General features: G+C 69.9%; 49 protein-coding genes, 4 tRNA genes and 1 riboswitch (2 of these 54 cut by a window edge). Of the genes, 34 read left to right on the forward strand and 19 right to left on the reverse strand.

Annotated features, from left to right (window positions below):
• Positions 1–977, forward strand: partial view of an ABC transporter permease subunit gene (locus ACZK5D_RS01325; RefSeq protein WP_463663986.1) — the 3' portion only. Its footprint begins 598 nt before the window's first position; only the last 977 of its 1,575 coding nucleotides appear in the window; its start codon lies beyond the left edge, outside the window; it ends in the stop codon at positions 975–977.
• Positions 977–1,867 carry a sugar ABC transporter permease gene (locus ACZK5D_RS01330; protein ID WP_458994657.1) on the forward strand — a complete coding sequence of 297 codons (891 nt, stop codon included), beginning with the start codon at positions 977–979 and terminating at the stop codon, positions 1,865–1,867. The genes ACZK5D_RS01325 and ACZK5D_RS01330 overlap by 1 nt, the downstream gene beginning before the upstream one ends.
• 54 nt (positions 1,868–1,921) lie before the next feature.
• Here the strand turns inward: ACZK5D_RS01330 and ACZK5D_RS01335 are convergent, their stop codons facing one another.
• A complete protein-coding gene (locus ACZK5D_RS01335; RefSeq protein WP_463663987.1) occupies positions 1,922–2,590 on the reverse strand; it encodes a helix-turn-helix transcriptional regulator in 669 nt (222 codons plus the stop codon).
• A gap of 55 nt (positions 2,591–2,645) precedes the next feature.
• Between ACZK5D_RS01335 and moaA the strand changes: the two genes are divergently transcribed.
• From moaA to moaC, 11 genes are all read left to right on the forward strand, one after another.
• Positions 2,646–3,665, forward strand: a complete 1,020-nt coding sequence (gene moaA, locus ACZK5D_RS01340) for a GTP 3',8-cyclase MoaA (protein ID WP_458994655.1) — start codon at positions 2,646–2,648, stop codon at positions 3,663–3,665.
• The gene (mobA, locus tag ACZK5D_RS01345; protein ID WP_463663988.1) at positions 3,662–4,243 is read left to right on the forward strand and encodes a molybdenum cofactor guanylyltransferase; all 582 of its coding nucleotides are present in this window, start codon (positions 3,662–3,664) and stop codon (positions 4,241–4,243) included. The genes moaA and mobA overlap by 4 nt, the downstream gene beginning before the upstream one ends.
• Before the next feature lie 74 nt (positions 4,244–4,317).
• The gene (locus tag ACZK5D_RS01350) at positions 4,318–8,031 is read left to right on the forward strand and encodes a nitrate reductase subunit alpha (protein ID WP_463663989.1); all 3,714 of its coding nucleotides are present in this window, start codon (positions 4,318–4,320) and stop codon (positions 8,029–8,031) included.
• Positions 8,031–9,611, forward strand: coding sequence for a nitrate reductase subunit beta (gene narH, locus ACZK5D_RS01355; protein WP_463663990.1), 1,581 nt, complete (start codon positions 8,031–8,033; stop codon positions 9,609–9,611). The genes ACZK5D_RS01350 and narH overlap by 1 nt, the downstream gene beginning before the upstream one ends.
• The gene (gene narJ / locus ACZK5D_RS01360) at positions 9,611–10,222 is read left to right on the forward strand and encodes a nitrate reductase molybdenum cofactor assembly chaperone (protein WP_463663991.1); all 612 of its coding nucleotides are present in this window, start codon (positions 9,611–9,613) and stop codon (positions 10,220–10,222) included. Before narH ends, narJ begins: the two co-directional genes overlap by 1 nt.
• Positions 10,219–10,977 carry a respiratory nitrate reductase subunit gamma gene (gene narI / locus ACZK5D_RS01365; protein ID WP_463663992.1) on the forward strand — a complete coding sequence of 253 codons (759 nt, stop codon included), beginning with the start codon at positions 10,219–10,221 and terminating at the stop codon, positions 10,975–10,977. Before narJ ends, narI begins: the two co-directional genes overlap by 4 nt.
• 37 nt (positions 10,978–11,014) lie before the next feature.
• On the forward strand, positions 11,015–12,358 hold the full coding sequence (locus ACZK5D_RS01370; protein ID WP_458994649.1) for an MFS transporter: 1,344 nt from the start codon (positions 11,015–11,017) through the stop codon (positions 12,356–12,358).
• Positions 12,355–13,746, forward strand: coding sequence for an MFS transporter (locus ACZK5D_RS01375; protein ID WP_463663993.1), 1,392 nt, complete (start codon positions 12,355–12,357; stop codon positions 13,744–13,746). Before ACZK5D_RS01370 ends, ACZK5D_RS01375 begins: the two co-directional genes overlap by 4 nt.
• A gap of 87 nt (positions 13,747–13,833) precedes the next feature.
• A complete protein-coding gene (locus tag ACZK5D_RS01380) occupies positions 13,834–14,250 on the forward strand; it encodes a molybdenum cofactor biosynthesis protein MoaE (protein ID WP_458994647.1) in 417 nt (138 codons plus the stop codon).
• 13 nt (positions 14,251–14,263) lie between these two features.
• Entirely contained in the window at positions 14,264–15,475 is a 1,212-nt protein-coding gene (locus tag ACZK5D_RS01385; RefSeq protein ID WP_463663994.1) for a molybdopterin molybdotransferase MoeA, read from the forward strand.
• The gene (moaC, locus tag ACZK5D_RS01390) at positions 15,472–15,957 is read left to right on the forward strand and encodes a cyclic pyranopterin monophosphate synthase MoaC (RefSeq protein ID WP_463663995.1); all 486 of its coding nucleotides are present in this window, start codon (positions 15,472–15,474) and stop codon (positions 15,955–15,957) included. Before ACZK5D_RS01385 ends, moaC begins: the two co-directional genes overlap by 4 nt.
• A gap of 2 nt (positions 15,958–15,959) precedes the next feature.
• Here moaC and ACZK5D_RS01395 read toward each other — a convergent pair whose 3' ends face one another.
• A complete protein-coding gene (locus tag ACZK5D_RS01395; protein WP_458994642.1) occupies positions 15,960–16,475 on the reverse strand; it encodes a MogA/MoaB family molybdenum cofactor biosynthesis protein in 516 nt (171 codons plus the stop codon).
• A gap of 241 nt (positions 16,476–16,716) precedes the next feature.
• Between ACZK5D_RS01395 and ACZK5D_RS01400 the strand changes: the two genes are divergently transcribed.
• The 8 genes from ACZK5D_RS01400 (at position 16,717) to ACZK5D_RS01435 (ending at position 26,260) form a co-directional block, all read left to right on the forward strand.
• The gene (locus tag ACZK5D_RS01400; RefSeq protein ID WP_458994641.1) at positions 16,717–17,124 is read left to right on the forward strand and encodes a TOBE domain-containing protein; all 408 of its coding nucleotides are present in this window, start codon (positions 16,717–16,719) and stop codon (positions 17,122–17,124) included.
• Complete coding sequence (gene modA, locus ACZK5D_RS01405) at positions 17,121–17,876, forward strand: molybdate ABC transporter substrate-binding protein (RefSeq protein WP_458994640.1); 756 nt, start codon at positions 17,121–17,123, stop codon at positions 17,874–17,876. The genes ACZK5D_RS01400 and modA overlap by 4 nt, the downstream gene beginning before the upstream one ends.
• Entirely contained in the window at positions 17,873–18,658 is a 786-nt protein-coding gene (locus ACZK5D_RS01410) for an ABC transporter permease (RefSeq protein WP_458994639.1), read from the forward strand. The genes modA and ACZK5D_RS01410 overlap by 4 nt, the downstream gene beginning before the upstream one ends.
• Positions 18,651–19,736, forward strand: coding sequence for a sulfate/molybdate ABC transporter ATP-binding protein (locus ACZK5D_RS01415; RefSeq protein ID WP_458994638.1), 1,086 nt, complete (start codon positions 18,651–18,653; stop codon positions 19,734–19,736). Before ACZK5D_RS01410 ends, ACZK5D_RS01415 begins: the two co-directional genes overlap by 8 nt.
• A 34-nt stretch (positions 19,737–19,770) precedes the next feature.
• Positions 19,771–22,707, forward strand: coding sequence for a FlgD immunoglobulin-like domain containing protein (locus ACZK5D_RS01420; protein ID WP_463663996.1), 2,937 nt, complete (start codon positions 19,771–19,773; stop codon positions 22,705–22,707).
• Between the two features lie 60 nt (positions 22,708–22,767).
• Positions 22,768–24,195, forward strand: coding sequence for an amidophosphoribosyltransferase (purF, locus tag ACZK5D_RS01425; RefSeq protein WP_463663997.1), 1,428 nt, complete (start codon positions 22,768–22,770; stop codon positions 24,193–24,195).
• Positions 24,195–25,238: a phosphoribosylformylglycinamidine cyclo-ligase gene (gene purM, locus ACZK5D_RS01430; RefSeq protein ID WP_463663998.1), complete on the forward strand. Its 1,044-nt coding sequence runs from the start codon at positions 24,195–24,197 to the stop codon at positions 25,236–25,238. Before purF ends, purM begins: the two co-directional genes overlap by 1 nt.
• 77 nt (positions 25,239–25,315) lie before the next feature.
• Positions 25,316–26,260: an AEC family transporter gene (locus tag ACZK5D_RS01435; protein WP_458994634.1), complete on the forward strand. Its 945-nt coding sequence runs from the start codon at positions 25,316–25,318 to the stop codon at positions 26,258–26,260.
• A gap of 13 nt (positions 26,261–26,273) precedes the next feature.
• Here the strand turns inward: ACZK5D_RS01435 and ACZK5D_RS01440 are convergent, their stop codons facing one another.
• The 5 genes from ACZK5D_RS01440 to ACZK5D_RS01460 form a co-directional block, all read right to left on the reverse strand.
• Complete coding sequence (locus ACZK5D_RS01440) at positions 26,274–27,947, reverse strand: glycoside hydrolase family 13 protein (RefSeq protein ID WP_463663999.1); 1,674 nt, start codon at positions 27,945–27,947, stop codon at positions 26,274–26,276.
• A 26-nt stretch (positions 27,948–27,973) separates the two neighbouring features.
• Positions 27,974–29,695, reverse strand: coding sequence for a glycoside hydrolase family 13 protein (locus ACZK5D_RS01445; protein WP_458994632.1), 1,722 nt, complete (start codon positions 29,693–29,695; stop codon positions 27,974–27,976).
• An 82-nt stretch (positions 29,696–29,777) separates the two neighbouring features.
• Entirely contained in the window at positions 29,778–30,671 is an 894-nt protein-coding gene (locus tag ACZK5D_RS01450) for a carbohydrate ABC transporter permease (RefSeq protein ID WP_458994631.1), read from the reverse strand.
• A complete protein-coding gene (locus ACZK5D_RS01455; RefSeq protein WP_458994630.1) occupies positions 30,668–31,573 on the reverse strand; it encodes a carbohydrate ABC transporter permease in 906 nt (301 codons plus the stop codon). Before ACZK5D_RS01455 ends, ACZK5D_RS01450 begins: the two co-directional genes overlap by 4 nt.
• A gap of 18 nt (positions 31,574–31,591) precedes the next feature.
• Positions 31,592–32,863, reverse strand: coding sequence for an ABC transporter substrate-binding protein (locus ACZK5D_RS01460; RefSeq protein WP_463664000.1), 1,272 nt, complete (start codon positions 32,861–32,863; stop codon positions 31,592–31,594).
• A gap of 123 nt (positions 32,864–32,986) precedes the next feature.
• Between ACZK5D_RS01460 and ACZK5D_RS01465 the strand changes: the two genes are divergently transcribed.
• Positions 32,987–34,207 (forward strand): ROK family protein, encoded by a 1,221-nt coding sequence (locus ACZK5D_RS01465; protein WP_458994628.1) that lies wholly within the window; start codon positions 32,987–32,989, stop codon positions 34,205–34,207.
• An 84-nt stretch (positions 34,208–34,291) separates the two neighbouring features.
• Here ACZK5D_RS01465 and ACZK5D_RS01470 read toward each other — a convergent pair whose 3' ends face one another.
• Positions 34,292–35,440: a sensor histidine kinase gene (locus ACZK5D_RS01470; RefSeq protein ID WP_458994627.1), complete on the reverse strand. Its 1,149-nt coding sequence runs from the start codon at positions 35,438–35,440 to the stop codon at positions 34,292–34,294.
• Positions 35,437–36,135: a response regulator gene (locus ACZK5D_RS01475; protein WP_463664001.1), complete on the reverse strand. Its 699-nt coding sequence runs from the start codon at positions 36,133–36,135 to the stop codon at positions 35,437–35,439. Before ACZK5D_RS01475 ends, ACZK5D_RS01470 begins: the two co-directional genes overlap by 4 nt.
• A gap of 97 nt (positions 36,136–36,232) precedes the next feature.
• Here ACZK5D_RS01475 and ACZK5D_RS01480 point away from each other — a divergent pair, with 97 nt between their 5' ends.
• The 6 genes from ACZK5D_RS01480 (at position 36,233) to ACZK5D_RS01505 (ending at position 40,693) form a co-directional block, all read left to right on the forward strand.
• Positions 36,233–36,559: a thioredoxin domain-containing protein gene (locus tag ACZK5D_RS01480; RefSeq protein ID WP_458994625.1), complete on the forward strand. Its 327-nt coding sequence runs from the start codon at positions 36,233–36,235 to the stop codon at positions 36,557–36,559.
• The gene (locus tag ACZK5D_RS01485; RefSeq protein WP_458994624.1) at positions 36,559–37,512 is read left to right on the forward strand and encodes a cytochrome c biogenesis CcdA family protein; all 954 of its coding nucleotides are present in this window, start codon (positions 36,559–36,561) and stop codon (positions 37,510–37,512) included. The genes ACZK5D_RS01480 and ACZK5D_RS01485 overlap by 1 nt, the downstream gene beginning before the upstream one ends.
• Positions 37,509–38,132, forward strand: coding sequence for a peroxiredoxin family protein (locus ACZK5D_RS01490; protein WP_463664002.1), 624 nt, complete (start codon positions 37,509–37,511; stop codon positions 38,130–38,132). The genes ACZK5D_RS01485 and ACZK5D_RS01490 overlap by 4 nt, the downstream gene beginning before the upstream one ends.
• A gap of 69 nt (positions 38,133–38,201) precedes the next feature.
• Complete coding sequence (locus ACZK5D_RS01495) at positions 38,202–38,636, forward strand: MarR family winged helix-turn-helix transcriptional regulator (RefSeq protein ID WP_463664003.1); 435 nt, start codon at positions 38,202–38,204, stop codon at positions 38,634–38,636.
• A complete protein-coding gene (locus ACZK5D_RS01500) occupies positions 38,626–39,921 on the forward strand; it encodes an MFS transporter (RefSeq protein ID WP_463664004.1) in 1,296 nt (431 codons plus the stop codon). Before ACZK5D_RS01495 ends, ACZK5D_RS01500 begins: the two co-directional genes overlap by 11 nt.
• An 82-nt stretch (positions 39,922–40,003) precedes the next feature.
• Positions 40,004–40,693 (forward strand): YceI family protein, encoded by a 690-nt coding sequence (locus ACZK5D_RS01505; RefSeq protein ID WP_463664005.1) that lies wholly within the window; start codon positions 40,004–40,006, stop codon positions 40,691–40,693.
• A gap of 73 nt (positions 40,694–40,766) precedes the next feature.
• Here the strand turns inward: ACZK5D_RS01505 and ACZK5D_RS01510 are convergent, their stop codons facing one another.
• Positions 40,767–42,980, reverse strand: coding sequence for an NADP-dependent isocitrate dehydrogenase (locus tag ACZK5D_RS01510; RefSeq protein WP_463664006.1), 2,214 nt, complete (start codon positions 42,978–42,980; stop codon positions 40,767–40,769).
• A 194-nt stretch (positions 42,981–43,174) separates the two neighbouring features.
• On the opposite strand from ACZK5D_RS01510, the gene ACZK5D_RS01515 reads away from it, so the two are divergent.
• Both ACZK5D_RS01515 and ACZK5D_RS01520 read left to right on the forward strand, forming a co-directional pair.
• Complete coding sequence (locus ACZK5D_RS01515) at positions 43,175–43,384, forward strand: DUF3073 domain-containing protein (protein ID WP_458994618.1); 210 nt, start codon at positions 43,175–43,177, stop codon at positions 43,382–43,384.
• 16 nt (positions 43,385–43,400) lie between these two features.
• The gene (locus ACZK5D_RS01520; RefSeq protein ID WP_458994617.1) at positions 43,401–44,348 is read left to right on the forward strand and encodes an alpha/beta hydrolase; all 948 of its coding nucleotides are present in this window, start codon (positions 43,401–43,403) and stop codon (positions 44,346–44,348) included.
• 59 nt (positions 44,349–44,407) lie between these two features.
• On the opposite strand, the gene ACZK5D_RS01525 is transcribed toward ACZK5D_RS01520, so the two are convergent.
• The 5 genes from ACZK5D_RS01525 to ACZK5D_RS01545 form a co-directional block, all read right to left on the reverse strand.
• Positions 44,408–44,484: transfer RNA gene (locus ACZK5D_RS01525), tRNA-Phe, on the reverse strand.
• Positions 44,485–44,512: 28 nt separating this feature from the next.
• Positions 44,513–44,586 (reverse strand) — tRNA-Asp (locus ACZK5D_RS01530).
• Positions 44,587–44,710: 124 nt separating this feature from the next.
• Positions 44,711–44,783, reverse strand: a tRNA-Glu gene (locus ACZK5D_RS01535).
• 123 nt (positions 44,784–44,906) lie between these two features.
• Complete coding sequence (locus tag ACZK5D_RS01540; protein ID WP_463664007.1) at positions 44,907–46,292, reverse strand: SH3 domain-containing protein; 1,386 nt, start codon at positions 46,290–46,292, stop codon at positions 44,907–44,909.
• A 354-nt stretch (positions 46,293–46,646) separates the two neighbouring features.
• The gene (locus ACZK5D_RS01545; RefSeq protein WP_458994615.1) at positions 46,647–47,294 is read right to left on the reverse strand and encodes a hypothetical protein; all 648 of its coding nucleotides are present in this window, start codon (positions 47,292–47,294) and stop codon (positions 46,647–46,649) included.
• Between the two features lie 42 nt (positions 47,295–47,336).
• On the opposite strand from ACZK5D_RS01545, the gene ACZK5D_RS01550 reads away from it, so the two are divergent.
• Positions 47,337–47,409 (forward strand) — tRNA-Lys (locus tag ACZK5D_RS01550).
• Between the two features lie 5 nt (positions 47,410–47,414).
• Here the strand turns inward: ACZK5D_RS01550 and ACZK5D_RS01555 are convergent.
• Together ACZK5D_RS01555 and ACZK5D_RS01560 are read right to left on the reverse strand one after the other, a co-directional pair.
• A complete protein-coding gene (locus tag ACZK5D_RS01555; RefSeq protein ID WP_463664184.1) occupies positions 47,415–49,079 on the reverse strand; it encodes an alpha-amylase family protein in 1,665 nt (554 codons plus the stop codon).
• Positions 49,080–49,291: 212 nt separating this feature from the next.
• The gene (locus ACZK5D_RS01560) at positions 49,292–50,770 is read right to left on the reverse strand and encodes a patatin-like phospholipase family protein (protein ID WP_463664008.1); all 1,479 of its coding nucleotides are present in this window, start codon (positions 50,768–50,770) and stop codon (positions 49,292–49,294) included.
• Between the two features lie 82 nt (positions 50,771–50,852).
• Positions 50,853–50,962, forward strand: a riboswitch (cobalamin riboswitch).
• Positions 50,963–50,999: 37 nt separating this feature from the next.
• On the opposite strand from ACZK5D_RS01560, the gene ACZK5D_RS01565 reads away from it, so the two are divergent.
• Genes ACZK5D_RS01565 through ACZK5D_RS01575 form a run of 3 tightly spaced genes read left to right on the forward strand, consistent with a single transcriptional unit; the run spans position 51,000 to position 56,097 of the window.
• Complete coding sequence (locus ACZK5D_RS01565) at positions 51,000–54,611, forward strand: cobaltochelatase subunit CobN (protein WP_463664009.1); 3,612 nt, start codon at positions 51,000–51,002, stop codon at positions 54,609–54,611.
• On the forward strand, positions 54,608–55,372 hold the full coding sequence (gene cobF / locus ACZK5D_RS01570; RefSeq protein WP_459056314.1) for a precorrin-6A synthase (deacetylating): 765 nt from the start codon (positions 54,608–54,610) through the stop codon (positions 55,370–55,372). The genes ACZK5D_RS01565 and cobF overlap by 4 nt, the downstream gene beginning before the upstream one ends.
• Positions 55,369–56,097, forward strand: a complete 729-nt coding sequence (locus tag ACZK5D_RS01575; protein ID WP_463664010.1) for a cobalt-precorrin-6A reductase — start codon at positions 55,369–55,371, stop codon at positions 56,095–56,097. Before cobF ends, ACZK5D_RS01575 begins: the two co-directional genes overlap by 4 nt.
• A gap of 18 nt (positions 56,098–56,115) precedes the next feature.
• On the opposite strand, the gene cobO is transcribed toward ACZK5D_RS01575, so the two are convergent.
• Complete coding sequence (cobO, locus tag ACZK5D_RS01580; protein ID WP_182782289.1) at positions 56,116–56,730, reverse strand: cob(I)yrinic acid a,c-diamide adenosyltransferase; 615 nt, start codon at positions 56,728–56,730, stop codon at positions 56,116–56,118.
• On the reverse strand, positions 56,730–57,136 hold the final stretch of the coding sequence (locus tag ACZK5D_RS01585; protein ID WP_463664185.1) for a VWA domain-containing protein. The gene runs 1,588 nt beyond the window's last position; the window shows 407 of its 1,995 coding nt (coding positions 1,589–1,995); the start codon falls outside the window, past its right edge; the stop codon is at positions 56,730–56,732. The genes cobO and ACZK5D_RS01585 overlap by 1 nt, the downstream gene beginning before the upstream one ends.

A 57,136-nucleotide genomic window follows, 5' to 3' on the forward strand; every position in this document is an offset into this window, starting at 1 on the left:
TCCGGGTCAGCGTCTCCGACAACCCGGACGACGGGTGGCTCCGCACGGACAACGCGGCCATGGCCTACATCGCCAAGTCGCTGCTGACCTACGACGAGGCCTCCGACACCTTCACCGACGCCGACGGCAAGGTCTTCACCGCGGACCCGAGCCGAGGCCTGTTCGTGGCCGACGACGGCAGCTCGCTGACGCCCGGCTGGCGCGTGGTGGTCGGATTCGACAACTTCGCGGCGATGTTCACCGACGCGCGCCTGGCGGGCCCGTTCCTGTCGTCGCTGGTGTGGACGTTCGCGTTCGCCATCCTGTCGGTGCTCACCACCTTCGCCTTCGGCCTCTTCCTCGCGGTGGTGTTCAACGACCCGCGGATCAAGGGGCGCACGCTCTACCGCGCCCTGTTCATCCTCCCGTACGCCTTCCCCGGCTTCCTCGCGGCGCTGGTGTGGCGAGGCCTGCTCAACCAGGAGTTCGGCTTCATCAATCAGGTCCTCCTGGGGGGCGCCAGCATCCCGTGGTTCACCGACGGCAACCTGGCCAAGCTCGCCATCATCGGCGTGAACCTGTGGCTGGGCTTCCCCTACATGTTCCTCGTGACCACCGGCGCCCTGCAGTCCATCCCGCAGGAGCTGACTGAGGCGGGCATCATGGACGGCGCCAGCCCCATCCGGCGGTTCTGGAGCATCACGCTTCCGCTGCTGCTGGTGTCGGTGGCGCCGCTGCTCATCGCGAGCTTCGCATTCAACTTCAACAACTTCTCGCTGATCTACATGCTCACCGGCGGCGGCCCCAACTACCCCGGGGCGCCGGCGCCGATCGGCGAGACCGACATCCTCATCTCGATGGTCTACGCCATCGCCTTCGAGGGTGGCAACCGGCAGTACGGGCTGGCCAGTGCCATGTCGATCGTCATCTTCCTGGTGGTCGGCTTCATCTCCTGGCTGGGATTCCGGCAGACCCGCAAGCTTGAGGAGATCATGTGATGGCCAGGAAGACCCTTGCCGACGGCCAGAACGACACGCGCCTCCGCGGCGGACGGTGGTGGGCCGAGGTCGGCTGGCGGCACATCGTCGCGATCCTCGTGATCATCTACTGCACGTTCCCGCTGCTCTACGTGCTGTCCGCCTCCCTCAACACCAACGGCAGCATCACCGGGTCCCTGAGGCTGTTCACCAGCTTCACAGGCAAGCACTACGCCCAGCTGATGACCACGGACTTCCCACGGTGGGCGCTGCACTCGCTCTACGTCAGCGGCCTGACCGCGGTGGGCACGGTCCTCATGGGAGCGGCGGCGGCCTACGCCTTCAGCCGGTTCCGGTTCAAGGGCCGTCGTGGCAGCCTCACGGCGCTGCTCATCATCCAGATGTTCCCGCAGATGCTGGCCTTCGTCGCCATCTTCCTGCTGGCGCTGACGCTGGGGGAGATCTTCCCCTTCCTGGGCCTCGGCTCGCACCTGCAGCTCATCGCCATCTACCTGGGCGGTGCGCTGGGCGCCAACACGTTCCTCATGTACGGCTTCTTCAACACCATCCCGATGGAGCTGGACGAGGCCGCCAAGATCGACGGCGCCACCCACGCCCAGATCTTCTGGGGCATGGTGATGAGGCTCGTGACGCCGATCCTTGCCGTCGTCGGGCTGCTCAGCTTCGTCGGCTCCTACGGCGAGTTCATCCTGGCCCGCATCGTGCTGGCCAGGCCCGAGAACTACACGCTGGCCGTGGGCCTGTATGTGTGGGGCTCGGACGAGCGCAACGCGCCGTGGTCGCTGTTCGCGGCGGGCGCGGTGCTGGCCGCCATCCCGATCATCCTGCTGTTCATGTACCTGCAGAAGTACATCGTGGCGGGCCTGACCGCGGGCGGCGTGAAGGGCTGACGCCCACCGGTACGACGAGGCCGCGCCGGCAGGCGGGCGACCCGAGAGGGACGCTCAGCCCGCCGGCGCGGTGCCGCGTCCGGGGCCGTCGGCGCCGGCAGGGGAGTGCAGCGCGAGGTGGCAGAGCCGGGGACCGACGGCGATGCGCCCGGCCTTGAGCGGGCTGCCGGTGGCCTCGAGGTAGCCGTCGACGAAGCCCTGGTGGATGGCGCAGACGACCGGCAATTCCTGCAGGCCCACCTCGGCGCGGAAGGGACAGCGGGTGAACGTCAGGTCGGTGCCGACGGCCACCGTCCCGAACCCGCGCTCGGCCAGATGGTCCACCAGGCCGTCGACGGGGTCCCGGGGGTCGCCCTCCTCGTCGACCATCGACACCCCCCAGCTGCGCCCGGCCATTTCTGCCAGCCGCGTGCCGTCCGGCAGCGGGGTCACGAAGTTCTGGATCAGCACCTCGGTGAGCTCCATCAGGTGGGAGTTGCTCACGTTGGGGGAGTCACTGGTGGCGGCGAACAACAAAGGCGGGCGGCCCGCCTGCCCCACGGGCGCGGCGGCGCTGACGGCGTAGCCCGCGTCCCGCAGGCCCTCGAGGTGGAAGCGGGCGGAGTTGCGGTGCAGCCCGAGCTGGTCCGCGACGTCCGCGACGGAGACCGGGGCGGAGGCGGACTGCAGCAGGCCGAGGACCCGGGTGCGGGTCGGCCCTAGTCCGTGATGTTCGCTGGTCACCGATCCAGTTTCGCATGCGCGGGGAGCCCCTTCCCGGTGGGGGTACCATGCGCCCATGCAGGAGCGACGGTTGCTGGACAGCCACGGGCGGGTCGCGCGGGACGTTCGCGTGTCGCTGACCGACCGCTGCAACCTGCGCTGCACCTACTGCATGCCCGCCGAGGGGCTGGCCTGGCTGCCGGTCGAGGAGACGCTCACCGACGACGAGGTGGTCCGGCTCATCAGGGTGGCCGTCGAGCGCCTCGGCGTGGAGCGCGTCCGCTTCACCGGCGGCGAGCCACTGCTGCGGCCCGGGCTCGAACGCATCGTGGCGGCGGCGGCCGCCATGGCCGGCCCCGGCGGCCGGCCGGAGCTGGCCCTCACCACGAACGGACTGGGACTCGACAAGCGCATCGCCGGGCTCGTCGACGCGGGCCTGGACCGGGTCAACATCTCCCTGGACTCGCTCGACCCGGTGCGCTACGCCCGGCTGTCGCGCCGGGACCGCCTGCACGACGTGCTCACCAGCATCGCCGCCGCTGACGCCGCCGGTCTCAGGCCGCTCAAGGTGAACTCGGTGATCATGCGGGGCGAGAACGAGGCCGACATCGTGCCGCTGGCCGAGTTCTGCCTGGCCCGCGGCTACCAGCTGCGCTTCATCGAGCAGATGCCACTGGGCCCCAAGCACGAGTGGGACCGCTCGCAGATGGTGACCTCCAGGGAGATCCTCGAGGCTCTCGAGACCCGATTCACGCTCACCCCGCTGGACGAACCTCGCGGCGCGGCACCCGCCGAGCTCTGGCGGGTCGAGCCCGACACGCACCAGGAGGGCGGCACCATCGGGGTGATCGCGTCGGTGACCAACCCCTTCTGTGCTGCCTGTGACCGGACCCGGCTCACCTCCGACGGCCAGGTCCGCAACTGCCTGTTCTCCCGCACCGAGACGGATCTGCGCTCCATCCTCCGCGGAGGTGGCGCGGATGAGGACCTCGTCGAGGCCTGGGCCGGCGCCCACACCGCAAAGCGGCGCGCCCACGGCATCGACGACATCGGCTTCGTCCAGCCGGACCGCACCATGAGCGCCATCGGCGGATGACGATGGGCCGGCCGACGCGCTGCGCCGTCGTCCTGGGCGGCGGGCGGTCCTCGCGGATGGGCACCGACAAGCTCGAGCTCCGGCTCGGCGCCCGGTCCCTGCTGAGGCGCAGCTGCGACGCCGCCCTCACCTGGGCGCCGAGCGTGGTGGTGGCCTCGCCGTGGCGGGAGGGCTTCGACGACCCGCGCCTCACGTTCGTGCTGGAGGACCCGCCGTTCGGCGGCCCCGTCGCCGGACTCGCCGCCGCCGTCGCGGCCCTGCCGGCCGAGGCCTCCGAGGTCCTGCTCCTGGCCGGGGATCTCGCCGATCCCCAGGCCGTCGTCGACGCGCTGGCGCGGGCGTATACGGGGGAGGACGGCGTCGCGCTGGTGGACCGGGAGGGGTGGCCGCAGTACCTGGCCGCGCGGTACCGGGCGGCGGCGCTCCGCCGGGCGATCGCGGAGGCGCCGGCCGTGCGCGACGTGTCCGTCAGGAGGGTCATGCGGGGCCTGATGCTGGCCCTCGCCGAGGCCGACGAGAGGGTCACCGCGGACGTCGACACCCCCGGCCAGGCCCGCCTCGCGGGGCTCGACGGATAGTTCTACGACGACACGTAAGACTTTTTTCCGAGAAACTTGGACGAACCGGCTTCGGGCATGGAAAGCTGACGCCCATGAGCACCGATTCCGCGCGCCTTGACGGCCCCGCCTCCGATGCACTCCTCAAGCTCGGCCGGTTCTTCACCAAGTGGGACCAGACCGAGGACGGCCGGGCCGTCTTCCGCGAGGGCGGCCGCGCCGGGGACGTGTTCTACCGCGACCGTTGGAGCCACGACAAGGTGGTCCGCTCCACGCACGGCGTCAACTGCACCGGCTCCTGCTCGTGGAAGGTCTACGTCAAGGACGGGATCATCACCTGGGAGTCCCAGCAGACGGACTATCCCACCACCGGACCGGACCGGCCGGAGTACGAGCCCCGCGGATGCCCCCGTGGGGCCGCGTTTTCCTGGTACACCTACTCGCCCACGCGGGTGCGTTACCCGTACGGCCGCGGCGTGCTCATCGAGATGTACCGCGAGGCGAAGAAGCGGCTGGGGGATCCCGTCGCCGCCTTCCGGGAGATCTCCACGGATCCGGCCAAGCGCCGCAGGTACCAGCAGGCGCGCGGCAAGGGCGGCCTGGTGCGTATCTCGTGGGAGGAGGCCATCGAGATCGCGGCCGCGTCCTACGTCAACACCATCAAGTTCTACGGCCCGGACCGGTGCGTGTCGTTCTCGCCCATCCCCGCCATGAGCATGGTCTCCCACGCCATCGGCACCCGCTTCACGCACCTCATCGGCGGCGCGATGACCAGCTTCTACGACTGGTACGCGGACCTCCCCGTCGCCTCCCCGCAGGTGTTCGGCGACCAGACCGACGTGCCCGAGTCCGGCGACTGGTGGGACTCGACCTACCTGATGATGTGGGGCTCCAACGTCCCCGTCACTCGCACCCCGGACGCCCACTGGATGGCCGAGGTCCGCTACCGCGGCACCAAGGTGGTCACCGTGGCGCCGGACTACGCGGACAACGTGAAGTTCGCCGACGAGTGGCTGCCGGCGCAGGCCGGCACCGACGCCGCCCTGGCGATGGCGATGGGTCACGTGATCCTCAAGGAGAACTTCGTCGACCGGAAGGTCGAGTACTTCGACGGCTACGTCAAGCAGTACACGGACCTCGGCATGCTCATCACGCTCGTCGATCACCCGGACGGCCACGGCCTGGTGCCGGGCAAGTTCCTCACCGCCGCGGACCTGCCGACCACCGCCGAGGTCTCCGACGCCGCCTTCAAGACCGTGGTGTGGGACGAGGCCACCTCCGGGCCGGCGGTGCCCAACGGCTCCATGGGCTACCGGTACTCCGAGGACGGGGCCGGCCTCTGGAACCTCGACCTGGGCGAGATCCGCCCCGCGCTCACCCTCATCGATCAGGCGGACGCGGACAAGGTGCAGATCTCCCTGCCGTGCTTCGAGGACCCGAAGGGTCAGGGCAGCATCATCCACCGCGGCGTGCCCGCCCGGGTTGTCGAGGGCAAGCTCGTCACCACCGTGTTCGACCTCATGCTCGCCCAGTACGGCGTCGGCCGCGACGGCCTCCCGGGCCAGTGGCCCGCCGGCTACGACGACGCGACGGTGCCCTACACCCCGGCGTGGCAGGCGGAGATCACCTCGGTGCCCGCCGAGGCGTGCCTGCGGATCGCGCGCGAGTTCGCGGCGAACTCGGAGGAGTCGAAGGGCCGCACGATGATCATCATCGGCGCCGGCATCTGCCACTGGTTCCACGCCGACGTGACCTACCGGGCCATCATCGCGCTGCTCATGATGACCGGCTGCATCGGCAAGAACGGCGGCGGCTGGGCGCACTACGTGGGCCAGGAGAAGTGCCGCCCCATGACCGGCTGGTTCAACATGGCCAACGCCATGGACTGGTCCAGGCCCCCGCGCACCATGATCGGCACCGCCTACTGGTACATGCACACGGACCAGTGGCGCACCGACGGCTTCTCGGCGGACCGGATCAAGTCCCCGCTGTCCACCGGCGGTCTGGACGGCACGCACTCGGCGGACGCGATCGCACTGTCGCACCGCCTGGGCTGGATGCCGTTCTACCCGCAGTTCGACCGCAACCCGCTGGAGCTGGCAGACGAGGCCACGGCCGCCGTCGCGCGCGGCGAGTTCGAGACGCCCCAGGCGTACGTGGCCGCCAAGCTGAAGTCAGGGGAGCTGAAGAGCGCCGTCGAGGACATCGACGCGCCGGAGAACTGGCCGCGCACCATGATCCTGTGGCGCTCGAACCTGTTCGGCTCCTCGGCCAAGGGCAACGAGTACTTCCTCAAGCACCTCCTCGGCACGCACAACAACGTGATGGAGAACGGGCACGGGTCCCACCTGCGGCCGGACGTGGTGACGTGGCACGACGAGGCCCCCGAGGGGAAGCTGGACCTGCTCATCACGGCCGACTTCCGGATGACCAGCTCCACGCTGCTCAGCGACATCGTGCTGCCTGCGGCCACCTGGTACGAGAAGCATGACCTGAGCTCCACCGACATGCACCCCTACGTGCACGCGTTCACCCCCGCCATCGACCCGCCGTGGGAGACCAAGAGCGACTTCGACGTGTTCGCCGAGCTCGCGATCAAGCTCTCGGAGCTGGCCAAGGGCCGCCTCGACACCCGCAAGGACCTGGTGGCCGTTGCGCTGCAGCACGACACCCCCGGCCAGATCGCCCAGCCGGGCGGCCACGTACCGGACTGGCGCGGCACCGACGTCCCCGGGGTGCCGGGGAAGAACATGCCGGTGCTGGCGGTGGTCGAGCGCGACTACACCGCCATCGCGGACAAGCTGCTCACCGTCGGCCCGCTGGCGGACAAGCTGGGCTTCACGGTGAAGAACATCACCTACGACGTGGGCCACCAGGTGGCCAAGCTCGGCAAGCTCCACGGCGTGTACCCGTCCGGGGCGGCCGCGGGACGCCCGGCGATCAACACCGACCAGCGCCTCGCCGAGGCCATCCTGATGTTCTCCGGCACCACCAACGGCGAGCTGGCCACGCAGGGCTTCCGGGACCTGGAGCGCAAGACGGGCCGCAAGCTGGCCGACCTGTCAGAGGGGTCGGAGGAGAAGCAGATCACCTTCGTCCAGACGCAGCAGGCGCCTCAGCCGGTGATCACCTCGCCGGAGTGGTCGGGGTCCGAGACGGGCGGGCGCCGGTACGCCGCGTTCACCATCAACACCGAGCGGCTCAAGCCGTGGCACACCCTGTCCGGCCGGATGCACTTCTTCCTCGACCACGACTGGATGGCCGACGCAGGCGAGCAGCTGCCCATCTTCCGGCCGCCGCTGGACATGGGCCGCGACTACGGGGAGCCCGAGCTCGGGCCCAACGGCGAGAAGGCCATCACGCTGCGCTACCTGACGGTGCACAACAAGTGGTCCATCCACTCCGAGTACCAGGACAACCTGTTCATGCTCAGCCTCGGTCGAGGCGGGCCCCAGGCCTGGCTGAGCGTGGCGGACGCCGCCAGCATCGGCGTCAAGGACAACGACTGGATCGAGCTGACCAACGCCAACGGCGTGTTCGTGGCCCGCGCCGTCGTCACCCCGAAGCTGCCCGACGGCATCTGCTACGTGCAGCACGCGCAGGAGCGCACCATCGACGTGCCGAAGTCGGAGGCCACCGGCCGCCGCGGAGGCATCCACAACTCGGTGACCCGCATCCTGCTCAAGCCCACCCACCTCATCGGCGGCTACGCGCACCAGGCGTACGCCTTCAACTACATCGGCCCCACCGGCGTTCAACGAGACATCGTCTCGACGGTGCGCCGCCGCTCCCAGGAGGTCCAGTACTGATGGCCAAGCAGCGACGCGTGATGGCCCAGGTGGCCATGGTGATGAACCTCGACAAGTGCATCGGCTGCCACACCTGCTCGGTCACCTGCAAGCAGGCGTGGACCAACCGGGCCGGCACCGAGTACGTGTGGTTCAACAACGTGGAGACCCGCCCCGGGCAGGGCTACCCCCGCACGTACGAGGACCAGGAGAAGTGGCAGGGCGGCTGGGTCCGCACCAAGTCCGGGCGGCTGAAGCTGCGCTCGGGCGGCCGCTTCAAGAAGCTGCTCAGCATCTTCGCGTCCCCGGTGCAGCCGGAGATGAGCGACTACTACGAGCCCTGGACCTACGACTACGAGAACCTGGTCCAGGCGCCGCTGGGCGACGACTTCCCCGTCGCGCGCCCCAAGTCGCTCATCACGGGCGACGACATGGCCATCAAGGCCTCCGCCAACTGGGACGACGCGCTGGGCGGCATCCACGAGACCGGCCACGACGACCCGATCGTCAAGAAGCTCCGCGAGGACGCCAACCTGCAGATCAAGTTCGAGTACGAGAAGACGTTCATGTTCTTCGTGCCCCGGATCTGCGAGCACTGCCTCAACCCGTCGTGCATGGCGTCGTGCCCCTCCGGCGCGATCTACAAGCGCTCGGAGGACGGCATCGTCCTGGTGGACCAGGACAAGTGTCGCGGCTGGCGGCAGTGCATCACCGGCTGCCCGTACAAGAAGATCTACTTCAACCACCGCTCCGGCAAGGCCGAGAAGTGCACCATGTGCTACCCCCGCCTCGAGGTGGGGCTGCCGACGGTGTGCTCCGAGACCTGCGTGGGGCGCCTGCGCTACATCGGCATCATCCTCTACGACGCGGACCGGGTGACCGAGGCCGCGCTGGCCGACGAGAAGGACCTGTACGAGGCCCAGCTGGACCTCATGCTGGACCCCAACGACCCGCAGGTGATCGCCGACGCCAAGGCCAACGGCATCCCGACCGACTGGCTGGCCGCCGCCCAGAAGTCGCCGGTCTACGCCCTGATCAAGCACTTCAAGGTCGCGCTCCCGCTGCACCCGGAGTACCGCACCATGCCCATGGTCTGGTACGTGCCCCCGCTCTCCCCGGTGGTGGACCTGCTCAAGGCGCAGGGCCACGACTCGGAGGCCGGCGGCAACCTGTTCGGCGCCATCGACACGCTGCGCATCCCGGTGGAGTACCTGGCCGAGCTGTTCACCGCGGGCGACACGGAGGTGGTCACGCTGGTGCTGCAGAAGCTGGCCGCGATGCGCTCCTACATGCGCGACGTGACGCTAGGCCGCGAGCGGCAGCCCGAGCTGGCGCACGCCGTCGGCATGGAGCCCTCGGCCATGGAGCAGATGTACCGGCTCCTGGCCATCGCCAAGTACGACGAGCGCTACGTGATCCCGAAGGCCCACCGCGAACAGGCGCACAACCTGGAGGAGATGGGCTGCTCGCTGGACTTCGAGGGCGGACCGGGCGCCGGGGGAGAGGGGCCGTTCGGCACCTCGTCCGGCCGCGTGGTCCCCGTGGCCATCGAGAGCTTCGCCGACGCCAAGGCGCGCCAACGCGACGCGAGCGGGGCATGATGTCGGCCGTCGTCTTCCAGGCGGCGGGCCTGCTTCTCAGCTACCCGGACGAGGCGCTGCTCGCCCAGCTGCCGATGATCGAGGACGCCGTCGCCGAGGCCGGCGCGGGGGAGCTGTTCGCCCCCACGCTGGCGCACCTGCGCAGCATGCCCATCATGGAGCTCCAGTCCTGGCACGTGCAGGAGTTCGACCTGTCCCGCAGGCACGCCCTTCACCTCACCTATTGGACCGACGGCGACACCAGGCGCCGCGGCGAGGTGCTGGCCGCCATCAAGCAGACCTACCGCGACTCCGGGCTGGTGGTGGACCTGGCCGGCGAGCTGCCGGACTTCCTGCCGATGGTGCTCGAGTTCGCCGCCGTCGGTGACCCCGAGCTCGGGCTCGGGCTGCTCAACGCCTACCGCGCCAGCCTCGAACTGCTGAGGATCGGGCTCGAGGAGGACAAGCTGCCGCAGGCCGGTGTGGTCGCGGCGGTGTGCTCGGCGCTGGGGGGCCCGTCGCCGCGCAGCCGCTCCGAGGTCCGCGACCTGCTCGGCGGCCCGCCCACCGAGACCGTGGGCCTCGAGCCCACCTTCCTGCCCTACCCGCAACTGCAAGGGAGCGTGCGATGAACACTCTGCTCTGGGGAGTCCTGCCCTACGTGGTGCTGCTGGTCCTGGTCGGGGGGCTGATCTGGCGCTACCGCTTCGACCAGTTCGGCTGGACCACCCGGTCGTCGCAGCTCTACGAATCCAAGCTGCTCAAGATCGGCTCGCCCATCTTCCACTTCGCCCTCATCGCGGTGCTGATGGGCCACCTCGTCGGCCTGCTCATCCCCAAGGCGTTCACGGACTGGGTCGGCATCGATCAGCACACCTACCACGCCGGCGCCCTCTACGGCGGCGGGTTGGCGGGCATCGCGCTCATCGTGGGGCTCGTCATGTTGATCTGGCGGCGCCGGTCCACCTCGGCGGTGTTCAAGGCCACCACCTGGAACGACAAGATCATGTACCTGGTGCTGGCCACGGTGATCGGGCTGGGCATGGTGGCCACGCTCACCGGCGACACCACGCCCACCGGCGAGGAGCACAACTACCGCGAGACCGTCTCGGTGTGGTTCCGCTCCCTGTTCGTGTTCCAGCCCGACGTGGAGGCCATGGGCGCGGCCACCTGGCAGTTCCAGACGCACGTGGTCATCGGCATGCTGCTGTTCGCCATCATCCCGTTCACCCGCCTGGTGCACGCCTTCTCGGCGCCCTTCCACTACCTGTTCCGCCCCTACATCGTCTACCGGTCCCGCGACGACTCCGCACGACGCTCCGCGACGGTGAAGGGCCGTGGCTGGGACCCGGTTGGCACCCCCGACAACAAGCGCGCACAGCGCTGACCCTCCTCCCCGCCTTCCCTAGAGAGACACACCCCACGTGAGTAAGCACCTCATCGAGGTCGAGCCCGTCCACGAGACGGGCCCCGGCGCCGGCCGCGTCATGATCATGTCCACCATCGCCTTCACCCTGATGTTCGCGGTGTGGCTGATGTTCGGCATCCTCGGCGTCCCCATCCAGAAGGAACTCGGCCTCACCGACGTCGAGCTGTCCTGGATCTCGGCCCTGGCCGTCCTCAACGGCTCCATGTGGCGGCTCCCGGCGGGCATCCTGGCGGACCGGATCGGCGGCCGGAAGGTCACGCTGTTCCTCCTGTTCGCCACCGCCGTGCCCGCGTACCTCGTCTCGAAGGCGGACAGCTACGGGCTGCTGCTGGTGCTGGCGTTCCTCGTCGGCTTCGCGGGGAACCTGTTCTCCGTCGGCACCGCCTGGAACGCCGCCTGGTACTCGCGCAAGCGGCAGGGCCTCGCCCTGGGTGTGTTCGGCGCGGGCAACGTGGGCGCCTCCGTCACCAAGTTCATCGGCCCCCCGCTCATCGCCGGCACCGCCGGCGCCACCTTCGCGCTCGGCATCGAGGGCGGCTGGCGCCTGGTGCCGGTGATCTACGCGGTGCTGCTGGTGATCGTCGGTGTCGCGGTGTGGCTGATCGTGCCGCGGGTGGACCGCGCGCCCGGGACCAGCCGAAGCGTCCGAGACATGCTCGTGCCACTCAAGCACATGCGCGTCTGGCGCTTCTCCCTCTACTACGTGGCCGTGTTCGGCGCCTACGTGGCGCTGTCCGCGTGGCTTCCGAAGTACTACGTCGACAACTTCGACGTCGACCTCACCACCGCCGGCCTGCTCACCGCCACCTTCATCTTCCCAGCCTCCCTGCTCCGCCCCGTCGGCGGATGGATGAGCGACCACTGGGGCGCCCGGAAGGTCATGTACTGGACCTTCGCGCTCATGCTGCTCACCACCGGCATCCTCATGATGCCCAACGGGTTCATCGTCATCGACCACGCCGACGGCTCCCAGACCCAGCACCTCCCGTACCACCTCAACGTGTGGATGTTCGCCGTGCTGGTGTTCCTGCTCGGCTGCGCCATGGGCCTGGGCAAGGCCGCGGTGTTCAAGCACATCCCCGAGTACTTCCCAGAGAACGTGGGCTCGGTGGGTGGCCTCGTCGGCACCCTCGGCGGCCTCGGCGGCTTCATCCTGCCGCCGCTGTTCGCCTACACCAAGGTGTGGTCCGGATTCCCGACCTCCACCTTCTTCGTCCTGTTCATCCTCACCGTCATCTGCGCGGTGTGGATGCACGTCACCATCGTCAAGATGCTGCACGACAAGTCTCCCGAGCTCGCCGGCACCATCGAACTTCCCCTTGAGGAGGCCGCAGTATGAGCACCACCAAGTTCGAGACCAAGGGCGACTGGCTCCAGTCCTGGGATCCGGAGGACCCGGCCAAGTGGGACAGCAGGCTCGCCTGGAACACCCTCACCATCACCACGTTCACGCTCACGCTGGCGTTCGTGGCGTGGTTCCTGCCCAGCGCGATCGTGCCCAAGCTCAACGCGCTCGGCTTCGACTTCACCAAGGAGCAGCTCTACTGGATGGCGGCCATGCCCGGCCTCTCAGGCGGCCTGCTGCGCCTCGTCTGGATGGTGCTGCCGCCCAAGATCGGCACCCGCAAGATGGTGGCGCTCACCACGCTCCTGCTGATCCTCCCGGTGCTCGGGTGGGGCTTCGAGGTGACCAACCCGGACGTGCCCTACTGGCGCCTCATGGGGCTGGCGTTCCTCTCCGGCATCGGCGGCGGCGCGTTCTCCGGCTTCATGCCCTCGACGTCGTACTTCTTCCCCAAGCGGCTCCAGGGCACCGCGCTCGGGCTGCAGGCGGGCATCGGCAACTTCGGCGTCTCGCTGGTCCAGCTGCTCACCCCGTGGCTGATCACCTTCGGCATGTTCGCGTTCCTGGGTTCGCAGCAGATGGCCGTGGCGGGCAAGGACCCGGTGACCGTCTGGTACCAGAACTCGGCGCTGATCTACATCCCGTTCATCGTCGCGGGCGCCATCTGGGCCTACATCGCGCTGCGCTCCGTGCCGATCAAGGCCAACATCAAGCAGCAGTTCGACATCTTCTCCAACCAGGACACCTGGTGGATGACCATCCTCTACATCATGACCTTCGGCACGTTCTCGGGCCTCGCGGCGCAGTTCGGCCTGCTCATGCTCAACCTGTACGGCGCGGGGAACGCCAACATCGTCGAGGGCGCCGGCGCGACCGCGACCATGCTCGTCGAGGGCTACACGCTGCCGGACCCGGTGAAGTTCGTGTTCCTCGGCCCGCTCGTGGGCGCCGGCGCGCGCGTGCTGTTCTCACCGCTCACCGACCGGATGGGCGGCGCCATCTGGACCCTCATCTCCGGCATCGGCATCCTGGCCTCCATCCTGTTCACCATCCCGGCGCTCACGCCCGACACCTCCAGCGCGGCGGCCCTCCAGGGCGGCTTCAACCAGTTCCTGTGGGGCATGCTGGCGATCTTCCTGTTCTCCGGCATCGGCAACGCGTCCACGTTCAAGCAGATGCCGATGATCTTCGAGAAGCGGCAGGCGGGCGGCGTGATCGGGTGGACTGCGGCCATCGCGGCGTTCGGCCCGTTCCTGTTCGGCGTCGGCCTCACCATCATGAGCCCCACGCTGTTCTACGCCATCGGCGCGGTGTGGGCGGTGGCGTGCATCGCGATCACCTGGTTCCGCTACGCCCGCCCGGGCGCGCCGAAGCCGAGCTGACGCCGTCGCTCTGCCGCGCCGGCCCCCGCCCCAGGGCGGGTGGAACGGCCGGATCCACGACGACGACACGCAGTTAGGCTGGTTAGTGTGAAGCAGTTCGCAGGGGTGACGTCCGAGGACGTCGACGGCGACGCGCTCGTCGCGTTCGTCAGCGACGACCGCGCGGGCGCCGTCGTGACGTTCGGCGGGATCGTCCGCAACCACGACCACGGCGTCGCGGTGACCGGCATCGAGTACGTGGGCCACCCGACGGCGGACGCGGTGATGCGCGAGATCGTCGCGGGGTTCGAGGGCCGCGACGGCGTGCACGCCATCGCCGCGCAGCACCGCGTGGGCACGCTCGGCATCGGGGGAGTGGCGCTGTTCGTGGCGGTGGCCGCGTCACACCGGGCCCAGGCGTTCGGGTGCGCGTCGGACCTGGTGGAGCGGGTCAAGGAGCGCCTTCCGATCTGGAAGAAGCAGTTCCTGGCCGACGGCACCCACGAGTGGTCCCAGTGCCCGTGATCCAGGGGCGCGGATGCTGAGCGTCGAGGAGTACCTGGCCAGGGTGCTGGCGCTGGCCTCGCTCCTGCCGTCGGCGTCGACGCCCGTCGGTGAGGGTCGCGGCAGGGTGCTGACGGAGGACCTGTCGGCCCGCGTCGCGGTGCCTCCCTTCGGCAACTCCGCCATGGACGGCTTCGCGGTGCGCGCCTCCGACGCGACAGCCGGGGCCCTGCTGAGCATCGTGGGCGACATCCCGGCGGGCGCCACCTCCACCCCGACGGTGGGGCCGGGCGAGGCCGCCCGGATCATGACCGGCGCGCCCATGCCGCCCGGGGCGGACGCCGTCGTCCCGGTGGAGGCCACCGACCAGCCGATGGGGGCGGCGCCGCTGCCGTCCGCCGTGCTCGTCACCGAGGCCCCGACACCGGGCCGCCACGTGCGGCGGGCCGGCGAGGACGTGCGCGCGGGCGACGTGGTGCTGCCCGCCGGCACCGTCTGGGGTCCGGAGGCGGCGTCCGCGGCGGCGTCGATCGGCTTCGGGGAGGTGCCGCTTCGTCGTCGCCCACGTGTGGCGGTGCTGTCCACCGGCTCGGAGCTCATGCCGGCCGGTCAGCCGCTCGGCTTCGGCCAGATACCGGACTCCAACTCGATCCTGCTCGCGGGCCTCGTGGAGCAGTTCGGCGGCACCGTGGTCCTGCGCCGCTGCGTGCCCGACGACGGGGCGGAGTTCTCCCGCGTGCTCTCGGAGGCGACGGCGGCCGCCGATGTGGTGGTCACCTCCGGCGGGGTCTCGGTGGGGGCGTTCGAGGTGGTCCGGCAGGTGGTCGAGGGCGACATCGAGTTCGTCAAGGTGGCCATGCAGCCGGGCAAGCCGCAGGCCTGCGGCGCGCTGCGCGCCCCCGACGGGCGGGCAGTGGCCTTCCTGGGCCTTCCCGGCAACCCCGTGAGCGTCTTCGTGAGCTCCTACGCGTTCCTCCGTCCCCTGATCGCGGCATTCCAGGGGCTGCCCACCACCTGGCCTGCCGTCGAACTGCCGGTGGCCGAGGGGTGGCGGAGCCCGCCCGGGCGGCGGCAGTACACCCCGGTGCGGATCGTCGACGGCGCCGTCCGACCGACGCACCGCCTGGGCTCTGGCTCGCACCTGGTGGCGTCGCTGCACCTGGCCGACGGCCTCGCCGTCGTCGCCGAAGACGCGGACGCCGCGGGGGAGAGGGTCGCGGTGCACCTGGTGCGCGCGCTAGCGTGACCGCCATGGAGTTCACCCACCTGGATGCCCGCGGCGAGGCCCGCATGGTCGACGTCACCGCCAAGCAGCCCACCGTCCGGTCCGCCACCGCCGTCGCGTCCGTACGCTGCTCGGCCGACGTGGTCGAGGCGTTGCGTGGGGGAACAGTGCCGAAGGGCGACGTGCTCGCGGTGGCGCGGGTCGCGGGCATCGCGGCGACGAAGAAGGTGCCGGACCTGCTGCCCCTCGCCCACGTCATCGGCGTGCACGGGGCCGTGGTGGACCTGGAGATTGTCGACGACGGGGTGCGCATCGAGGCTACGGTGCGCACGGCCGACCGCACGGGGGTCGAGATGGAGGCGCTGACGGCCGTGACGGTCGCGGCGCTGGCCGTGGTGGACATGGTCAAGGGCGTGGATCGCTCCGCCGAGATCGTCTCCGCCCGGATCACAGCCAAGAGCGGCGGCCGCTCCGGCGACTGGACCCGCCCAGTCGAGGACTGAGGCTAGCCCTGGCTGGAGGGGCGGTTGAGGTCGTGGTCCGCCCCGTCGAGCTGATCGACGATGTGCGTCAGCAGGGGGGCGAGCACGGAGAGCGCGTCGCGTGCACCCCCACGGGAGCCGGGGGCGTTGAACACGAACGCGCGGTTCTCGTCCTGGATGATCACGCCGGCCAGCCCTCGGGAGAGCCAGGCGAGGGGGGTGTTCGCCGAGCCCAGGCTGCGCACCGCCTCCGCGACGCCCGGCACCTCGTAGTCGAGCAGTGGCCGCGTGGCCTCGACCGTGACGTCGCGCGGCCCAACGCCGGTCCCGCCCGTGGTGATCACGACGCGCGCCCCGTCGGCCACCGCCAGCCGGATCTCGGTGGCGATCACCTCAGCCTCGTCGGGCACGATCACCGGGGGCGTGACGTCGAACCCCAGCTCCTTGAGCGCGTGCCGGATGACTGGGCCCGAACGGTCCTCGTAGACATCGCTCGACGCCCGGTCTGAACAGGTGATGACGGCGGCTCGGTACGACATCCCCCAAGCCTAGATCTTTGAGTCGGCCCGGGGTGCCGTGCACGACACGCCGCCCGAACCGTCGGCCGGTGCTGCCTGTGGCCCCGGGGTGCCATCCGGTCGGCGTGTCGTGCACTGGGGAGGGCGCGGATGGGTGGCGCCGGCCAGCTCTCAGCGGGCGTCGCCGCTGCCCCGTGGGCCGAACGATAGGCCGGCACCCCGACCGCAACACCGCCGCATGTGCGGAGTGTTAGGGTCAACCATGACGCAGATACGGATATCAATGGCGGCGAGCCTGCTTGGCGTGAGCGACGACACCCTCCGACGGTGGGTGGAGGCCGGCCGGATCGCCTCCACCGTCGACGAGCAGGGCCGGCGGGTGGTCGACGGCGCGGCGCTCGCAGCCCTCGCGCAGGAACTGGCCGACGGCGGGCTGGACGAGTTCGACGCGGGCGCAGGCACGCGCTCCGCGCGCAACCACCTCACCGGCATCGTGACCAAGGTCACCTCCGACCTCGTGATGAGCCAGGTGGAGCTGCAGTGCGGGCGCTACCGCATCGTCTCGCTCATCTCCACCGAGGCGGTCCGCGAGCTGGGCCTTGAGGTGGGGTCCGTGGCCACCGCGGTCATCAAGGCCACCAACGTCACCGTCGAAGGGGGGAGGCCGTGAACCGCCTCGCAGTCACCGTCCTTGCAGTCGTCCTCCTCGCGGCGGGCTGCAGCCAACCCACCGGCGCCACCACCGCGACACCCGGCGGCGCGCCCGACGCCACGGCTGGCGTCGACGGTGCCGTCGTCTTCGCGGCCGCCTCGCTGAGCAAAGTCCTCCCGCCGTTGGCGGAGGGCGTCACGTTCAGCTTCGACGGCTCCTCGGGTCTCGTGGACCAACTCGTCGGTGGTGCCCCCGCCGATGTCTTCGCCTCGGCCGACAAGAAGAACATGGACCGCGCCGTCGAGGAGGGCGTGATCGACGGCGAGCCGGTGATGTTCGCCACCAACACGCTCGTGGTGATCGTGCCGGCGGACAACCCGGCCGGTGTCACGGGGTTCGACGAGTCGCTCAACGCCGGGAAGCTGGTCACCTGTGCCGTGGAGGTGCCGTGCGGCGCCGTCGCAGCCCGGCTGGCGGAGGCGGCGGGGATCGAGCTGCGCCCGGTGTCCGAGGAGACGAAGGTCTCCGACGTGCTCGGCAAGGTCGCCTCGGGGGAGGCCGACGCCGGCCTCGTCTACGCCACTGACGCGGCATCGTCGGCCGACGTGATCAGCATCGAGATCCCTGGAGCCGACGCGGACCCCAACACCTATTGGGTCGCGGTGGTGGCCGGCGCGCCCCACCCGGAGGCCGCGCGGGCGTTCGTCGAATCGCTCACGGGCGAGTGGCAGGAGGCGTTGATCGACGCCGGGTTCGGTCCGCCCCAGTGACGGGTGCCGCGGTGCTGCCGAGGTGGGCGTGGGGGCCCTTCGCCATGGGGGCGGCGATCCTCGTCGTCCCGTTGGCGGCCCTGCTGATCCGCGCGCCGTGGACCAGGCTGGGCGAGTTGCTCTCGTCCGAGCCGGCGCGCGACGCCCTGCTCCTCAGCCTCGGCACCTGCGTCGTGACCACCCTCATCGTGGTCATCCTCGGGGTCCCGATGGCCCTGGTGCTCGCCCGGTCCCGCGGCCGCTGGGTCACGTTCGCCCGCACCCTGGTGACGGTGCCGATGGTGCTGCCCCCCGTCGTCGCCGGCCTCGCGCTGCTCACCACCCTCGGGCGTCGAGGCCTGATCGGGGCACCGCTGGCCGTCGCCGGAATCGAGATCGGCTTCACCACCGCCGCGGTGGTCGTCGCGCAGACGTTCGTCGCGCTCCCGTTCCTAGTGGTCAGCCTGGAGGGCGCGCTGCGCTCCGCCGGCACCGACTACGAGCGGGCGGCCGCTCGGCTCGGCGCCCGCCCCACCACGGTGTTCCGGCGGGTCACCGTCCCGCTGGCCGCCCCGGCGATCCTCTCCGGCACCGCATTGGCGTTCGCCCGCGCGCTGGGGGAGTTCGGCGCCACGCTTACCTTCGCCGGGTCGCTCCAGGGCGTCACCCGCACGCTGCCGCTGGAGATCTACCTGCTGCGGGAGGCCGACACGGAGCTGTCGCTGGCGCTCGCCGTCGTGCTACTCGGGGTTGCAGCCGTCATCGTATTCGCGGCCATGCGGGGCAGGGGGGCCCATGCCTGACGCGATCCGCGTGGCCGCCGCCATCCCCGCCCGCGGCCTCACTGTCGACCTCGCCGTCCCCGAGGGCGCCACGCTCGCCGTCGTCGGGCCCAACGGGGCCGGCAAGTCCAGCCTCGTCCAACTCGTCTCCGGTGATCTCCGGCCCACCGCGGGCCGCGTGGTCGTGCACGGCCAGGAACTCTCGGGCCCGTCGGGGCACATCCCGCCGCACCGTCGGCGGTTCGGCTACGTGGAGCAACGCTCGCTGCTCTTCCCACACCTAGACGTGCTGGACAACGTGGCCTTCGGGCTCCGGGCCCGCGGTGTCACCCGCGGGGCCGCGCGGGCCAGGGCCGCTGAGGAGTTGGCCGCGGTCGGCTGCGCGGACCTCGGCCGCCGGCTACCGAGGACTCTCTCGGGGGGTCAGGCGCAGCGGGTCTCGCTCGCCCGCTCGCTGGCCATCGACCCGGAGCTCATGCTTCTCGACGAGCCGCTCGCGGCCCTCGACGCCACCGTCGCCCCCGAGATCCGGACCCTCCTCAGGGAACGCCTGCGCGGGATCACGACGATGCTGGTCACCCACGACTTCCTCGACGTCGTTGCGCTGGCCGACCGGCTCGTCGAGCTGGCCGACGGTCGCGTCGTCGCGGAGGGCACCGTCGACGACCTCTGCCAGCGGCCCACCACCGGCTTCCTCGCCGGCCTCGTCGGCGTCAACCTGCTCCACGGCGAGGCACGGGCCGACGGGGCGATCTGGCTGGACGATGCCACCGCCATCTCCGGCATCGCGTCCGAGCCGCTGCCGCCCGGTCCCGCCCGCGCGGTGTTCCCGCCATCGGCGGTCAGCATCTTCCGCGAGGCAACCCACGGCAGCCCGCGCAACGAACTGCGGGCGCTGGTGGCGGGTGTCGAGGACCGGATGCCGGTGCAGCGGGTCACTCTGGAGGTCGCCGGGCAGCGGATCGCCGCGGATCTGACCCCCGCCGCGGTGCGTGAGCTTGCGCTCGGGCCAGGGCAGCAAGCGTTGGCGGTGGTCAAGGCGACCCAGGTGACGCTCTACACAGGGCCCCCGGGAGCGAGGGCGGAGTCACTGATCTGATACGTTCCGCTCGTAGTCTGACGAGGGGAACGCTGTGGTTCGACGTGGTGTGGGGCTCCTGGTCGGCGTCGCCATTCTGCTGGGGTTGAGCGGGTTGCCGGCCGCGGCCGAGGCCGACACCGTGGTCCTGCCCGGGGCGTTGGGTGCTCCCCAGAGTGACCTTGTCGCCGCGGAGGGTGATGCCTACCTGCTCCGTGAAGGGAGCCTGTTTGGATCGGGGGGACTGGTCGAGCGCCTCGACCGCGCCGTTCCGGAGGGCACTCTTCCAGACACCACCGGCCGGTACGTGGCGGTCGACGGTACTGTCGACACATCCGTGCGGATCGTCGACATGCAGACCGGCGACGTCGCCAACCGAGCCTTCACCGGGTTCCCATGGGCCTTCAACGAGGAGGGTTACCTGGTCCGGACGGACGATTACCCGAACGCCACGTTCCGCTACTGGGATGGCCGCTCGCTTCAGCTGGACAGTCCCTACGGGCGGTTGGCCTATGGCCGCGCCTATGACAGGACTCAGGCTGGCCTCAGTGTGCAGCGTCTGTCGGACGGCGCCAGCTCCATCTATCCCGTAGGTGGGAGCATCCGAGTGATCAGGCCGTCCGAGCGGGGCATCTCATGGCTGGAGGGCACCTTCGGCACGACCCAGCGCTGGTGCACCGCGGAATGGGAGGCACCGACAGCGACGTGTCGAGATGTGGATACACCCTTCACCAGCAATGACCAGGTGTTTCCCGCCTCCGACACGATCTATGGGGTGGTCAAGGGGCAGGTCCTGACGCTGGTCGGCACGGACTTCGTCGCTGTCGACCTGCCGCCGGTCAACTCCTGCCAGTTGGACGGGACTCTCGCGTGTCTGGTCTATGAGCCGGACCGTGCCGATGTCTGGCGCATCGGGGCGGACGGGGTGGCCACCAGGAGCGCAGGGGTCCCGGCGGTGGCCGGGCGTCTGCTGTCGGCGTCCCTGACGCCCACGGCGCTCTACGGAGCAGACAACCGCGCGACTCAGGCGACCTCCGCCTGGCGCAGGGACGGGAGCGGCACCACCTATTCGGCCGAAGTGCCGTTGGGCAAGCAGGTGGTGGCTCAGGGGGCGAGGTCTGTCGTCGACCGGCGCTGGTTCGACGGAGGTGCCGCCGGTGCGCTCATCGACACGACGCTGAATGCGACGAAGGTGTCGGGTCCGTACGCGCTGGTGTCCGATCGCGAGATCAACGGTCATACCATCGCGGACGCCGACGGCGTCCTGTCGGTCGTGCCCACCACGTCCGACATCTTCGGGCCCTGGTCGATGACCTCGTCGGCGATCTACAACCGTGAGACGGGACAGGGGCTCGACTCAGTGGGGCCGGCGGGAGACGGCTACTCGACTGAGAAGATGTGGGGCCGCTGGTCGGTCGGTGATACCCGCGCCTGGAATCGCGCGACCGGTGTCCGGCTCGTCCTCGAGCCGCTCGGCTCCTACATCGGTGAGGTCACACACGTGGGTGACGGGATCGCGGTGTCCCGCAGTGGGCCCGAGTCTCTGGTCTTCGACCTCAATTCGGGCGTGGACCAGACGCAGCTCGCCCCCTCATTGACGGTTCCCGGCCGCCCCGTAGCGCTGGACGGGAACCGGCTGGTCACGGCCGTCGGCGGGCTGGACCGGGACGAGGAACTGCGGATCACGGAACTGCCCTTCGGCGGCACCTCTGCCCCGGCGCTACTGGGTGTCTCAGCTGCTCCGGGGCCTGTCAGTGAGAGCGCCCCGTGGCGGCCGGAGTTCGACCTGACCAAGCCCGTCGAGGCTGGGCGGATCGAGATCCGCACGCTGGCGGGAGAGTTGGTCCGCACCATCCACACGGCCGCGTCGGTCGATGGCGGGCTCCGCGACGTCGAGTGGGATGCCACCAACGAGTCACGGAAGATGCTGCCCCCGGGTGCGTATCAATGGCGGTTGCTGGTCTCGGACGCGGCGGGCAAGGCCGTCACCTCGTCGGACATGGTGTCGCCGGCCCAGGGCGAGGTCGTGGTGGGCGATGCGCCCATCAGCACGACGGCGCCGGTCCCGGTCGTCGTGGACGCCTGCGGACCGAATGACACGGTCACCATCCCCTCCGTGCGAGGGGTGCGGTACGAGACCTTCGGCCTCATCCGCTACCCGGGCACCTATGCCGCGCCGCGGCGTCTGCCGATCAGGGCCGTGGCCGACGACGGCTATCAACTGACGGGGACGACCAACTGGGAGTTCACCACCACGGTCGACAAGTGCTCCGTGACTCCTGCGCCGGTGGTGTTCACCGATCTCGACGGCAGCGCGGATGACACCTTCACCATCCCCGGCAGTGTCGAGGGGATCGCCGGCTACAGCCTCACAGACGACGGGAAGAAACTTCTCGCTCCCGGTACCTATCCCGCGCTCGGCACGGTCGTCGTCTACCCGGTTGCCCTCCCGGGCTACTCCTCGACAACCATGTTCTTCTGGCGGGATTTCTCGGACGAGGGCACCCCCACGCCCACGCCCACGCCAACCCCGACACCCACGCCAACCCCGACACCCACGCCCACGCCGACCCGCGTGGCGCCGTACGAGGTCCCTGGCCCCCACTCCATCAACGGGCGGCAGTGGCGCACCACCTGCGAGCCCTACTCGCAGACCGAGCGCTGCCGCACCGAGATCTGGGCCTCCCAGGTGAAGCTCGTGAACGGTCGCTACGTCACGGTCAACGGCTGGGTGTTCAACAACCTGACCTATCTGCCGATGCCGCGCGCGGCCTGGGTGGACGCCGGCAACCCGCTGGGATACTCGAACCAGTGGACATCGGCGGGCCGCCAGTGGAAGACCGTGTGCGACGACCCTCAGACCACGGGACTCAACGCCTGCCGCTCCTACATCTGGGCCACCGTGATCGCCGCCACCCCCAAGGCCGGCGGCGGCTACTCGTACGCGCCGAAGACCACCTGGGTGTTCAACAACATCGTGCGCTTCTCGTGAGCCCGCGGGAGCGGTGGGCGACGGCGACCCGGCGGCGCGCCAACGGGTAGAGTCTGCCGCGTGCTCGGCTACGACGGTCCCAAGGAAGAATGCGGCGTCTTCGGTGTGTGGGCGCCCGAGGAGGACGTCGCCCAGCTGACCTTCTTCGGCCTTTTCGCGCTCCAGCATCGCGGCCAGGAGTCCGCGGGCATCGCGGTGAGCAATCTGCAACGCATCATGGTCTACAAGGACATGGGCCTGGTCAGCCAGGTGTTCAACGAGGCCACCCTCAAGTCGCTGCCCGGCAGGTTGGCCATCGGCCACACCCGCTACTCGACGACGGGCGCCAGCGTCTGGCACAACGCCCAGCCCACCTTCCGCGCCACCCACGCCGGCGGTTTAGCGCTGGCGCACAACGGAAACCTCACCAACACCCACGAGCTCGAGGCGTGGCTGGCGGAGCTGGACCCCACGGAGCAGGTGCCCGAGAAGAAGACCATGGACTCCACCAACGACACGTCGCTGGTGACTGCGTTGATGGCCAGCTTCGGCGAGGAGCCCATCGAGTCCGTCGCCATGAAGGTGCTGCCGCGGCTCAAGGGCGCCTTCTGTCTCACCTTCATGACCGAGCGCACCCTGTTCGCCGCCAGGGATCCCCAGGGCATCCGCCCGCTGGTCATCGGCCGCCTCGCCAACGGCTGGGTGGTGGCCTCTGAGACCGCGGCCCTGGACATCGTCGGCGCCAGCTTCGTCCGCGAGGTGGAGCCCGGCGAGTTCCTCGCCATCGACGAGCGCGGCCTGCGGACCGTGCGCTTCGCCGAGGCCAAGCCGAAGGGATGCATCTTCGAATACGTCTACCTGGCCCGGCCGGACACCACCATCGCGGGTCATGGCGTGCACGCGGTGCGCGTGCGGATCGGCCAGAAGCTGGCCGAGGAGTTCCCCGTCGACGCGGACCTCGTCATCCCGGTCCCCGAATCGGGCACGCCGTCGGCCATCGGCTACGCGCAGGCCTCCGGCATCCCCTACGGCCAGGGCCTGGTGAAGAACGCCTACGTGGGTCGGACGTTCATCCAGCCGAGCCAGACCATTCGGCAGCTCGGCATCCGGCTGAAGCTCAACCCGCTGCGTGAGGTGATCGAGGGCAGGCGGCTTGTCGTCGTCGACGACTCGATCGTGCGCGGGAACACCCAGCGCGCCCTGGTGCGGATGCTGCGTGAGGCGGGCGCGCGCGAGGTACACGTGCGCATCTCGTCGCCGCCGGTGAAGTGGCCGTGCTTCTACGGCATCGACTTCGCCTCCCGGGCCGAGCTCATCGCGCCAGGGCTCACCGTCGAGGAGATCCGCCGCTCGCTCGGCGCCGATTCGCTCGGCTACATCTCCCTCGAGGGGTTGACGGAGGCCACCCAGGTGCCGGCCGACAACCTGTGCCGTGCCTGCTTCGACGGGCAGTACCCCGTCGCCATCCCGCCGGCCCAGGCCGAGCTGCTGAGACTCGAGGAGAGATAGTGTCCGAGAAGAGCGCCTACGCCGCAGCCGGCGTCGACATCGAGGCCGGGGACCGCGCCGTCGAGCTGATGAAGGCCCACGTGGGCCGCACCCGCCGGCCGGAGGTCATGGGCGGGCTCGGCGGCTTCGCCGGGTTCTTCGACGCCTCCGCCCTCAAGGGCTATCAGCATCCGGTGCTGGCCACCTCCACCGACGGCGTGGGCACCAAGGTGGCCATCGCGCAGGCCCTGGACAAGCACGACACCATCGGCTTCGACCTCCTCGGCATGCTCGTCGACGACCTCGTGGTGTGCGGCGCCGAGCCCCTCTTCGTCACCGACTACATCGCCTGCGGCCAGGTTGTCCCGGAGCGCATCGCGGCCATCGTGTCGGGCATCGCGGACGCGTGCGTGGCCTCGGGCTGCTCGCTGATCGGCGGCGAGACCGCGGAGCACCCCGGCCTCCTCGAGCCGCACGAGTACGACATCGCGGGCGCGACGACGGGCGTCGTGGAGCGGTCGAAGATCCTCGGCCACGACCGGGTGCGCACCGGGGACGCCGTCATCGCCATGGCCTCGTCCGGCCTGCACTCCAACGGGTACTCGCTGGTGCGGCACGTCCTGCTCAACCAGGCGGGCTGGGACCTCGGGCGCCACGTCGACGACCTCGGCCGGACCCTCGGCGAGGAGCTGCTGGCGCCCACGAAGATCTACGCGCTCGACGTGCTGGACCTCATCGGCAAGGTCGAGGTGCACGCCATGAGCCACATCACCGGCGGCGGGCTGGCCAACAACCTGGCGCGCGTCATCCCCAACGACATGGCCGCCGTGCTCCGCCGCTCCAGCTGGACGCCCCCGGCCATCTTCCAGCTCGTGCAGAGCGTGGGCGGGCTGAAGCAGGCCGACGTCGACGCCACCCTCAACATGGGCGTCGGCATGGTGGCCATCCTGCCCCAGGATCAGGTGGACGCGGCCCTGGCCGCGCTGGCCGCCCGCGGCGTGCACAGCTGGGTGATCGGCGAGATCCAGGCCTCCGAGGGCCCGGGCGAGGCCTTCCTCCTGTAGGACCCGGGGGCCGGCCCAGGCCGCCGGGCCTGGCTCGCTAGGGTGCGGGAAGGACCACTCCCCACAGTGAGGCAGCCATGGGCACCATCGCCGAGACGCTCGCGAGCGTCATCCCGATCGTCCTGCTCATCGGCCTCGGGATCCTGCTGCGGCAGACGCGGCTGCTCGACGACTCCGTCGTTGAGGGGCTCAAGCGGCTCATCGTCAGCGTCGTCCTGCCCGCGGTGCTGTTCCGGGCGTTCCTGTCCATGGAGTTCCGCGCCGAGTACCTGGCGATCATCGTCCTCGTGCCCTTGGCGTGCGTGGCGCTGCTCGTCGCCGGCCGGTACGCGCGGCGGGCGATGGGCGCGCCGCCGGTTGCGACGTTCCTATTCACCGGATTCGAGTTCGGCATGGTGGGGCTGGCGCTGTTCGCCGCCGCGTACGGCCTCGACGATGTGCCCACCGCGGCGGTCGTCGGCCTCGGCCACGAGTTCTTCATCTGGTTCGTCTTCGTCACCCTGTTGAAGCGGCAGAGCGACGGCGCCGTGTCCGTCTCCGAGACGCTGGGGTCCTTCGTGCGGTCCCCGGTGATCATCGCGATCGCGGCGGGTCTGCTACTCAACGAGCTCGGGGTCGCGGACGACCTGGCGGCCAACCCCTTCTCAGGCGGCGTGCTGGGCGCGCTGGGATACCTCGCCGCGGTGATCGTGCCGCTGATCCTCATCGTCGTGGGATACGGCACCCGGCTCAGCCGCACCGGGGTCAGGGAGGCGGCCCCGCTGGTCGCGGTGCGCTTCGTAGTGTGCCTGATCCTGGCCCTCGTCCTCTCCGAACTCGTCGTCGGTCGGTGGCTCGGCCTCGACCAGTACGCGCGGGCGGCGGTCTTCATGCTGTTCATCCTCCCGCCGCCCTTCATCGTGCCGATCTTCCTGCCCGCCCACAGGCGCGACGAGGTGGGCTACGCGAACAACGTGCTGAGCCTGTACACCGTCATCAGCGTGGTGACGTTCGTCGCCTACGTGTTCGCCACCGTCGGCTGACCCCGCCCCCGCGTCAGGCCCGCAGCCACACCGTCGTCTCGCCCGGGAGCTCGTCGGTGACCGGCCCGGAGGCGAGGAGGACCTCGCCCTCGGGCAGGGCGACGGGGGTCTTGCCGAAGTTGGAGACCACCTCCCATCCTCCGGGCCGACGGAAGCGCAGCACGTCGTCGCTGTCCGTCGGGATCCATTCGAGCGACTCGTCGGCCAGCAGCTCGCGCCGCAGCTCCAGGGCGCGCCGGTACAGCGACAACGTCGAGCCCGGATCCCCGGACTCCGCCTCGACGGAGTAGTGCCCGAACCACAGCGGCTGCGGCAGGTGCGAGCCCCCGTCGCCGAAGCCGAACGACGGACCCGTGCGGGTCCAGGGCAGCGGCACGCGGCAGCCGTCGCGGCCCACCTCGTTCTCCCGGTTGCGGAAGAAGGACGGGTCGGCCCGCAGCGAGTCAGGGATCTCCGCGACCTCCTGCAGGCCGAGTTCCTCACCCTGGTACAGGTAGGCCGAGCCGGGCAGCGCCAGGAGGAGGGTCGCCGCGGCGCGCGCCCGCCGCAGGCCGGTGGCGGCGTCGAGGAGCACGGGGTCGCCGCCGGCCATCAGCCAGTCGCCCCCGTGCTTGCGCAGCGGCGTCCCGTCCGGGTTGGTGCCAGGGAAGGGCGTGCCGTACCGGCTGGCCGAGCGGATGGTGTCGTGGTTGTTGAGCACCCAGGTCACCGAGGAGCCGGACACCGCCGCGACACTCAGGCACTCGTCGATGATGCGGTGGAAGGCGCCCGCGTCGTAGTCGGAGAGCTGCAGGTCGAAGAAGAACGACTGCCCGAGCGTCGCAGGGCTCGCGTAGAGCGGAACCCGCGAGGCGTGCACGGCGGCCTCGGCGACGGCGGTGCGCGGCGGGTCGTAGGAGTTGAACACCGCGCGCCACTCGGCGTAGATCTCCTGCAGCTCGTCGCGGTCCCACGTAGGGTGGCTGCCGTCCCTGGGGTGCGCCATGAGCTCCGCCTGGGTGGGCAGCGGCTCGGTCAGGTCCTTGGCGAGCATGTGGGCGGCGTCCACCCGGAAGCCGTCCACGCCGCGGTCTGCCCAGAACCGCAGGATGTCCAGGAACTCCTCCCGCACCTCGGGATCCGCCCAGTTGAGGTCCGGCTGCTCGACGGCGAAGGTGTGCAGGTACCACTGCCCGTCGGCCACCCGCTCCCAGGCGCTGCCGCCGAACAGGGAGACCCAGTCCGTGGGCGCCTCGGAGCCGTCCGGGCCGGCGCCGTCGCGGAAGATGTAGCGCTCCCGCTCCGCCGAGCCCGGGCCTGCGGCGACGGCCTGCTTGAACCAGTCGTGCAGGTTCGAGGTGTGGTTCGGCACGATGTCGATGAGGATCCGGATGCCGTGCGCGTGCAGCCCCGCGACGAGCTCGTCGAAGTCGTCGAGGGTGCCGATCCTGGGGTCCACCCCGCGGTAGTCGATGACGTCGTAGCCGCCGTCGGCCAGGTCCGAGGGGTAGAACGGGCTCAGCCACACCGCGTCGATCCCGAGGCCGTTGAGGTAGCCCAGCCGCGACGTGATGCCGCGCAGGTCCCCGATGCCGTCGCCGTTGCTGTCGGCGAAGCTGCGGGGGTAGATCTGGTAGACGGCGGCCTGCCGCCACCATGAGGCGCTCTGGTCGGAGACCAGGGTGGCCTGGTCGATGGGTTCCTGCATGGGGGAAGTTCCTTCGGCTGGGAGTGTCAGTGGGCGAGGCGGAGGATGCGGGACTCCCACGGCGCGAGCACCGAGGTGGAGTGATCGTCGTGTGTGGCCAGCACCGGCTCGGCGCCGTCGAGGCTGGGCAGGGCGTCCAGCGGCAGCTCCGCCGGCGTCGACGAGCAGTTGGCCAGCACCAGCAGCGTGGTGCCGCCCAGCGTGCGGGTGAAGGCCCAGATCTGCGGGTGCTCGGGGAGCAGCAGCTCGAAGCGGCCCTCGCGGACCACCTCGTCGTCGTGACGCAGCCGGATCAGGCGCTGGAAGTGCGCGAACACCGACCCGGGGTCGCGGCGGGCGGCCTCGGCGTTGATCTCGCGGTAGTTGGGGTTGGCCGGCAGCCAGGGCACGCCGGTGGTGAACCCGGCGTGCGGGCCGGCGTCCCACTGGACGGGGGTGCGGGCGTGGTCGCGGCTCTTCGCCGCCAGGGAGCGCAGCACGTCGGCCTCGGCGGTGCCCATGGCCGTAGCCAGGGTGTGGTGGTTGAGCGACTCGACGTCCAGGTAGTGGCCGATCTCCGTGAACGGGGAGTTGGTCATGCCGAGTTCCTCGCCCTGGTACACGTACGGGGTGCCCTTGTGCAGGTGCAGCACCGTGGCGAGCGTCTTGGCGGAGTTGACGCGGTGCTCGGGGGAGTCGTCGCCGAAGCGCGACACGGCCCGCGGCTGGTCGTGGTTGTCGAGGTACAGCGAGTTCCAGCCCGACCCCTCAAGGCCGTACTGCCACTGCGCGAGGTTGCCCTTCAATGCCGGCAGGGGCAGGTCCACGAGGTCCCACTTGCTCCCGGACCCCTGGTCGAGGCTGACGTGCTCGAACGTGAAGACCATGTTGAGCTCGTGGCGGCCCGGGTCCGTCACGCGGCGGGCCACCTCCAGGGTTGCGCCCGGCATCTCCCCGACGGTGAGCAGGTTCTGCTCGTCCAGGCCCACCTCGCGGTTCATCTCGGCCAGGAACTCGTCGAGGCGGGGACCGTTGGCGATCTGCGTGAAGTCTCCCGCGCCCGGATCGACGGGGCCGCCCGAGGTGAGGCTCGCGGGCTTCGAGATGAGGTTGATCACGTCCATGCGAAAGCCGTCGACGCCGCGGGCCACCCACCAGCGCATCATGGCGTAGACGGCCTGGCGGACCTCGGGATTCTCCCAGTTGAGGTCGGGCTGCCCGGGGCTGAACATGCTCATGTAGTACTGGCCGCTGGCGGGATCGAAGGTCCAGGCTGACGGCGCGAAGGCGGCGGCGCTGTCGTCGGGCTCGGCGCCGGGCGTGCCGGGCTCACGCCCGGGGCGGGCGGGGCGCCAGAAGTACCAGTCCCGCCTCGGGGAGGCCGGATCGCGCGACTCGACGAACCACGGGTGCTGGTCGGAGGTGTGGTTGACCACCAGGTCCATCACCAGCTTGATCCCGCGGGAGTGGGCCTGGGCGAGCAGCTCGTCGAGGTCCGCGAGCGTGCCGAAGAGCGGATCGATGTCCTGGTAGTCGGAGATGTCGTAGCCGTTGTCCACCTGCGGGGAGCGGTAGACGGGCGAGAGCCAGATGACGTCGACGCCCAGCTCGGCCAGGTGGTCGAGGCGGCTGGTGATGCCGGGGATGTCGCCGATCCCGTCGCCGTCTGAGTCCTGGAACGACCTGGGGTAGATCTGGTAGACCACGGCAGAGCGCCACCAGCCGTCCGGACGGGCGGCGAGGGCGGTCTGCTGGGCTGTCGCTGTCATGGCTTCTCCTTGGTGGGGTGGTGCGGGTGGGTTGGGGTGGGGCATGCGCTCGGCTGCTGCCCCACCCCGGGGTGGTGGGTGACTACTTGATCGCGCCCTGCGTCAGGCCGGACATCACCCAGCGCTGCGCGAACAGGTACACGACGATGGCGGGCGCCATGGCCATCAGGTACGACGCGAAGCTCACGTTGTAGCTGTTGCTGAACTGGGTCTGGAAGATGTTGTTGACCACGGGGATCGTCTGCCATTCGGGCTGGGAGATGATCAGCGAGGGCATCATGAAGTCGTTCCAGGAGCTGAGGAAGGCGAAGATGCCCACCGTCGCGGCCATGGGGGACAGGAGCGGGAAGATCAGCTTCCAGAACGTCTGCCAGGTGCTGGCGCCGTCCATCCGCATCGACTCCTCGAGCTCAAGCGGGATGGAGCGGAGGAAGGTGCTGAACAGCAGGGTGTTGAACGCCAGCCCGAACACGATGTGCAGGATGGCGACGCCCACGTAGTTGTCCAATCCGAGCAGGCCGGTGAGGCGCACCTGCGGCAGCGCGACGACGGGGAACGGGATGAACATGGCAGCCAGCAGGTAGTAGAACGAGTAGCGGAAGGGCTTGCGGTCCCAGTTGCGCACGATGGCGTAGGCAGCCATCGACGACACGAGGATGGCGCCGGCCACCGCCACCAGGGTCACGATCAGGGAGACCAGGAAGGCCCGCGGGAAGTTGGTCAGGCTCCACGCCTCGACGAATCCGCTGACGCTCCACGGGTTGGGGAGACTGAAGGCGTTGAGGTCGGTGGACTGCTGGGTGGTCTTGAAGGCCATCGAGATGGTGACGTAGAGCGGCACCAGGACGGTGAGCGAGGCAAGGATCAGCAGGACGGTGGCCGTCCAGTTGACCTTCTCCTGGCCGACGCGGCCGCGGCGCGACGTCGCCGCGGGGGCCGGCATTCCGACGGTGGCGGTGGCGAGTGGGGTGCTCATGAGCCGGACCTTCCCTGGGTGAGGCGCAGCTGCAGCAGCGCGATGACGATGGTGATGACGAAGAAGACGGCGGCGTTGGCCATCTGGTAGGCGTAGTCCCCACCACTGAAGCCGGCGAAGATGGTGAACGCGACGCTGCGGGTGGCGGTGCCCGGGCCGCCCTGGGTGAGGCCGACGATCTGGTCGTAGACCGCCAGGTAGCCCTTGAAGCCGAGGATCATGTTGATGCCCACGTAGCCGGCCACCAGCGGCAGCGTGATGTGCCACAGGTTCTTCGCCGGGGTGGCGCCGTCGATGGAGCTGGCCTCGTAGACCTCGCCGGGGACCGTCATGAGGCCCGCGATGTAGATGAGCATGGCGCTGGGCACCGAGCCCCAGGTGGTGACCAGGACGATGGCGAACCATGCCCAGTCCGGGTTGGCGAGCAGGCTCGTCGACAGGTTCTCGATCCCCAGCGCGGCGCCGAGCTGCGGCAGCGAGTTGTTGAACAGGAAGCGGAAGACAAACGAGTAGATGATGGCCGAGATCACCATGGGGATGACGAAGACGGTGCGCAGCGGGTTGGTGAACTTGATCTTCGAGGTGAGCCCCAGCGCCAGGAAGAAGGCGATGACGTTGACCAGGATCACGGTGACGGCGGCGAACAGGAGGGTGAAGCCGTAGGACGAGAGGATGTTCTCGTCGCGGAAGAGGGCCACGTAGTTACGGAAGCCGATCCACTCGAAGTCGCCGAAGCCCATCGAGTTGGTGAAGCTCATCGTGATGCCCTCGACGGCGGGGTAGGCGATCATCAGCGTGAACACGGCGACGGCGGGCACGAGGAAGAGCCAGTAGATGGGTTCGACGGGGCGCCTCTGCGCCTGCTGCTTCGCGGGCGCGCTGGCCCGGGACGGGGTTGACATGCGTGTGACTCCTTTGTCTCAGGCGCGGAAGGCGAGTCGGGCCCAGTCGCGGTCCAGCTGCGCGAGCAGCGGTTCCGGGTCGGCCCCGAGGGCGATCGACTGGAAGTAGTTGGGGGCGGGGATGTTGTTGGGGATGAACTGCGACGGGCCCATGTAGAAGCGGCCGGAGTCGTAGTACTCCTTCATCCCGAGGATGCGCGGGTCGGTGGCCGGGGCCGCGTTCTTGGTGGTGCCGAAGCCCAGGAACTCGGCGTTGTACGGGTCCTGGATCTCCGGCTTCATGAGGTGCTGCAGGAACGCCCGCGCCCCCTCCTGGCCGTCGGAGACCTCCGGAACCCACAGCGCGAGGTCGATGTTGACGCGCACCTTCAGGTCGTCGGCGCTGTCGGTGGCCGGCAGCGGGAAGGTGCCGAGATCGAGGTCGTTGCCCACCTTCTCGAACTCGCCGAAGGCCCACGGGCCCTGGAAGATCATCGCCGCGGCGCCGTTGGCGAACGCGGTGTTGCCGTCGCCGTAGCCGCGGCTGGCGGCGTCGCTGTTGATGTAGCCGGTGAGCTGGACCATCTTCTTGACCGGCTCCAACATCGTCTTCTGGAAGGAGACCTCCGAATCGGGGCCCACGTCGGCGCCGATCTCGTTCATCTTGCGGTAGAACTCCGCGATATCCACCATGCCGCCGGCGGGGTAGTCGAACCAGCCCTGCATGATGGTCCACGGGTCCATGAACGTCGCGTAGAACGGGGTGACCCCGGCGGCGGTGAGCTTCTCGCACAGGTCGATCAGCTCGTCCCAGGTGGTGGGCACCTCGACTCCGTTGTCGGCGAAGAGGCGCTTGTTGTAGATCACCGAGGCGGCCATGGCCGAGTAGGGCAGCACGCTGGTCCGTCCCGGGTACTGGGGGTAGGACTTGGACAGCTCGACGACGTCGTCGCGGATGGTGGCGGCCTCCGGCAGGTCCGAGAGGTCCGACAGTGCGCCGCGTTCCATGAATCGCGCCATCTCGAGGTTGTAGTTGAGCAGGCCGAGATCCGGTGGGTTGCTGCGCACGAAGCTCGCGGAGAGGTTGGTGGAGATGTCGTGCAGGATCCTGAACTTGTCCTGCGAGGCGCTGAAGTCGGCCGCCAGCTGGCGGAAGTAGGGCACCGCCTCCGGCTTGGACTGGTGGAACAGGATGGTCTGCTGCGAGCCGGACGAGCAGCCCGACGCCCAGGGAAGGGCGCTGGCGGCTCCCACTGCCGCCAGCCCTTTCAGGAAGGTGCGCCGGGGCGCGATGGTTGGAGTGTGAGGCACGTCGTTGTCCCTTCGTCGTTGGACGGAAACGGTTTACTTCGAGTAATATATTTAATTATCGAAGAAATCCGTACGGGTTTAGGATGCATCACGGAAGCGCACACGTCAAGGGGGTGTCGGGGAGTGGGTTCGACTGATCGCCAGGCGCGCCATCGGGCCAGCACCGCTGCGGTCCTTGAGTATGCGTGGGACGCGCAGGCGTTCGGCGCGGACCACGTGATCGACGCCCTGGGCCTGACCCGCTCGACGGCGCTGGCGGCGGTGGACACCTTGATCGACGTCGGCCTTGTCAGCGAGCTGTCCGGGCCCGCAGCCGTGCCGGGCCAGCGGATCGGTCGGCCTGCCAGGCGCTTCGAGCTGCGCGGAGATGCGGGCCTCCTCGTCGGGCTGGATGCCGGAGGCCGACGCTTCACCGCCATCCTTGCCGACCTGACGGGGAGGGTGCTGGCGCGCGAGCACCTCGAGGTGGCCAGCTTCTTCGACCTCACCGACCCTGACCCCGCGGACCGCCGCGACATGGCGTTCCGCCTGATCGACGCGGTGCTCGGCGCGGCGGGGCGCGCCCGGGAGGACGTCATCGCGGTAGGCGTGGGCGTGCCGGCGCCCGTCGACGGGCGGGGGGAGTCGCCGTCGAACCCGTCCGGGTTCTGGCGCTACATGAACGCGGACCTGCAGGAGGCGCTGAGCCAGGTGTTCCCCGCCGTGCGCGTGGAGAACGACGGCGCGCTGGCGGCGATGGCGGAGGGCGCGTTCGGAGAGGCGCGCGGCCGGGACCACTTCGTCGCCATGCTGTCCGGGCTGCGCCTCGGCTCGGGCGTGGTCCTGGAGGGCCGGCTGGTGCGGGGCGCGCACGGGGGAGTGGGCGAGCTTGAGGCCTTGACGTACGTCTCCGGGGTCGGCGGCACCTGGGGACTGGGGTATCTCGCCGAGCAGTGGCTGCGGTCCCAGGTGGGGCGCGGGCTGATCCCGGCCGAGCATCCGTGGTCCCAGCTGCCCGTCGACGCCCTCACCGCCGAGGTGGTGCTGTCCCAAGCGCGGCTCTCCGACCCGGTGTCGCGGCCGCTGCTCGAGGAGCTGGGCAGCACGCTGGGGCGGATCTGCACGGTGCTGTCGCGGTTCTACGACCCCGAGGTCGTCGTGGTGTGCGGCGCCGTCGCGGAAGCGCTGGGGGAGGTCATCGAGCTGGCGGCGGCCCATGTCGCAGACGAGGTGGAGATCCCGCCGCCGGTCATCCTGGCGTCGCGGCTGGGGGGCGACGTAGTGGCGCTCGGTGCCGTGTCCGCCGCCCGCGAGGCGGCGAGCGATATCGTCCTCCCGCTCCTGACGGGGCGCCTGGCCGGCTGAGCCGCGGGGTAATGGGGCACACGTGGGCCCCTGCACGGGCCCGATCTGACGGTCCCGTCTGCCACGGGTGCAACCCGCCAGGGATCAGGAACCCGTCACGACACCCGGCGGCGTCGGCTCGGTGGCCAGGGGGAGGGTGAGGGTGAAGGTTGAGCCGTTGCGGGGCCCCGGGCTGGTGGCGGTGAGGGTGCCGCCGTGGGCGAGGGCGAGGCTGCGTGCGATGGTCAGCCCGATCCCGGAGCCGCCCGCATCCCGGGCCCGGGCCGTGTCGGCGCGGTAGAACCGTTCGAAGACCCTGGTGAGTTGCTCGGCGGTGAGGCCGTCGCCGGTGTCGGTGACCCTGATCACCATGTCGTTCCGTGACTGGTGTGCGCTGATGTGCACCGTCCCGCCGGCGGGGGTGTGCCGCAGCGCGTTGTCGAGCAGGTTGCCCAACATCTGAGCCACCCTCTGCGCATCGGCCGACACGAGCCCGCTGTCCGAGTCCGCGGACAACCCGACTCCCTTCTCGGCGTATCGGGGCTCCACCGAGGCGACGGCTGCCTCGACGAGGTCCCGCACCGGGTGCATGTGGAGGTCGAGCGCGAACCTGCCCTCCTCTGCACGGGACACGTCGTCGAGGTCGGAGGCGATCCGCTTGAGCCGGGCGGCCTGCTGCATGAGCAGCTGTTGGCTGTCGTGGTCCCAGGGGACCACGTCGTCGACGATCGCCTCCAGCTCGGCGGTCAGCGTCGAGAGGGGGGTGCGGAGCTCGTGCGCCACGTCTGACAGGAGGCGCCTTCGGGTGGCCTCGGTGTCATGGAGCCGGCTGGCCATGTCGTTGAACGCGTCGGCAACTGTGTTGAACTCCGGGCTGGTGGTGGTCTTCTGCACGCGCGCGTTGTAGTCGCCCGCCTCGAGCAGGGCCGACGCGGCAGTCAACTGCTCAAGCGGTCGCCGCACGCGCCGGGTCTCCAGCCATGTCAGGCCGATGGCCAGGGCGAGGGCCACCGACAGGCCGATCCCCAGCGACCGGACGCCGGCGTCGAGGAAGGCTTCCTCGACGTGCTGCATCTCCGCGGTCCCGTCGGTGTGGCCGAGTTGCTGGAGATGTTCGTGGAACAGCGGCGGGCCGACGACGACGGCGACGAGGGCGGCGGTGATCACGCCGACGGTGACGACCAGTGCCTGGGTGAGGAACGTGCGTGTGCCCCAGCGCATCCGGCCCATGGAGTCGCGCAGTCGCCGTGTCACCCTGGTCCCATCCGGTAGCCCACTCCGCGGACCGTGAGGATGAATCGGGGCTCTGCGGGTGGGTCGTCGAGCTTCTTCCTGAGGTTGGCAACGTGGACGTCCACGACGTGGTCGTCGCCGACCCAGCTTGGGCCCCAGACCGCCTCGATGATCTGCCGCCTGCTCAGCGCCACGTTGGGCCGGCTCGACAGGGCGTCGAGGATGTCGAACTCGGTGCGCGTCACTCCCACCGGCCGGCCGTCGACCCACACGTCGCGGCCGTCGACGTCCACGCGCAGACCGCCGAACACGCGCGGGGCCGACGGCGGATTGCCGTGCCGGCGCGGTCGGCGGAGGACGGTGTTGACGCGGGCGACGAGCTCGCGCGGGCTGAACGGCTTGGTCAGGTAGTCGTCCGCGCCCACCGACAGTCCGATCAGCTTGTCGACCTCGTCCGCGCGTGCGGTGAGCATCAGGATGTAGCAGTCTGAGAACTGCCGGATCTGGCGGCACACCTCGATGCCGTCCATTCCAGGGAGGCTCAGGTCGAGGATGACGACATCGGGGTCCAGCTCCCGCGCCGAGCTGACCCCGTGCGGGCCCGTGTAGGCCAAGGCGGTGTCGAAACCTGCCTTGTTGAGGTAGGAGGCGACGATCCCTGCCAGTGGACGCTCATCGTCGACCACCAACACGCTCGATCTGCGCAACTCGGACATACCGACATTATCGGCGCGCCCGCGTGGGTCCCCTAAGGCCCACAGGGCGGTGAGCGTGTTCTTGGCCGAATCTTGACACGGGCTGAAGGGTTCCCTGATGGCGAGGAACGAATCTGGGAACGTGAACGAGATCAAGGCGGCCCCGCCGCTGTCCGCACCGACCGAGCCGGTGGACGTCACCCTGGTGACCACATCCGCCTGCCACTACTGCCACGACGCCCACACTCGGCTCGACGCTCTCGACCGCGCGGGCCTCCTTCGCCTCACCACGGTCCAGGCGGAGTCGCCCGAGGGTCAGGCCCTGATCGCCGAGCACCGCCCGGGCCTGTTTCCACTCACGGTGGTCGGGGGGCGCTACTTCCATGACGGGCGGATCCCGCGCGGGAAGCTCGCTCGGCTCGTCGACCACCTCGGTGCCCGCTGATGGGCGCCGACCTGCTCAGCGCCGGTGGGATCCTGGCGGCGTTCCTCGCGGGCGGTGTGGCGCTCTTCGCCCCCTGCTGCATCGTGTTCCTCGCCCCCAGCTACCTGGCCGCTGCCGCGAAGAACCGTCGCTGGAGGCTGATCCCGCTGACCTTCGTGTTCGCGGCCGGCCTCGCCCTTGTCCTGGTCCCGATCACCATGGGGGTCAGCCTGATCGCCGGCGCCATCGCCAAGTACCACGCGGTCCTCTATTGGGCCGGCGGCCTGCTGATGATCGGCCTGGGGATGGTGGCGCTGTCGGGGGCCATGTGGTCGATGCCGTCGGTCCTGCGCGCCCCCGACACCTCCCGCGGCGACACGGCCACCTTCTTCAGCCTCGGCGTGTTCTCCGGCATCGCCTCCAGCTGTTGCGCGCCCGTCCTGGCGGGGGTGATGACCCTGTCCGCGCTGTCCGGCTCGCCCGTCGGTGGCCTCGTCCTCGGCCTGGCGTACGTGTTCGGGATGGTGATACCGCTGTTCGTGATAGCCCTGCTGTGGGACAGCCGCCCCGAACGGATGCGCAGCCTCCGCGCCCGGCCCCTCCACATCAAGCTGGGCCGCCTGGCGTTGACCACCAACACCGTCAACCTGCTGGTCGCCATCGGGTTCGTGACCATGGGCATCCTGGTCATCGGGCAGGCAGGCGCGACCGAGATGACCGGTGCCGACGCACCCCTGGTCGGCGTGGGGGCATGGCTCAGCGAGGTCTTCGCCTGGCTGATCGCGATCACCGCCCCCATCCCAGAGGCCGTGCTCGGGCTGGCGTTGCTCGCCCTCGCAGCGGTGTTCGTCGTCGCCACCCTCAGAGACCGCCGTCGACACGAGCAGCCCACGGCGGCGGCCCACGACTGCTGCGACACCCAACCACCAGCGCCGGCGGACAACCCGACCGTCCCCTCCCAGGAGCCCCGATGACCCCCAGCGACACCACGACGCCGTCCCGACGCGAGCAACTACAGCAGCGCCGGCAGGCCGAGGCCCACCGCGACAAGACCCGCCGGGCATGGACCCGGATCATCGGCGGCGCGGTCACGCTCATCGTGCTCGCAGTCGTCGGCTACGGACTGTGGACCGCCGTGCCCGAGCAGGGCGACACCCAACGCCGCGCCCCCGACTTCACGCTCAGCACCACCGCAGGCACCACAGTGAACCTCAGCGACCTGCGCCCCCAACCGGTGCTCATCTACTTCAACGAGGGGGCGGGCTGCGCATCCTGCACCATGCAGATGGCCGAGATCGAGAAGAACCCCGGATTCGCCGAGGCCGGCGTCCAGGTGCTGCCGATCGTCATGAACACCGCCCAGCAGATCCTGCCGGACATGCAGCAGTTCGGCGTCACCACTCCCTACCTCCTCGACGACGGGACGGTGTCCAAGGCCTACGACGTGCTCGACAAGGGCATGCACCCCGGGCTGCCCGGACACGGGTTCGTCCTCATCGACGGCGACGGCGTCCAACGCTGGTACGGCAACTACCCCTCGATGTGGCTCGACCCGCAGGAACTGCTCGACGAGATCACGGCCCGCCTCGGCTAAGGGCAAGCGTCCAGCATTTGATTACCCAAGGTAATGAACTAGACTAATCAACTGCTACGAAAGGACTGCATGCCCGACTACCCCCCAGACCTCCTGAGCCTCGCCAATGACGTCCGCGTCGCCTGCCAGCGCATCTCGCGCCGGGTGCGCTTCGAGAGCACCAGTGACGTGGCTCCGCACCAGTTCTCTGTGCTCGTGTTCCTGCACTTCGAGGGGCCCCGAACGCCGACGCAGCTCGCGGCCAGGGACGCCGTGAGTACGCCGTCGATGACGCGAACGGTCAACTGCCTGGCGGACAAGGGGCTGGTGGCACGGTCGCCGCACCCGCAGGACGGGCGGCAGATCCTGGTCTCGCTCACCGACGAGGGGGTGCGGGTGGTCGAGGAGACCATCGCCAACCGCGACACCTGGATGCTCGCCCACATCGCCACCCTCGCCCCCGAGCAGCTCGACCTTCTCCGGCGGGCGGCGGACCTCCTCATGGAGGTGTCCCATGCGGAGTGAGCAGCGGGGGCGCATGTTCGCCTCCTTCGCGGTGCGCAACTACCGGCTGTTCTTCGCCGGCGCGCTGATCAGCAACATCGGCACGTGGGTGCAGAGGGTGGGGCAGGACTGGCTGGTGCTCACCGAGCTGACCGACGGTTCCAGCGCCGCGCTGGGCATCGTCACCGCGCTCCAGTTCCTCGCCATCCCGATCCTGGCCCCTTATGCGGGCGCGCTGGTGGACCGGTTGCCGAAGCGGCGGATGCTCGCGGTCACCCAGGCACTGCTGGGGCTCACGGCGCTGGCGCTGTGGCTCGTGGTGGCGCTGGGCGTCGTCGAGCTGTGGCACGTCTACCTCTTCGCCTTCCTGCAGGGCGTCGTGACCGCCTTCGACAACCCCGCCCGCCAGTCCTTCGTCTCCGAGATCGTGCCGCCGGAGCTGCTGCCCAACGCGGTGGGCTTGAACTCCACGTCGTTCAACGGCGCCCGACTGATCGGACCCGGCGCCGCGGGGCTGCTGATCGCGGCCTTCGGGGTGGGCCCCACGCTGTTCATCAACGCCGTGAGCTTCGCCGCGATGCTCGCCGCCGTCCTGGCCCTGAGGCCCGGCGAGCTGCGCCCCTCCCGGCTCGCCAAGGCCAGGGGCGCCACGCGCGACGGCCTGCGCTACCTCGCGGGCCGGCCGGACCTCATCGTGCTCATGGTGATCGTGTTCGCGCTGGGCACCTTCGGCATGAACTTCCAGATCTACAACGCCACCATGGCCACGGAGGTGTTCGGGAAGGGCGCCCAGGAGTACGGGCTGCTGGGCACGATCATGGCCATCGGCACCCTCGGCGCGGCGCTCGCCGCCACGCGCCGTACGCAGCCGGGCCTACGCACGGTCCTGGCCGCGCTCGGCGCGTTCTCGGTGAGCACCGCCCTGCTCTCGGCCGCCCCCACCTTCGCCACCTACGCGCTGCTGCTGGTCCCCACCGGGTTCTTCGCCCTGACCGTGATGACGACGGCGAACGCCGCGGTCCAGCTGGGGACGGCGCCCGAGTTCCGCGGCCGCGTGATGGCCGTCTACATGGCGATCTTCATCGGCGGCACTCCGCTGGGCGCCCCGCTCATCGGCTGGCTGGGGGAGCTGTGGGGCCCGCGATCCATGGTGCTCATCGGGGCACTCACCACCGGCGCGGCGGCACTCGGCGTGCTGGCCTATCTCATGGCGCACGACGGCGTCCGGCTGGCGGTCGAGCGGGGCTGGCCGCTCCGGTTGCGCGTGTGGATCGCGGAGCGGGAGCCCCAGCCGACGAGGGGCTGAGCCGCTCCAACCGATGGTTGACACTTCAACTAAAGACGGATAGGCTGGTTTCACATTCAACCAGTCACCGCAAGGAGCCCCCATGACCGCGACCCTCGACCAGCTCGTCGGGACCTACACCATCGATCCCAGCCACACGGAGATCGGCTTCACCACCCGGCACGCCATGGTCACCAAGGTCCGGGGCGCCTTCACCGACTTCCAGGGGAGCGCCTCTACAGGCGCCGGGCTGAGCGGCGCCGCCATCGACATGACCATCAACGCCGCCTCCGTCGACACCGGAAGCGCTGACCGCGACGGGCACCTCCGCTCGGCGGACTTCTTCGACGCGGAGCAGTACCCCACCATCCGCTTCACCTCGTCGAACGTGACCGCGCCGTCGGGCGACACCCTGCGCGTCGAGGGCGACCTCACCATCAAGGACGTCACCCGCCCGGTGGCCATCGACTTCGACTACGAGGGCTCGGCCGTGGATCCGTTCGGCAACGAGCGCGTCGGCCTCTCCGGCTCGGTGCCCGTCAACCGCAAGGACTTCGGCCTGGTCTGGAACGCGGCCCTCGAGACCGGCGGCGTGCTGGTCTCCGAGAACGTCAACCTGGTCTTCGAGGTCTCGGCGATCAAGAACGCCGACGCGGCCGAGGCCGTCGTCGAGGAGCCTGTGGCCGAGGAGCCGGTGGCCGCCGCCCCGGCCCAGCCCGCGGCCCGCGCCGCGGAGACGGTCACCCCTGTCCAGGGCGGTTTCGTGGGCTGGCTGAAGAAGCTCTTCAGCTGACGAACACCTCCCGAACGCCGATGAGGCGCCACCCGGTTACCTGGGCGGCGCCTCATCGGCGTTCGGGGCTGGGTCAGCTCAGCGAGTCGATGATCTCGTTGAGCGTCTGGGAGGGGCGCATCACCGCCGTCGCCTTGGCGTCGTCGGGGCGGTAGTACCCTCCGATGTCGGCCGGCCTGCCCTGCACGGCCAGCAGCTCGGCGACGATCGTCGCCTCGCTGTCGGCGAGTGCCGCGGCCACCGGCCCGAAGACGGCGGCCAGTTCGGCGTCGTCGGTCTGCGCGGCCAGCTCCTGCGCCCAGTACATGGCCAGGTAGAAGTGCGAGCCGCGGTTGTCGATGCCGCCGAGCTTCCGGGTGGGCGACTTGTCATTGTCCAGGAACGTGCCGGTGGCGCGATCGAGCGTGGAGGCCAGGATCCCGGCCCGCGCGTTGCCCTCGGTCTGGGCGAGGTGCTCGAACGAGGCGGCCAGCGCCAGGAACTCGCCGAGCGAGTCCCAGCGCAGGTAGTCCTCAGCCACGAGCTGCTGGACGTGCTTCGGCGCGGAGCCGCCGGCGCCCGTCTCGAACAGGCCGCCGCCGGCCATGAGCGGGACCACCGACAGCATCTTGGCCGAGGTGCCCAGCTCGAGGATGGGGAACAGGTCGGTCAGGTAGTCGCGCAGCACGTTGCCGGTCACGGAGATGGTGTTCTCCCCGCGGCGCAGCCGCTCGACGGTGAACCGCGTGGCCTCGACGGGGCTCATGATCTCGATCTGGAGCCCCTCCGTGTCGTGCTGGGCCAGGTAGGTGCGGACCTTCTCGATGAGGTTGCGGTCGTGCGCGCGCTCGGTGTCGAGCCAGAACACCGCGGGCCAGCCGGTGAGGCGGGCGCGGGTGACCGCGAGCTTGACCCAGTCCTGGATTGGGGCGTCCTTGGTCTGGCAGGCGCGCCAGATGTCGCCGGCGGCCACGTCGTGGCTCATGAGCACGGTGCCGGCCGCGTCGACCACCTCGACGACGCCGTCGGCGGAGATCTCGAACGTCTTGTCGTGCGAGCCGTACTCCTCGGCCTTCTGGGCCATCAGCCCGACGTTGGGGACGGTGCCCATGGTGCGGGGGTCGAAGGCGCCGTTGGCCTGGCAGTCCTCGATGACGGCCTGGTAGACGCCGGCGTACGACGAGTCAGGCAGGACCGCGAGCGTGTCGGCCTCCTCGCCGTCGGGGCCCCACATGTGGCCCGACTGCCGGATCATCGCGGGCATCGACGCGTCGACGATGACGTCCGAGGGCACGTGCAGGTTGGTGATCCCCTTATCGGAGTTGACCATGGCCAGCTTCGGCCCGTCCGCGAGGCCCTGCTCGAACGCGGCCCTGATCTCTTCGCCGTTGGGCAGGGCGTCGAGGCCGGCGAGGATGGCGCCCAGGCCGTCGTGGGTGGAGAGGCCGGCGGCCGCGAGGTCCGCGCCGTAGCGGTCGAACACCTCGGGGAAGAACGCCTCGATGACGTGGCCGAAGATGATGGGGTCTGAGACCTTCATCATGGTGGCCTTGAGGTGGACGGAGAACAGGACGCCGGACTGCTTGGCGGCGGCCACCTGGGCGCGGAGGAACTCGTCGAGCGCGGCGGCGCGCATGGCGGTGGCGTCCACCACCTCGCCCTCGAGGACCTTCAGCCCGCCCTTGAGCACAGTCTCGGTGCCGTCGGCGGCGCGGTGCCGGATGGTGAGGGTGTCCGCGGCGGGCAGCACGACGGACTGTTCGTTGTGGCGGAAGTCACCGGCGTCCATGGTGACGACGGCGGTCTTGGACTCGGGGGTCCAGGCGCCCATGCGGTGCGGGTTCTTCTTCGCGTAGTTCTTCACCGACTCGGGCGCGCGCCGGTCCGAGTTGCCCTCGCGCAGCACCGGGTTGACGGCGGAGCCCTTCACGCGGTCGTAGCGGGCGCGGACGTCGCGCTCCTCGTCGCTCTGGGGGTCCTCCGGGTAGTCGGGGAGCGCGAAGCCCTGGGACTGGAGCTCGGTGATGGCGGCCTTGAGCTGGGGCACCGACGCGGACACGTTGGGGAGCTTGATGATGTTGGCTTCCGGCTGCTTCGCCAGTTCGCCGAGTTCGGTCAGGGCATCGTCGATCCGCTGGTCCTCCGGGAGGGTGTCCGTGAACTGGGCGAGGATGCGCGCCGCCAGGGAGATGTCACGGGTCTCGACGTCCACCCCGGCCTGGCCGGCGTAGGCGTTGATGATGGGAAGGAGGGAATACGTGGCGAGCAGCGGGGCCTCGTCGGTGAGGGTGTAGATGATGTTGCCCATGTGCAGTGAACTCCTCAGGTTTGGCTGAGGCTCAGCTTATCGGTGCGCCACCGAGTTCGACGCTGGCGAACACCCCCACCGCCCAGGACCACGTTCTTTGGAGGAACCCGCCGGATTGGGTAGCCTGTACCCACGAGTATCTGACAGATTCCGCGGCCAGTCCGCGAAGGACAAAGCAAGGGGGTCGACCCGATATGGGGCGCGGCCGTGCAAAGGCGAAGCAGACCAAGGTGGCCCGCGATCTGAAGTATCGCGCGGTGGACACCGATTTTTCGTCTCTGGAGCGCGAGCTCCGGGGCGGCGCGATCGTTGACGAGACCACCAACGACATCCCTGAGGCGTACGCAGAGACGACGGGCGACGACGACGACTACGACGACGAGTACGAGCGCCGCACTTCCTGAGGCCGGGCACCCCTGGGTGCCCGACGTCGAACTTCCAGGCTACGAGCAGCTGGTCATCCCCCTCCCGGATGCGCCCGTCTATGCCCTGGAGCCCGAGGGCAGCCTGGTGGCCACCCTCGTCCGGCGGAACCCGCCGACAGGCAACCGGGCCGTCCTCTACATCCACGGCTGGAACGACTACTTCTTCCAGACGCACCTTGCCGACGAGATGGCGGCACAGGGCTTCGACTTCTACGCCGTCGACCTGCGCCGCTACGGACGCTCCCTGCGCGACAAGCAGCTCGCCGGATACATCGTCCACCTCACGGACTACTTCCAGGAGCTGGACCAGGCGCTCGCCATCCTCGTCGAGGAGGGCCACGACCACATCGTCCTCATGGGGCACTCGACGGGGGGCCTCGTCGCCTCCCTGTGGGCCCACGAGCGCCCGGGAGTGTTCGCCGCGCTGATCCTCAACGCGCCCTGGCTGGAGCTGCAGGGCAACTCCGTGCTGCGTCCCGCCACCCAGCCCGTGCTCAGCGCGGCGCGCGCCGTGGTGGCCACCACCGCCCTCCCTCAGCTCGACACGGGCTTCTACCGCCGCTGCATCGCCAAGGCCGAGGGAGGGGAGTGGGAGTACAACCACAACCTCAAGGGCGATCCCGCGTTCCTCATCCGCGTGGGCTGGATGGCCGCGATCCTCGAGGGTCATGCCAAGGTGGCGCTGGGCCTCTCCATCGACTGTCCAGTCCTGGTGGCCGTCTCGGCCCGCAGCGACTTCCGGCGCGTCTGGGACGAGGACTTCCGGCTGGCCGACATCGTCCTCGACGTCGACCGGATCGCGGCCAGGGCGCCGAAGCTCGGCCATCTTGTGGTGATCGTGCGCATCGCCGACGCCGTGCACGATCTGGTGTTGTCGCGCGACGACGTGCGCTCGAGGGTGTTCGCGGAGTTCTCGCGCTTCCTGCGCTTCTACGCGGCCTAGCCGGCCTCCAGGCGGGTAGCCCCCGATAAACCAAGAAACCCCCGCCGGGGCGGGGGACGTGGTGGCCAGGGCCGGGATCGAACCGGCGACCTTTCACTTTTCAGGCGAACGCTGCTACCAGCTGAGCTACCTGGCCAGGTGGCCGGGCGTTTAAGCCGACCTAGCGACCCCGACGGGACTCGAACCCGCGACCTCCGCCGTGACAGGGCGGCGCGCTAACCAACTGCGCTACGGGGCCAATTTCTTGACCTGCTGGCCTTGCCAGCCCGGTAACTATAGCGTGACTACTTCCCAGAAGGGAAATCGAGCGAAACGCCTTGTCGTAACCGGTTTGCGCCCACTCCCGAGAGAGTGGGCAACAGCATCCCCAACGGGATTCGAACCCGTGCTGCCGCCGTGAAAGGGCGGAGTCCTGGGCCGCTAGACGATGGGGACCAGCTAGGGCGATTCTACGGAGATTGGGCGCGGAGGCGCAAACGCGCGGGCGGCCCGGGACCGGGCGGACACGGTGAACGGCGCCACCCAGGGGGGATGGGTGGCGCCGCTCAGGGGAAGATGTTACCCGTAGGTGTTGATGTGGACGTGGTTGTAGTGGTTGGCGTTGTCGCTGCCGCGGTCCGCCATCAGCCTCCAGCCCTCGCTGGAGCGCTGCACGGACCAGATCTTCTGGGCGAAGATGATGTAGTTGATGTTGTACTTGGCGGCGTTGGCCTTGTAGTACAGCGCGATCTCCCAGCCCAGCGCCTGGTTGGACTTGTAGCTGGGGATCATCACGTCGACGGCGCGGCCGGCGGGATGGTCCGGGGTGACGTCCTTGCGATAGCCGTACATCGTGGTGATCGCGGGGTAGCGGTTCCAGATGTCGCGGACGATGGCCTGGACGTTGGCGTTGGTCTGGTCGAGACCGCTGGAGTACCCGCGGTTGAGGGTGGTGCTGCTCCCGCCGGAGGCCGTGCCGTCGGCCGGCTTCGTCGTCGACAGGTAGCGGGCGGTCACCCAGCGCACGGCGCCGTTGACCACGGCCTCGGCGCGGCCGTTGGTGACCAGGCCGGTGACCTGCACCACGCCGCCCTTGGGGATCTCGCCCACATACGACGTGCCGCTGCTCGCCGTCCAGATGTTGAGCACCGTGGTGGCGTACCGGGTGGTCGTCGCGGGGACGGCCGGGGCGGTCGGGGCCGGGGTGGTGGCGGAGACCGCGACCAGGTACTTCGCGTTCACCCAGCGCACGGCGCCCTTGTAGACCACCTGTGCCATGCCGTTGGTGACCACCCCGGTGGTGTCCAGGATGGTCCCGGCAGGCACGTCACCCAGGTTGACGAAGCCCGTGTAGGGGGTGGTGCGGATCATGAGGGCCACCGTGGCGCGGCCCTTCCCGGTGATCTTGGGCAGTTCGCCGTAGGCGGCCGCGGCGGTGGGGCTGAGGTACTGGGAGGCGGCCCACAGCAGCTTCCCGTTGTAGGTCACCTGGGCGTAGGCCCCGCTGACCTTGCCCGACAGCTTGAGGGCGGTGCCGCGCTGCACGACGATGGAGACCGCGTCGGACAGCGACGGCCCCACGCGGAGGTTGAGGTTCGCCGTCGTGTAGACGGTGCCCGTGGATGCGGCGGTGCTTCCGTTGGACGTCTCGGACGAGGGGCTGGAGGCGGCGGTGCCCCCGGAGAGGTAGGCGCTGGCGACGTAGGCAGTCTTGCCCTGGTAGGTGACGGTGGTCCATCCGTTCGCCGAGCCCGAGCTGGGCAGGCTCTGGCCGCGCTGGAGGACGGCCAGGCGGGTGCTCGACGTCGTGGGAGCCGAGCGGATGTTCACGTTGGTGGTGGCGGTCACGTTGGCGATCTCCGCGTCCGCCGCGGGTCCCAGGGCGAGGGTGCCGAGCCCTTGGACCAGGATCGCGATGCCCGCCGCGGCGCCGATGCCGCGCAGGCTCTTGAATGCTGTTCTCACGTCTCTCCTCGTTCACACGTCAGTGCTGGTGGAGGACGGACGCGCCGCTTCCTCGGAGCTTCATAGCCCCCGACACGTCCGGCCACTGCCCCGGAGACTAAGAGCGCCCCTCATGATGGAACAACGCGTTGTGAGAACTGCCTGAGAGGGCGCAAGCCGACACGCCGCGCGCGGGGGAAGAGTTACACCCTTGGGATTAGCCGGCGGCCAACGGTCATCAAGCGATGTGACTAGGGCTTTTGTCCGAGCGACTGGCCGAAAGTGAATACTGAGGCGCCGGTGAGAGAGTCTTGGACGCCTCAGAATCAAGGTGAGGTCAACTCTGACTTGAGGTTCACGGTCCGAGGTTGAGGTTCAGGGAAGATCCCGGGGCTCCACCCATGCCCGCTTCAGGGTGCTGGTCCACTCCAGGGCCAGGCCGTACGAGCCGGGGGGGAGATATCCGGCCCGCAGATCCGACGCGGGCACCTGGGCGACGCCGAGCAGTTCGGCGAGCCGGACGCGATCGCGGGCGCCGGCCACGGCGGCCACCACCGGCAACCTCAGCGCACGCCGGTTGGCGGCCAAGGTGGTGAGCACCTCGGGGTGGATCCCGGCTGCCACGACCACCAGTGGGAGCTCGGGCGTCGCCTCGGCGAGCGGCGTCATGAGCTCGCGCATGGCCGAGACCTCCCCGTCGACGATGAGAATCCGCGGCTCCTGGTAGCGCGCCCCCTCGCGGTCGGTGGCGAAGTCCGGGTGGGCGTGCCCGAACCCGAACCCCTCGCCGGCGTGCGGGAGTGGCCCCGCCCCCTGGCCCGACGCGGGGCTGGGCAGGGCGTCGATCTCATCCTGGGTCACGTAGCGGGGCACGTGGCGGTCCACCTCGTCGAGACCGCGGCGCGGTGCGGGCTCCCCGGCCCCGGTGACGCGACGGCGGGCACGCCGGTCGACGAGGACGGCGACGACGAGCAGCGCCGCGCCGATCAGCAGGGCGACGACGAACCAGGACCACGCGGGCATGTCCCCCAGCCTGCCACGCGCCCGGACCGGTACACTGCTGACGCCCCTATAGCTCAGTCGGTAGAGCAGTGGACTTTTAATCCATGGGTCGCGGGTTCGAGCCCCGCTGGGGGCACCGGCTCAGGCCGCGAACCAGTGCACCGCGTAGGGGCGCAGGGTCATCGTCCAGGGCGTCAGGTCCCACTCCACACCGTCGAGGAGCTCGCGGGCGCGTTCTCCCAGGGTCTCGCTCACGCACGCCATGGGCACCGTGATCTCCGTGGGCGAGAAGCTGTACACCTGAACCATGGGGCCGGTTGAGTGGTCCCGCTTGATGGCCAGGACGCGCGGGTCCCCGGTCTCGAGGAACACGGCCTCCCTGGAGGCGTGCAGCTGGGCTGCATGGCGCCGGACGGACAGGACGTGCCGGAGCCAGGCGTTGACCCTCGCCGCGGGCGAGGTGGGGTTGTCGGCGAGCGCGGCCACGGCCGCCCAGTCCATCACCGGGCGGTGGACCCACCGGTTGTCGTCGGCGTGTTCGGGGTCGCGGGCGAAGTCGTGGTCGTTGAGCATGGCCACCTCGTCGCCCATGTAGATCAGCGGAATGCCACCCCACCCGCAGATGACGGCGTGCAGCAGGTTGATCCTGGCCACCGCCTGCTCCTCCTTGTACGCGTTGCCCGATTCCAGCGCGGCCTCGAGCCCCGCCAAGGAGGCCATGGAGCCGGAGATCCGCCGGTCGCCGGTGGCGGGATTGGCCTGGAACACCAGCCCGCGGGCGAAGGAGTCCGGGTGGATGCCGGAGTAGAAGTCGCTGAGGAAGGAGCGGTGCTGGAACCCGTTGAGCCCGGAGGTGGCGGCGTCGAGGTCGTCGATCGCCCAGCCGATGTCGTCGTGGCAGCGGATGTAGGTGCCCCACGTGGCCGTGGCCGGCTTGGGCGGGAAGCCGCCCAAGGCGCGGCGCAGGAGGGTGGTGTCGTGCGTGGCCAGGGTCGACCACAGCTGAGCCATCAGGGAGTTGTGGTAGGCGATGTCAGAGACCTTGCCGTAGTGCTCGCCCGCCCCGAAGTAGGTGATGAGGTCCTTGGGGCCGACGATGGCCTCCGCCTTGAACGCCACCGCGGGGGCCGCGATCCTCACGGCCGCGCGGAGCGCCTGGGTCAGCGCGTGGACGGCGGGCTGGTTCTGGCAGTTCGTGCCCATCACCTTCCAGATGAAGGCGATGGCATCGAGCCGCAGCACCTCCACGCCACGGTTGGCCAGCTCCAGGATGATGTCCAGGTACTCGATGAAGACGTCGGGGTTGGCCCAGTTGACGTCCCACTGGTAGTCGTTGAACGTGGTCCACACCCAGCCGGCCAGGTCATCGTCCCAGGTGAAGTTGCCCGGGGCGAAGTCCGGGAACACCTCCGGCAGCGTCTCCTCGTAGCGGTCCGGCATGGTCCGGTTCGGGAAAACCATGAAGTAGTCGCGGTACTTCTGTTCCCCGGCACGCGCCCGCTGGGCCCACTCGTGCTCGCGGGCGACGTGGTTGAGAACGAGGTCCACCACCAGCGAGATGCCGTTGGCCCGGAGGCTGGCCGTCAGGTTCTCCAGGTCCTCCATGGTGCCGAGGTCTGGCCTGATCGTGCGGTAGTCGGCGACGGCGTAGCCGCCGTCGTTGGCGCCCTCGCGCGGCTGCAGCAACGGCATCAGGTGCAGGTAGGTGACGCCCAGATCCTGCAGGTAGTCGAGGTGGTCGGCGATCGCGTTGAGGGTGCCGGCGAAGCGGTCCGTGTAGGCCACGTAGCCCACCTGTGAAGGCATCTGCAGCCAGTCGGGGCGCAGCAGCCGCGCTTCGTCCAGCTCTCGGAGGTCGTCGCTGCGGGCGTCGAACCGTTCCCTGACGAGGTCGCGCACGCGGTCGGTGACCTCCCAGGCCCGCTCTCCATAGACGGCCTCCAGCGCCGCGATCAGCTCCGCGCCGTAGCGCTCCCACCTGAGGTCGAAGGTCGTCTTCACGCTGCTCAGCGTAGTGCTCAGCCTCGCGCGGTGAGTGGCATCCAGGGGGGTTCGGTGGTCGGCGTGACCGCGTGGCGTTCCCACGTCGTCCACCAGTCCTCGACGCCGTCGGGCAACGGCGTGTCGTGGGCGGAGCGGACCGCGTCGCGCAGCTCTACCTTGGCGCCCCGCAGCGTGAGGAAGTCCCGCCGGCTCGGCTCGGGGTTCTCCAACAGGCGCTCCTCCAGGCGGATGATGCGCATGCGGAGCGTGATGATGCGGCGGTGCAGCTCCTCCGCCGCCTCTCCCAGGCCCAGGTGCCGCTCGGCGGCCCGGAACCAGCCGTAGTCCCGATTGATGGCGATCAGGCCGGGGTGGACGGTCATGGTGTCGTGCACGGCGAGCTCGGGGTGGATGACGATCGCCCCGGCCGAGTGCGCGTAGGCGAGCTCGTCACGGCCCGCCTCGTCGATCAGGATCTCGGTGGAGCGCATCACGACGCTGAACATGTCGGCGTCCACCATGCTCGCCCGCTGGGGAAGGCCCTGCGCCTGTGACGAGATGACGTAGTTGCGCGCGGCCCCGAGGTGGCCGATGGCCAGTTCGGCGGGCAGGTTCTCCCGCGCGCCGCCGTCGACGTAGGTCTCGTCCCCGATCGGGACGGGCCGGAACACGGCGGGGATGGCGCAGGAGGCGAGCACGCCGACTGCGAGGTTGTGCTCGGTGTCGTCGACGGGGCGGTCGGCGCGGTCGACCATGGTGCCGGTCTCGGTCATGAACCGCAGCTCGCCGCTCTCCAGCGAGACCATGGCGATCCGAAGCGTCACACCGGAGGTGGCCACCCGCTGAGGGTCGAAGGTGCCCGGGTCGAGCAGGTGGGCGAGCATGGGACCCGGCCGGTACATGGAGCGCGAGCGGCCCATACCCTGCCAGATGCTGCCCAGGCCGCTGCCGATGCGGGGCAGCCTGCCCAGGTGGGCGGCGATGCCGGACAGCACCGAGAGGGACCACTCGGAGGGGACGTCCTCGTCGGGCGTGAGCGCCAACTCCAGTGGGTCCATCGGCGGCGGCTCGTCGGGGCTCTGCGGGCTGGCCGGCGAGGAGCGCAGGAAGGGCAGCAGCGCCGGCCTCCTCGGGGGGCGTGGCGGCGCCTGTCGCGGCAGGGAGACCACCTCGAGCCAGACGGGCGCCTCGGCCTGGAGCCGCTGGAACCAGGGGCGCGGTGTGAACATGTCCTCAGGGCCGGTCATGGACATCCATAGCCCGGTCAGCCGCTCCAGATAGGCGCGCTGGCCCTCCCTGGTGGGGTCCTGTGCGAGGGCGGAGGCAAGGATGGCCCCCGCGGAGGCCCCGACGAAGACGCTGGGCGCGAACGCCTCGTCGTGCCGGTACAGGTAGTCCAGCGCACCCAGCTGAAAGCCGGCCCGGGAGCCGCCGCCCGACAGCGTGCAGGACACCACCTCCGGGCGCGGGCTCTGCCCGAAGAAAGGAAGTCCGAACCAACCCTTGACAGCCATTCCACCAAGCGTACTCAGCACGTGGGTCGGGCGTCGGCCACCGCTGGGCGGGCTCGCCTGTCCTGCCGCTGAGAATGTCGCTAGGCTCCAGGCAGCTTGTGGGCGAGGAACCCGGTGTGACTCCGGGGCGGTTCCGCCACTGTGACGTCGTTGATCGACCAGCCAGACACTCTCCACAGGTGCATCCGACCGGTCTACGGGGCGAGAACCCCGAGGAGGAAACCCGCGAATGACCGATTCACCCGCGCGCATCGCGCTTCTGTCCACGTCCGACACGGACCTGTTGTCGGCCCGCGCCAGCGGGTCGAGATACACGTGGGCCAATCCCGGACGCACGACCGACGGCGTGCTGACCCGCCTCGTCGAGGACGCCGACCTGGTGGTGGTGAGGCTCCTCGGCTCCCCACAGGACCTCTGGCCGGGAATCGCCCACGCGCGGACCATCGGAACCCCGCTGGTGATCCTCGGCGGTGAGCACCAGCCGAGCCCCGAACTGATGGAGTTGTCGACGGTGCCGATGAGGGTCGCGGCGGAGGCGCACCGCTACCTGGCGGAGGGCGGCCCGGCGAACCTGGCCGAACTGCACTCCTTCCTCTCCGACACCGTCCTGCTCACCGGTCTCGGCTTCGACCCTCCCAGCGTGATCGCCGCGTGGGGCTACGCGCCTCGACCCGCCGTTGATCCGGCGCTTCCGCGCATCGGCATCCTCTACTACCGGGCCCACGAGGCCAGCGGCAACAATGCCTTCGCGCATGCGCTGGCCGACGCCGTCGATGAGACCCGTGAAGCTGTCGGCGTCCCGATCTACGCGGGGTCGCTTCGATCCGCTCCTGACGCCCTCTATGAGGCGCTCGGCACCTTGGACGCGCTCGTCGTCACCGTGCTGGCCGCCGGTGGATCCGTCCCCGCCACCGCAGGGGCCGGCGGGGAGGACGAGTCCTGGGACGTCGCCCGGATGGCCGCACTGGACATCCCTGTGCTCCAGGGTCTGTGTCTGACCGCGTCGCGCGCCGAGTGGGAGGCCTCGTCCGAGGGTGCGACGCCGCTCGACTCGGCCAACCAGATCGCGATTCCCGAATTCGACGGGCGCATCATCACCGCACCGTTCTCGTTCAAGGAGATCGACGAGCAGGGCCTCCCCGCCTACGTAGCGGACCCGGAGCGCACCGCCCGCGTGGCACGCGTCGCCGTCAACCACGCCCGGCTCCGCAGCATCCCCAACGCGCGAAAGCGCGTGGCCCTGGTGCTGTCGGCCTATCCCACCAAACACTCCCGCATCGGCAACGCGGTGGGGCTCGACACCCCGGTCTCCGCGATCCGTCTGTTGCGCCTTCTCCGCGCCGAAGGCTACGACCTGGGGCCGGACGACGACACCGCCGACTTCCCGATCCACCACCTGCTGGACCTGGGCGACGACACCGCGGCCGGGGACGCGCTCATCCACGCTCTCATCGCCGCCGGCGGTCAGGACGAGGAGTGGCTCACCTCAGCTCAGTTGACCGGGGCGCACGTCCGCATCCCGGCCGCCGATTACGATGCGTGGACCGCACACCTGCCCCCCGACCTGCGCGCCTCCATGGTGGCCGCCTGGGGGGAGTCGCCCGGCACTTTGTTCGTCAACGAGGCTGGGGAACTGGTGCTGGCGACGCTGCAGGCAGGCAACGTCATCGTCCTCATCCAACCGCCGCGGGGCTTCGGTGAGAACCCTGTGGCGATCTATCACGACCCGGACCTGCCGCCCAGCCACCACTACCTCGCCGCGTACCGGTGGCTTGAGCGCGGCTTCAGGGCCGACGCGGTGGTTCATCTGGGCAAACACGGCTCGATGGAGTGGCTCCCCGGGAAGAACGCCGCCCTTTCCGCCTCCTGCGGCCCGGATGCCGCGCTCGGCGACCTGCCCCTGATCTACCCGTTCCTGGTCAACGACCCGGGTGAGGGAGCCCAGGCCAAGCGCCGGGCCCACGCAACGATCGTCGACCACCTCATCCCTCCGATGGCCCGGGCGGAGACTTATGGCGACATCGCCCGGCTCGAGCAACTCCTCGACGAGCACGCCAACATCGCGGCCATGGACCCCGCGAAACTTCCCGCGATCCGCGGCGAGATCTGGCAGCTGATGCGCTCGGCTGAGATGCACCGGGACCTGGGCCTTGAGGAGCAGCCCCACGCCGAGGAATTCGATGACTTCCTGCTCCACGTCGACGGCTGGCTCTGCGAGATCAAGGACGCCCAGATCCGTGACGGTCTCCACATCCTGGGTGCCGCCCCCACCGGTGAGGCCCGCGTCAACCTCGTGCTGGCCATCCTGCGGGCGACGCAGGTCTGGGGAGGTGTGGGGGACGCCGTCCCTGGTCTGCGGGCTGCGTTGGGCCTCACCGATGGGGCAGACCTGGCGGCCGTCGATCTGGCCGAGTCCCAGGCGCGTGATCTCATCCACCGTGCGGAGGCGGCGGGCTGGGACCCATCCGCGGTCTCGACGCTCCACACGGACGCCAGAGTCGGGCGCGTCCTCCGCTTCGCCGCGGAGCAGGTGGTCCCCCGCCTGGCCTCCACCACAGACGAGCTCACGGCCGTCGTCCATGCGCTCGCCGGTGGCTTCGTCCCCGCCGGACCATCAGGGTCGCCGCTGCGCGGGCTCGTGAACGTGCTGCCCACCGGGCGCAATTTCTACACCGTGGATCCTCGTGCGGTGCCGAGCCGCCTGGCATGGCAGACGGGGCAGGCGATGGCGGACTCCCTGCTCCAGCGCCACCTGGACGAGGCCGGCAGCTACCCGCCATCGGTAGGGCTCTCGGTCTGGGGCACCAGCGCCATGCGCACCTCCGGCGACGACATCGCCGAAGTCCTCGCCCTGCTCGGCGTGCGGCCGGAGTGGGACGAGGCCTCGCGGCGGGTGTCGCGGCTGACGGTGGTGCCGCTGGAGGAGTTGGGCCGCCCCCGGATCGACGTGACGCTTCGCATCTCAGGGTTCTTTCGTGACGCATTCCCGCACGTGGTCGCGATGCTCGACGACGCCGTCGGCATGGTCGCCGGCCTTGACGAGCCCGACGAGATGAATTTCGTGCGTGCTCACGCCCGCGCAGATCTCGCGGTGCACGGCGACCACCGCCGGGCGACCACGCGTATCTTCGGCTCGAAGCCCGGCTCCTACGGCGCCGGGATCCTGCAGGTGATCGAGTCCGGCAACTGGCGCGATGACGCGGACCTCGCCGAGGTGTACACGGCCTGGGGCGGCTTCGCCTACGGCCGCGGTCTGGACGGGTCCCCGGCGGCCGAGGACATGCGGACCAACTACAGGCGGATCGCGGTGGCGGCGAAGAACATCGACTCCGCCGAGCACGACATCGCGGACTCCGACGACTATTTCCAGTACCACGGCGGGATGGTGGCCACCGTCCGGGCGCTGGCCGGGACGGCGCCGAAGGCGTACGTCGGGGACTCGACCTCACCGGACTCTGTCCGCACCCGCACCCTCGCCGAGGAGACGGCGCGCGTATTCAGGGCCCGCGTGGTCAATCCTCGATGGATCGCGGCGATGCAGCGCCATGGCTACAAGGGGGCCTTCGAACTCGCCGCGACCGTCGACTATCTGTTCGGCTTCGACGCGACGGCCGGCGTGGTCCATGACTGGATGTACGACCGGTTGGCCCACGCCTACGTCCTCGACGGCCCCACTCAGGAGTTCCTGCGCAGGTCGAACCCCTGGGCCCTGCGGGGGATCATCGAGCGTTTGCACGAGGCCGCGGAGCGCGGCCTGTGGGCGGAGCCAGACGCCGACACCCTCGCGGCCATGCGTGAGGTCTACCTCGAGGTCGAGGGTGAGCTGGAGGACGACACATGAGCGGATCGGTGAGGGTGCGGATACTCGGTATCGGTATGGGTGCGCACCACGTGACGCCGGAGGTGTCGCGGGCTCTGGCTGAGACCGACTACGTGCTCGCAGCCAGGAAGCGCGACGACGACGGGCTGCTGGCGGCCCGCCGGGCCATCGCCGCCGCCCACGGCGTCGAGGTGGTGGAGGTACCCGACCCCGAGCGCGACCGGGACGCTCCCGCGGACTATCCGGCCGCGGTCAGGGCCTGGCACGCTGCCCGGGTCAGCGCCTACGAGGAGATCCTGCGTGCCCGGCGTGGCGCCGCCGCCTTCCTGGTCTGGGGTGACCCGGGCCTCTACGACTCGACCATCCGCATCGTCGAGGGGATCGCGGCGAGGCTCCCGCTCAGCTACGACGTGCTGCCGGGGATCAGCGCCCCGCAGGTGCTGGCGGCCCGGCACCGGATGGTCCTCCACCCCGTGGCGGACCCGGTGCACGTCACGACAGCGCGGAGGCTACGCCAGGACATCGCGGCGGGCCAGAGGAACCTCGTGGTCATGCTGGGTGGAGCACCCGCCCTGGAGGGTCTCGATGACTGGTCGATCTGGTGGGGCGCCAACCTCGGAGCGGACTCCGAGGAACTGGTGGCCGGCCGGGTGGCGGAGGTCAGCCGCGACCTGACTGCGGCGCGGGAGCGCGCCCGGGCCAGCGCAGGCTGGGTCATGGACATCGCACTCCTGCGTGCCCCCGATGGGTCCGCCCCGCCGCTGGAGGGCGGTGCCGGATGAGAGTGCTCATTCTTGGTGGCACCAGCGAGGCGCGCCGCCTGGCCGCGCGGCTCGTCGAAGCTGCGGGCGTCGATGTCACCACCTCCCTGGCCGGCCGCGTCGCTGCCCCGCGACTGCCGCCGGGGCGCGTGCGCACGGGAGGTTTCGGTGGCGTGGAGGGCCTCCGTTCCCAACTGGTGGACTACGACGCCGTCGTGGACGCCACCCACCCCTTCGCGCTGGGGATGACCGCGAACGCGGTCGAGGCGTGCCGCGCCGACGGTGTGCCGCTGCTCAGGCTGGAGCGGCCGGGCTGGTCGCCCGATCCGGCCTGGTGCTACGTGGACGATCACGAGACGGCGGCCGATACCGCCGCCCAGGCAGGTGCCCGGCCGTTGATCACCGTCGGACGACAGGAGCTCGCGCGCTACGTGCAGGCGCTGTCAGAGCGTGCAGTGCTGGCCCGCGTGGTGGATGCGCCCGACTTCACGGTGCCGCCGGCCTGGGAGGTGGTGCGGAGTCGTGGCCCGTACCCGCTCGATGACGAGCGGGCGCTCATGCGCCGCCACCGCACCGATGTTCTGGTCACGAAGGACTCGGGTGGGACCTACACCAGCGCGAAGCTGGAAGCGGCCGCGGAACTCGGCGTGACGGTGGTGATGGTGCGTCGGCCACCGGGCCCTCAGGGCGTGCCCACTGTGGTGGACGTCGACGCGGCGCTGGCCTGGTTGCTGCGGAGGGTGTGAGCCCCGCAACCGGCGGCCTCACCACTCGATACCGCGCTGACCTTTCTGCCCCGCGTCCATCGGGTGTTTCACCTTGGTCATCTCGGTGACCAGGTCCGCCATCTCGATCAGACGTGCATCGGCGCCGCGCCCGGTGATGATGACGTGCTGTCGTCCCGGGCGGCTGGCCAGGGTGGTGACCACGTCCTCCACGTCGACCCATCCCCACGTCATGGGGTAGGTGAACTCATCGAGGATGACCAGGTCGTGCCTCTGGTCTGCGAGCCTTCGCTGGACCTCCAGCCACCCCTCGCGGGCGGCGGCCCGATGGTCCTCCACCTCACCCTGTTTGCGGGTCCACGACCAGCCGGCGCCCATCTTGTGCCATTCCACGGGGCCCCCCTCGCCGGTCTCGTCGTGGAGCCGCCCGAGGCGTTCCAGGACGGTCTGCTCGCCGATGCGCCACTTGGCCGACTTGACGAACTGGAACACACCGATGCGCCAGCCCTGGTTCCACCCACGCAGCGCGAGGCCGAAGGCCGCCGTGGACTTGCCCTTGCCCTCGCCGGTGTGGACGACGAGAAGCGGCTGGGTGCGTCGCTGGCGTGTGGTGAGTCCGTCGTCGGGGACGGACAGCGGTTGACCTTGGGGCATCAGGCGGCTCTTCTCATGTGGGTGTGGACCGTGGAAGTGAGGGCGTCCGCGGTGACCTCCGCCATCGGGACGTGTCGGGCGCCGAGCCGATCAGCCAGGCGCGCCGCGAGGCCGAGCCGCAGCGGGCCGCTCTCGCCGTCGATGACGACGCTCATCACGCCCAGCCCCGCCAGGTGCGCGGCTGCCAACTCGGAGCGGGCCAGCGCGTCGGCTCCGCCGGTGGCGCGCCCGTCGGTGACGACGATGAGGAGAGGACGCAGGCGTGGGTCGCGGCGGCGCTCACGCGTCAGTACTGCTGCCGCCTCAAGGAGCCCCTCCGCCAGCGGCGTCCGGCCCCCCGCGGACAGATCGTCGAGGCGGGCCGCCGCCACGTCGACGGAGTGCGTCGGCGGCAGGACCAGATCCG

The sequence above is a fragment of the Tessaracoccus yangjingae genome, assembly GCF_055326235.1.

Coding starts and splice junctions, on each gene's coding strand:
- ACZK5D_RS01330 (WP_458994657.1), top strand. CDS start 977: ATGGCCAGGAAGACCCTTGCCGACGGCCAGAACGACACGCGCCTCCGC.
- moaA (WP_458994655.1), top strand. CDS start 2,646: ATGCAGGAGCGACGGTTGCTGGACAGCCACGGGCGGGTCGCGCGGGAC.
- mobA (WP_463663988.1), top strand. CDS start 3,662: ATGACGATGGGCCGGCCGACGCGCTGCGCCGTCGTCCTGGGCGGCGGG.
- ACZK5D_RS01350 (WP_463663989.1), top strand. CDS start 4,318: ATGAGCACCGATTCCGCGCGCCTTGACGGCCCCGCCTCCGATGCACTC.
- narH (WP_463663990.1), top strand. CDS start 8,031: ATGGCCAAGCAGCGACGCGTGATGGCCCAGGTGGCCATGGTGATGAAC.
- narJ (WP_463663991.1), top strand. CDS start 9,611: ATGTCGGCCGTCGTCTTCCAGGCGGCGGGCCTGCTTCTCAGCTACCCG.
- narI (WP_463663992.1), top strand. CDS start 10,219: ATGAACACTCTGCTCTGGGGAGTCCTGCCCTACGTGGTGCTGCTGGTC.
- ACZK5D_RS01375 (WP_463663993.1), top strand. CDS start 12,355: ATGAGCACCACCAAGTTCGAGACCAAGGGCGACTGGCTCCAGTCCTGG.
- ACZK5D_RS01385 (WP_463663994.1), top strand. CDS start 14,264: ATGCTGAGCGTCGAGGAGTACCTGGCCAGGGTGCTGGCGCTGGCCTCG.
- ACZK5D_RS01395 (WP_458994642.1), bottom strand. CDS start 16,475: ATGTCGTACCGAGCCGCCGTCATCACCTGTTCAGACCGGGCGTCGAGC.
- ACZK5D_RS01400 (WP_458994641.1), top strand. CDS start 16,717: ATGACGCAGATACGGATATCAATGGCGGCGAGCCTGCTTGGCGTGAGC.
- ACZK5D_RS01415 (WP_458994638.1), top strand. CDS start 18,651: ATGCCTGACGCGATCCGCGTGGCCGCCGCCATCCCCGCCCGCGGCCTC.
- ACZK5D_RS01435 (WP_458994634.1), top strand. CDS start 25,316: ATGGGCACCATCGCCGAGACGCTCGCGAGCGTCATCCCGATCGTCCTG.
- ACZK5D_RS01440 (WP_463663999.1), bottom strand. CDS start 27,947: ATGCAGGAACCCATCGACCAGGCCACCCTGGTCTCCGACCAGAGCGCC.
- ACZK5D_RS01445 (WP_458994632.1), bottom strand. CDS start 29,695: ATGACAGCGACAGCCCAGCAGACCGCCCTCGCCGCCCGTCCGGACGGC.
- ACZK5D_RS01450 (WP_458994631.1), bottom strand. CDS start 30,671: ATGAGCACCCCACTCGCCACCGCCACCGTCGGAATGCCGGCCCCCGCG.
- ACZK5D_RS01455 (WP_458994630.1), bottom strand. CDS start 31,573: ATGTCAACCCCGTCCCGGGCCAGCGCGCCCGCGAAGCAGCAGGCGCAG.
- ACZK5D_RS01475 (WP_463664001.1), bottom strand. CDS start 36,135: ATGTCCGAGTTGCGCAGATCGAGCGTGTTGGTGGTCGACGATGAGCGT.
- ACZK5D_RS01480 (WP_458994625.1), top strand. CDS start 36,233: ATGGCGAGGAACGAATCTGGGAACGTGAACGAGATCAAGGCGGCCCCG.
- ACZK5D_RS01485 (WP_458994624.1), top strand. CDS start 36,559: ATGGGCGCCGACCTGCTCAGCGCCGGTGGGATCCTGGCGGCGTTCCTC.
- ACZK5D_RS01490 (WP_463664002.1), top strand. CDS start 37,509: ATGACCCCCAGCGACACCACGACGCCGTCCCGACGCGAGCAACTACAG.
- ACZK5D_RS01495 (WP_463664003.1), top strand. CDS start 38,202: ATGCCCGACTACCCCCCAGACCTCCTGAGCCTCGCCAATGACGTCCGC.
- ACZK5D_RS01500 (WP_463664004.1), top strand. CDS start 38,626: ATGCGGAGTGAGCAGCGGGGGCGCATGTTCGCCTCCTTCGCGGTGCGC.
- ACZK5D_RS01505 (WP_463664005.1), top strand. CDS start 40,004: ATGACCGCGACCCTCGACCAGCTCGTCGGGACCTACACCATCGATCCC.
- ACZK5D_RS01510 (WP_463664006.1), bottom strand. CDS start 42,980: ATGGGCAACATCATCTACACCCTCACCGACGAGGCCCCGCTGCTCGCC.
- ACZK5D_RS01515 (WP_458994618.1), top strand. CDS start 43,175: ATGGGGCGCGGCCGTGCAAAGGCGAAGCAGACCAAGGTGGCCCGCGAT.
- ACZK5D_RS01545 (WP_458994615.1), bottom strand. CDS start 47,294: ATGCCCGCGTGGTCCTGGTTCGTCGTCGCCCTGCTGATCGGCGCGGCG.
- ACZK5D_RS01555 (WP_463664184.1), bottom strand. CDS start 49,079: ATGCCTTCACAGGTGGGCTACGTGGCCTACACGGACCGCTTCGCCGGC.
- ACZK5D_RS01560 (WP_463664008.1), bottom strand. CDS start 50,770: ATGGCTGTCAAGGGTTGGTTCGGACTTCCTTTCTTCGGGCAGAGCCCG.
- ACZK5D_RS01565 (WP_463664009.1), top strand. CDS start 51,000: ATGACCGATTCACCCGCGCGCATCGCGCTTCTGTCCACGTCCGACACG.
- cobF (WP_459056314.1), top strand. CDS start 54,608: ATGAGCGGATCGGTGAGGGTGCGGATACTCGGTATCGGTATGGGTGCG.
- ACZK5D_RS01575 (WP_463664010.1), top strand. CDS start 55,369: ATGAGAGTGCTCATTCTTGGTGGCACCAGCGAGGCGCGCCGCCTGGCC.
- cobO (WP_182782289.1), bottom strand. CDS start 56,730: ATGCCCCAAGGTCAACCGCTGTCCGTCCCCGACGACGGACTCACCACA.